We start from the raw sequence: 57671 nt of genomic DNA on the forward strand, positions 1-57671 counted from the left end.
CACCTCTCCCCCTAGTATAAATTTACCGGCTGGGAAGAAAAGTTATCTACCAGCCGTTTACATAGATCCGCAAATTTCAACGAAAAACGAAAGTGAGGCAAAACCCATGAACATTGGCATCGATCACGGCTATTATGCCATCAAGACGCGGCATTGTTCTTTCCCAGCCGGTCTTACAGCCTACGGCAGCCACGAACCTTACACCCGCCAGGGACTCCTTGAGTTCGGCGGGTGTTTTTTTGTTTGTGGAACCGGACGGCAGCCGATCCAGCGCGACAAAACCATCAACGACAACTACTACCTGCTGACGATGGCTGCATTGGCACAGGAAATCCGCAGCCGGGACGCACCAACCGAGTGTACGGTGCGGATCGCGGCGGGGCTGCCGCTGACCAGCTATGGCCGGGACAAGCCGAAGTTTCGCAGCTATCTGCTTCGTCCCTCCCAGCCGGTCCAGTTCTGCTACGAAGGCGTGGAATACAGCATCACTATCGCGGATGTGCAGTTGTTTCCCCAGGGCTTTGCGGCCCTGATGGCTGAGCCGGATCTGTTGACCGACGAACCGTCGCTGCTGCTCATGGACATTGGCGGCTGGACGGTGGATCTGATGCGGATCGACAACGCCCTGCCGGTAGCAGAAACGGCGCACAGCCTGGAACTTGGGATGATTCGTTGCATCGACGAGATCCGGGAACGTGTCCGTCAGGAAACAGGTCTTTCGCTTACTGATGCCCAAATCGAACAGATGCTGGCGGGCCAGCCCTGCAGCCTGGCTGACGAGGTGCGCAGCATCGTGAACAAACAGGGGCGGCTGTATACCGAGCGGTTGTTCTCCGCAGTCATGGAAGCGGGCTTCGATCTTCACGCCATGCCTCTGGTCATGCTGGGTGGCGGGGCCTGCATCGTGAACCGTCACGTCAGCCCCAAAGACGGCCTGTGTCGGGTTATTCCGCTGCTGGACGACCGGGTGAACGCCATCGGTTTTGAGCGCGCCTTGGGCCGCGTTCAGGGCACGGTGAGCGAGGGGTGAAACGGCCACAATTTGTATTCAGACCCACACTGAGCAATCCAGACCACCGGAAAGCGTGGGAAAGACTACAAGAAATACCAAAAGGCCAGCGTAAGGACTTCTTGGTGAGAGCAATTCTAGCCGAGATGGAAACAGAGCAGCTCAAAAAAGAAATTCGTCAGGTGCTGCGAGAAGAATTGACTTCCAGAGAAGGCAAAACAGGCAATTACATACCGACTGCGGAGAAAGAGGTACCCAAACAAACGCTGGATTTTTTGGCATCGCTCTGCGACTGACAGATCAATCCCCATTGTTGCTTATGATGTATTTCTGGCACTATATTCGATGTGTTATCGTTGGTTTTAGTGAATAGCTTTCTGCTTGTGTTTGCAGTATGCTTTGCTTAGCCCAAGAGGAAAAGCACAAGAAAGGAGCCATAGCATGAGCAAATTAACGGTAACACTTCCGGATGATCTGCACGCACAAATTCGGCAGGAACTGGAAGAACAGGGCATCACCACCGGCCAGTTCATCGAGATGGTGGTCACGAAATACTTTACGAAAGACAAGAAAGGAGCAACCAATATGGCAACCAGAACCATCGCATTTCAGGTATCCGAGGAACTCTACCAGCGTATCAAAGACTACCTCAAGCACTACGAGGAAACCTACGGACGGAAGCTGAGCCAGAAAGACTTCATGGTCCAGCTCATTGAGGCCGAGCTTGACGCCGTCGACGAGGAAGCCGAGGCCGCAGCCGCGCAGAAGCAGGACCCCAGCGCGGAGATGAACGAAACCGTGGGAGAAGATCCCGCGGAAGATCCGGCAGAGTCGGACGATGAAGATGAACCGGACGTCGATCAGGAGAACAACGACCCCGATGAGGACAGTGATACGGACGAGGAGACCAACACCGAGGAAGCCCCCGATGAAGCCACGGATGGCGAATCGGAGTACGGCGAAAGCGGTGATGCCTACACAGAAGAATAACCATAACAGCCAGCCCCGCAGGTCAATAGCCTGCGGGGCATTTTTCATATCTCTATGAAAGGGGGAATGCCTTTGCTTGTGCTCTAAATAACAACACCATCGACCAGAAAGGAGCGGATGCGAAAGACCATTCACTATATTGATATGTTTGCCGGCATGGGCGGCTTTCGGGAGGGGCTGGCCAGAGCCGGCAATTTTGTTTGCATGGGACACTGTGAGATCGACAAATACGCCGACCGCAGCTATCGCGCTCTGTTTGACACGGAGGGAGAGTGGTTCATTGACGATGCCCGAAAAGCCGATCCCGATACAATGCCCGACTTCGAACTGCTCTGCGGAGGATTTCCTTGCCAGGCTTTCAGCCTTGCCGGCAACCGACGAGGGTTCGGAGATCCTCGCGGCACTCTCTTCTTCGAGCTGGCCCGATTGGCTGAAGCCCGGAAGCCTCGCTATCTGCTGTTTGAAAACGTACCCGGCCTGCTTTCTCATGAGGGCGGACGGACGTTTGCGACGATCCTCCATACGCTGGACAGACTGGGGTATGGTGTGGAATGGCAGGTGCTCAACAGCAAAGATTTCGGCGTCCCCCAGTCCCGCCGCAGGGTGTATCTTGTCGGATATCTTGATGAGCGATGTAGAGGAAAAATACTTCCTTTCACCACAGCAGCAGGAAATGCTCTTGCACAAGTTCGACCAGGCGCCCAGGGAGAACGAATCTATTCCCCAGACGGAATAAGCTGTACACTGGCTGCTCAGGCGGGAGGATTTGGAGGACGCACCGGTTTGTATGCTGTCGGATTGCCCATCAAAGAAGCGACCCGAAAAGGCTACAAGATGGCCTATGAAGGGGACAGCATCGACATCAGTTACTATAGCACCAATACCCGTCGCGGTAGGGTGGGACACAAAATTGCCCACACCCTCACCACCGGATCAACACAAGGGACACCATGCTTCATCGATATGAATCGTGATCCCCAAACCACCGAGATTGCCCGCTGCCTGACCGCAAAGCAGAACGGCGGGATTCGCAAGCATAAGAGAGAGGCTTCCGGGGTGCTGCACAATGGCCGAATCCGCCGCTTGACTCCACGGGAGTGCCTGCGTCTGCAGGGCTGGACAGATGAGCGCATCGACAAGGTGCTGGCCATTCAAAGCGACAATCAGATCTACAAACAGGCCGGAAATGGCGTGACGGTCAATGTGGTGGAGGCCATCGGAAGGCGGCTGGCTGCGCTGGATGCCCAGCTCTACGGAAAAACATAAATCGCCATGGGACAGACCCTTGCCACAAAGCGGGGGCCTGTTTCTCTTACAGGAAAGGAGGCGTTTAATTATGGGAATTCACGCGATTTCAACTGATAGTCTGCGCCGCATGAATGACAGCGAAGGATTGATCTTGCAAGGCTGTGGTGGCGATCTGCAGGAATGGCTGGACGGTATCAATGAGATGTTTACCGAAAACGGCATTCTTAAGGATGGCACCAAGTTTCAGGATATCTCTTCCTTCGAGTATGACGGCCTGACCTGTCTGCTCTATCCCTTTGAGGGCGTGAAGCTGGACGTCGGAAAACTTGCCATGTGGCGGATACAAACCCATGCAACTTTCGGCGGCACGTGGCTCTCGGATTTTGTTCCGAACCGTTTGGGTGGTTTTATCCCGGAAATAGGGCGACCGGCGGATGCGCCGGAAGTCCCCGCACGACCTAAACCGAAAAGGCAACAGGAGCGGTAACCCAAGATGCATTTGTAATAAAGGAGACAGTTATGCCGAATCATTTTATTAAACTCTGGAAACGGGGGATGGCACTGCTGTTGGCAGGAGTTTTGCTGTTCAGCAATCTGAGCGGCTCTCTGGCATTTGCAGAATCCACCCCCTCGCAAGAAACCACAACGGCAACTTCTGAAACCGCAGAAACAGCAGCGGAAGGAGCGCTGAGCGAACAAGCTCAGGCGTTTGTGGACGCTGTTGCGGCGATGAATCGTGACAGCATGGTGGCAGCCAGCAACGCCTGGGGGCTGGCGCATCAGGCATGGATGGCTGACCTGGACAACGCCGTGCTGGAGTCCAAGCTCAATGATGCCATTGCTGCGCAGGAAGAAGCCTGCGCACCGCTGTATGAAGCAGAGGATCTGTATAACCAGATCCCGGAAGCAGAACGCAGTGATGACCGTGTGCAAGACGCCTATGCCGTGTGGGCAGCTATTCTTGCAGCCACCTACGCCGCAATGGAAAACCCGGTTGCTACCGGAGCGGGTGGGGAACCGGACCTGGGCGAGATCACTGAGATGCTTTACGACGATCTGCCGGATGCACCCACCGGAAGCTACATCGGCAGCATGGGGCTGCCCATTGCCACTGGTCAGACTCGTATTTCCGTTTCGGAATGGGTAACAGACCTGTACGACGGTGTGGATGCGCATATCGATGCTGAAGCACTGCACGCAGATGACCTGATCATTACAGTGGGCCGGGAACCTGGAGAAGAATATGCCATCGTTCCCTTGATGGTACAGGTCGAATACCCCGCCAATGGGAGCACATCGGAGATTCTCCTGCCGGAGGACGTGGTTCTCATGGACTTTGAGGGCCAACCGGCAGATGCAGATGAAATCGAATCCATTACCAAGACCGGCTACAAAGAAACTTCTGCTTTTGCCTCCGGTTTCTATGTGAAAGCCGACCATGACTTTTCAGTAGAATTTCGCTACAGTGCTCCGGATGGCACTGAACTGAGCAAGACCCTGCAGGTGAAATTGGGCGAGAGCAAGGCAGCCATGAAAACCGCGGCGAATGCCGTAGCCGGCACCTATGCTGCCGGACCCACACCCCCGTTTACCACCGGCAAGATCACCTCGATCAGCTTCGAGGGTGGAACGTGGCTGGTTTGGTTTAACGGCGTTGAGGCTTACTGCTGCAGCCATGGTCTGAATGGCCAGCCAACGGGTTGCCCAACCTATAGTTTTTCGTATGTGTCGCGGCTGGAACCCGGTCAATATACGCCCGGTAACCACTATGCGAACCAGATCAATATATGGGGCGGGCTGGGACAGCTTTCGCTGAACCTGCTGGAAGAAAAGCACAACGGAACGACGGCAGCTACTTACGGTTTGGAGAGTGAAAACGCTGCAGACACAGCATATCGCTACTACGATGACGTTCAGCTGTGGATCATGGCCAACTATCCGAATAGCTTGGCCGCCCAAACCTATCGTGCTTCTGCCCAGGAGCTGTCCGAGCAGGGAACTGATAGCAAAGCCGCTACTTACTCTGGCGAAAACGGATACTATACCTATATCTATAACCCGCCTGCCGGGTATGCCTGGCAGGTCATTGCCATTGTAGGCGAAGAAATTTCGGAGGAGGGTGGCGGTACGGATATCCCGGACGTACCCGACTCCGAATACTATTCCGCAAACTGGGTGGCCCCTGCGCAGTCCGCCAGCGGAAGCTTTGACGTGACCTTCACGATCAACGCCGATAAACAGCAGCTGGAAACCGGCGAGAAGGTAGATGGTGCCAAGATCACTGTGACGCCATCCAAAACGAGCGGCAGTATCGACGGTGGCAGCTGGCAGATGAGCCCCGCCGGCGCGCAGACTATTACCACTTCCGGCCACACAAACGATGACAGCTATCAGAACAACGGCGGCGACGGTACAGTAACCTGGTCGGTGCATTATGAGGTCGGCAAGACCAGCACAACCACGCTTAGCGGCCAGGAAGGCCCCTACAGCAGCCAAGCCGAGGCGGATGCCGCTGCGGATGCAGCAAAAAACGCCGCCATTTCGCAGCTGCAGAACGAAGCGCAAGGCATGGTGGATGCAGCTATTGCAACCGCCCGTGCTGAGCTGGCGTCGATTCGCTTCTCCTACGATGAAGTAGAGATCCCGTATGGTTTCGAGGAATTCAATGGCAGTCTTGGTAGCCACCAGACTATCACCGTGCCTGCTGACAGTTCCAACGACTACATTATGAAAAACGATGAGTGGTCACTTCAGATCAACCTGAAAAAGGTGGACAGCGAAACTGGCCAACAGATTGCTGCCGATGCTGCTTACGAGGTCTATGAATGGGACACCGTGACGCAGAAGTATATCCCGTATGGTGGGTACAATCAGTACACGGTTGTCCGCAATGAGGATGGAACTTACTCTGTCTCAAACGGATCAGCGTATGCTGCCGGTGACCCAATCAAAAGCCGGACAATGTATTACACGCAGCGCAATGAAGGACGATTCCTTATTGTGGAAACCCGTGCCCCTTCTGGCTATTACGGCGATTGGACAGATGTGGAACATCCCGGCACCGCAGGTACGCCTTTGGGCAAGCGGGGCTACTATATCGAAATCACCAAAGCCAACGACGGTAGCGTAATCTGGTTGGACAATACAGATTACAATGCCGACATCGCCTTCGAATACACTGGCGGCACAAAACTGTTGACCTCCGGCGGTGTGGAAGCCACTGTGACGATCAGCGATGAAAAGAAAGATGCTACCCGTGTCTATAAGACCGACAGCACCGGCCTCGCAAACAACGAGGACAGCTACACGATGACTCCGAAGGATGGCAACTTCCAGAATGATCGCGTTTTGGGCGAGATTATTCTGACGAAATCAGATCTGGATCAGCTGCGACAGAATACACCCCGCAGCGCCAGCAGTTCTGCAGTATCCGGTACCGCACCTCACGGTGAAGCCAGCATCGAAGGGGCCGTGTACGATCTTTACGCGGCTGCGGATATTCAGCATCCTGACGGTGTGGCCGGGGTGGTTGATTACAGCAAGATTGTGGACAGTAGTGGTAAGCCTATCTGGCATACCACTGTGCGTACCAACAATGGCTGGGATGAGAGTTATCTTCCCATTCTTGCCAAAGACCATTTGGTGGCCAGCGCCGAGATCAAGGATGGAAAGCTGGTGTTCGGAAACCTTTATCTTGGTCGGTATTATCTGGTTGAACGCGCTACCGGTATTGTCCTGCCGGTGGATACCAACAGCAAGTTCTACATCACCGGACAGTACCCGGAACTGAACCGTGAGCTGGAGCCGACCGGCCAGTATTCTCCCCTGGAACAGTCCGATGGTGAGTATACCGACTATATCTATAAGAATCTATACTCCGCTGTGGCAGAGGGCCGTGCGCTGGACGGCAGCAAAACCTACGATGGCTACTACCTGAGCTACGCCGAAGGGTACCTCTGCGATGAGGTCAATCACTATCAGACCCTGTCCTATGGCGATGAGTCCGGGTATGTGATCCGTGAGAGTGAGCACAGCCTGGATGCAGTGCTGAAGGGCGGCTTCGAACTGCGCAAGCTGGTGAGCACCACCGGCCCGGGCAGCCCCGCTCCCAAGCTGGAAGGTGCAGGCTTCACCATTTACCGCATCCCCGATCTGAGCAAGGCGGATCAGTTTACCCGCAACCCGGACGGTAGCTACAACATCCAGAGCGTGTTGGACGCCTACCGCAAGGACAATTACGATAACGAAACCCTCAAATATGATTTCAGTCAGGAGAGTCAGGCCGTAGCGCGGATGTTTGAGAGCGACACCGATCTGGTGTATGCCTACAATGCGACCCTGACTGAAGCGGGCGACAATGCCAACGGCAGCGGTCTCGGCTGGGTGCCCACCGGCACGACCAATGAGTATCGTCTCGATGAGATCTTCACCAACGAGGGAGGTGTGTTCCGAGTGACTGGCCTTCCCTATGGGCAGTATCTTGTCGTTGAGTCCACCATCCCGAAAGATGTATTCCAATGCAATCCCTTTGGCTTTACGGTGGACAGCACTACTCCGCAGAGCGTCATGTGCCAGCCCAACGGAAGTGTGACCGAACCCAGCAACAGTTACCTGACTTATAACATCCTCGATGAGGAAATGGAAGGTTATCTGAAACTGATCAAGGTGGATGCCGAAACCGGCAAGGCAGTCAAACTGGCCAACACCTCTTTCGCCATCTATATGCTGCATGAGGATGGAACCAAAGAGCGCCTGTCCATGGTCGATCCCAGCAGCGGTGATCCAACCGAGAAAACCAACGTGTTCTATACCGACAGCGAGGGCCGCATGAAAACCCCCGAAAAACTGCCCCTGGGCCGATATGAGGTCGTGGAACTGGAAGGCCCCAACGGCTTCTTCAACGATGAGCAGTATTCGGTGGAGTTTGAGATCTCTTCCGACTCGGCGTGGGAAGTGATTGGTAATGCTGTCAACGACATGGATGAGTATATCCTTACCCAGGAGTACATCAACCATGAGACCTTGGGCAGGTTGACCATCCGCAAGACGGGCCCTGTTCTGACCGGCTGGGAAGAAGAAAATAGCGACCTGATCGATCCGCAGTTTAGCGGAGAGGCGTGGCCCGGCCACTTTGTTTACGAGGATCGGCCCATCCCTTACGCCGAATATACCATCACAGCCAATGAGGACATTTACACCCAGGATCATCAGGTGGATGCCAACGGCAACCGGACCCTTTGGTATGCCAAAGGCGATGTAGTTGCAGTCGTACAGACGGGCGATGGTACCAGCGATATCGTTACATTCGCACCCGGCCGCACCAATTCCACCTATGATTTCCTTTCGATTGTCCACGATGGAACCGTAGGCGAAGTGACAGTGACGCTGCCTCTTGGCAGTTACCACATTGAGGAAACCAATGCGCCGTATGGTTATGTTGGCACCAAGCAGAGCTACGATGTGGTATTTTCGTGGGATGTCCAAACCAACAGTGTAGTTATGGCTCAAAGCATTACCTCTACCGATGAGGAAGGCAATGCATCCACGGATACCTTTGAGGTTGTCAACGCGGATGAGGCCACCGCCGAACAGGTAGAGGCGCAGGTCCTCAAGTTCTACAACGAGAGGGTCAAAACGGAACTCACCGTCTGCAAGCGGGACGTCAAAATGGATACGCTGGTTGCCGGTGCTGTCTACAACCTGTATACGGTGGATGATATCTACAATGGCTCTGGCGAGCTGCTGTTTCATGCAGGGGATCTGATCGCAACCTCGGCTCCTACCGACTCCGAAGGGCGCACTACGTTCACCTGCGATCTGCCGCTGCGGGGGCTCTACTATGGCATGAGCAACGTGCAGATTCCTGAAAACACCACTGCCAACAGCGGACGCTATCTGCTTCGTGAGCTGCGCGCACCGGAAGGATACTACCTTGATGCACCCGACCAGGAGCTGGCCTTCATCTATGCCGGCAGCAGTACGCCCGTGGTGGAACTTGAGCAGACCTTCAAAAACGATGCCACCTCTTTCTATGTATCCAAGCGGGCGCTTACCGGTGACGACGAGCTCCCCGGTGCAACGCTTACCATCCAGGACAAGGACGGCAATGTAGTGCGCCAGTGGGTCAGCGGCGACAAGCCCACCGAAATCCGCGGACTGAAATTTGATACGGTTTACACTCTGGTGGAGACCGCCGCGCCCAACGGGTATGAAGTGGCAGAAAGCATCCGGTTCAAGCTGTTACAGAGCAAGGATGAAAACGGCGACCTGCTCAATGCGGCGGATGTCTATGTCTGCACCGGCAAAGACTGGCTGATCTTTGACCATTGGGAAAAGCTGGAGGACGGCATGGTCATTATGCGCGATGCCCCCAGCCCTGAGACTCCTCCCACACCGGATAATCCGACTCCGACTCTTACTCCGGAACAGCCGGTCAGTACTCCTGCCCCCACACCGGCACCGTCTGTCCCTGTCCTTCCTCAGACCGGTGATATTCCGTGGCTTCCTGCAGTCCTGTTCGGAACAGGGGTGGCGGCAGCCATGGGCTTGGGACTGATTCGGAAGAAGAAACACACTGGAGAGCAAAACAGCCAGAGTAAAGAAAAATGATGCATCGCTTTGTAAAGGGGCTCCTGCTTGGAATCCTTTTCATCTGCAGCATAGGTTTGCTCTGGTTTCTGGTAATCCAGCCGTTTCTGACGCAGAAAGATGCAGAGGATCTGAAAGCCCAATACATTGTCACTGCGCCGCAGGCTGAATCTGCAGAGAGTGAACAGGATGGCGGGGAGAAGCACCAATTGGATTTTGCATCCTTGCGTTCTCGCTATCCGGATGTTCATGCATGGCTTACCATACCCGGAACCTGTGTGGACTATCCTGTAGTGCAAAGCAGTGCAGATGATCCTGAATATTACCTTCGGCGGAATTATGATGGACGGTGGAGACTGGCCGGAAGTCTGTTCTTCCAATATGACTGTACCCCCAAAAGCAAGAATGTCGTGATCTTCGGTCACAACATGAATGATGGGACCATGTTTGGTGTACTGGAAAAACTGACCGAGCAGAAGTTCCGTGAGCAGCATTCGACGATTTTCTTGGAAACGGAGGATGGAGTTCGGGAATACCGGATCGCATCGGTTTTGACAACCGACCTGTCGAGAATCCCTTTTAACCGGACAGTGTTTGCAGATGAACAGGATTACCTCGCTTTTGCCGGCACGATGCTGGAAGAAACAGGGTATGAACCGCAAGCAGTGAAACGCCTGCTGACGCTTGTGACTTGTGCCTACAACTGGGATGGAGCTCGGACAGTCGTTGTCGCTGTAGAGAAATGAATTGCCTGAACGGAGAAAGGATGTGATAGATGGTTGAAAGTGCTGATTGTTGAGCCGGGGCAGTATCCCCGGGAAGCGGAAATCGCAAAGAGTCTGAAAGCAGAACAGGCTGTGGTCGGGGGACTCATCGAATGTGTGTATCCCTGGCAGGACAACGCCTGCATTGTCTGCAATGACGAGGGCAAGCTGGAAGGGCTGCCCCTCAACCGGACGCTGGATGACTATGACGTGATCGCTGGGACTTTCTTTGTGGTGGGGCTCACTGAAGATGACTTCTGCAGTCTGACCAATGAACAGGTGGAGCGGTACAAAGCCATGTTTTTCAAACCGCAGCTGTTTGTCCCGTATCGCGGTGGTCTGATGCAGGTGCCGTATACCAACCCTGATCTTCCGAATACCCCGGAATCCATCAAGCAGGATTTTGCAATCCGGCACAACCTGCCGGAATTGAGCTTCTGTGCGGTTGAAGGATTCGACCATGTGATGCTCGTCCAGTACGGGAAAGATGGATATTGGGAGATCGATGCTCCCCCGGAAGGCATTGATGCCAAGACGTATGCGGAACGCCTCAACGCCGCTATGGGCGTTACCAAGCAGCAGCAAACAGCCATGCTGTATGGTCTGACTGTTGGATGGGATAAGCTGGCATACCGCTTTCCTGACATTGATGAGCAAGGACGCATTACCCGGCCCCGAAAAAACCTGGATAACAAAGAGAGATAAGCCATGACCCAATATGTTTTTTACCAGGCGCGTAGCCCTCCCGGCTGTGCGCCTTTTTGTTTTGCCATAAACACCAATCAACATACAAAGGAGAAATCAATGCGCACTTTTTATTCTGCTGAATCTGTCACCGAAGGCCACCCCGACAAGCTCTGCGATCTCATCGCAGACAACGTCCTGGACGCGTGTCTGACCGGAGACCCCGCCAGCCGCGTCGCCTGTGAGGTCATGGCCACCCGTGGTCACATCATTGTGGCCGGTGAGATTACCACCGAAGCAAACCCCGACGTGTTCAACATTGCCCGGGACGTGCTGCACAGCGTTGGGTACGACCCCAAGAGCTTTCAGATCGATTGTTATCTGCATCCTCAGAGCCCGGATATTGCCGGAGCTGTGGAAGTGCCTGCGGATAGCCCCGAAGATGACGAGGCCATCGGTGCCGGTGACCAGGGTGTCGTCATCGGGTACGCCTGCAACGAAACGCCCGAACTGATGCCCATGCCCGTGGTGATCGCTCACCGCCTCACCAGCCTGCTGACCCTGGCCAGAATGACCGATGCTGTTCACGGAATCGGCCCCGATGGCAAAGCCATGGTGGTTGTGGAGTATGAGGATGACAAACCGCTGCGGGTAGATCAGATCCTGCTGTCGGTCCAGCATGAGGCGGGGGTACATATCGAGGATATCCAGGCCGACATCTTTGCTCAGGTCATTTTGCCCGCCCTCAAAGGAATGCCCACCGATGATCGGATGGAAGTCATCCTCAACCCCAGCGGCAGTTTCGTGGTGGGCGGCCCGGAAGCCGACACCGGCCTGACGGGCCGCAAGCTCATGGTGGATGCTTACGGGCCTTTTGTGAGCCAGGGCGGCGGGGCGTTGTCCGGCAAAGACCCCACCAAAATTGACCGGACCGCTGCGTACATGGCCCGGTACATTGCGAAAAACATTGTGGCTGCCAATATTGCGGATCGGTGCCGCGTGGCCCTGACCTATGCCATTGGCATGGCCAAGCCCATGGCGGTTACGGTGGACACCTTCCAAACGTGTTTTCGCTGCGATGACGAATATCTGGCAGCGGCAGTGCGCCATGTGTTCGATCTGACCCCGGCGGGCATGATCGAGACCCTCCATCTGCAGCAACCGATCTATGCCCGTACTGCCGTCGGCGGGCATTTCGGACGTGAAGATTTTCCCTGGGAGCAGGTGGATAAGAGTAGCCTGCTGATGAGGGCCCTTTCCTGATGCCCGGTGTCAGCAAGGAACAGATCGCCGCCGCCAAAAAGATGACGGCCATTGAATTCTTGCGGCGGTATCGTTCCGCAGATCTGGTCAAGAGCAGCGCCCGCGGCGAGTTCGAGCTGCGCAGTCACGACAGCTTCAAAATTAACGGTGAGTCCAGTGTCTGGCACTGGAAAAGCCGTGGGATCGGAGGCAAGTCTGCCCTGGACTATCTCGTCCATGTGGAGCAGTGTGGTTTTGTGGAAGCCGTGCGGATGCTGTGTGATGAGGTACCTGGGTACATCCCTGTCGCTCATGAGGAGGTGGAGCAGAAGCGCCCGGAGTTCTCTCTTCCGCCTGCTGCCCGCAACAATGCCCGGGTTGTGGCGTACCTTTGCGGGCGAGGCATTTCCCCCGTGGTGCTCAGTTACTGTGTGGACCGTGGCCTGGTCTATGAGAGCCTGCCGTATCACAATTGTGTGTTTATCGGAAAGGATGAAAACGGCACAGCACGGTACGCAGCTTTGCGCGGCACCTACGGCCAAGGGCGTCCGTTTAAGGCTGAAACGCCGGGCAGCGACAAGCGGTATGGCTTCTGCATTCCGCCGCTGCATCCTTCCACCACGGTGGCAGTGTTTGAGGCGGCCATTGATGCCATGGCTGAGATGACTCTCTCCGATAATACCGCAGACAAATACCGCCTCTCGCTGGGCGGCATCTATGCTCCGAAAGAAGAAAATGTGGAGATCAAGACGCCAGTGGCATTGGTGGAGTTCCTGCGTCAGCATCCGGATGTGGACACCATCCAACTGTGCATGGACAATGATGAGCCGGGCCGCCATGCGGCGCTGGCCATCGCCCGCAATCTCGGCGGCAAGTACAAAGTGTCCCTGTGCCTGCCGCAGATCGAGGGCGGCGACTATGCCGACCTCGCCAAACAAATCAAACAGGCAAGATGTGCCTGTACCAGACATCGCACCGAGTTGGCGCGATGACCATAACGGAGGTGATGCGATTGAGTGAACGCATTTTCAAAATGTACTCTCCGCTGACTGGTGAACTGTACCAGGCCGGAGAGTATGAATACGAGGATTCCGCCGACGAATACAACGGCGAAGAACTGCTGCTTTATGCGGAGGAAATTGAAAAGGCAGTCAAGGCCTACACCGACAACGGTACCGAAGATCTCATGAAATACTTCTATGAGAGCGATTACGTTAAGCAGCACGTTCGGAGTCTGGTCCCCTCGGTGGAGGTCTGGAACGGGCGGCTTTATGGTTGTACCACGGTGCGGGCAGATGATGATCTTTCGGAACCCGGCTGGGACAAGCTCATGGACTACCTGGCCGGACAGTATTCAGACGGCTGGGGCGAGGGCTTCGAGCAGCGGGAAATCGAAACCGAAGATGGCCTGCTGTATGTGCATTTCTGGCAGGACCACGACTTCGACTTCACGGTGGAGGAAGTCACCCCTTCGAAGAAGTATGAGATCACCGACATCGCGCATCCCAAAGATCCCAGCCTGCACCGTATCCGGGCTCTGACGCGGGTAAGCGAAACCGTTGGCCCCGGTACCCTGGGCGGCTATGTCCAGAGCGAGGAAAATCTGACCCAGGAAAACGATGGTGCCTGGATCTACGGGGATGCCATCTGCTGCGAAAACGCCATCGTGACAACCGGGGCTTTCCTGACTGGACAGGCCCGGGTAAGCGGTTCGGCCCTCGTTTCCAATGAAGCTGAAATCGGTGGCCAAGGCCGCGTCCGTGACCGCGCGGTAGTGTCCGGCGGTACGGTGCAGGAAGGTGCCGTCGTCTGCGGCGATGCCGTTATTCGGAAAAACCAGATCACCGGAGCAGTGCCCCTCGTGGAAGGCCATGCCACCGTGATGGGCGTTGTGGCCGGTGCGGTTTACCTGGGCGCGGATGCCTTTATTCTGCCGGGAAACACGGTGGACAACCCCACCAACAGTGTCCTGGCCATCAACGGGACCCATGTGCGGCTGTACAGCATTGAGCAGGTCAAGCCGCCGAAAGCGCCTGAACGCTGAATAATAGAAAGGATGATGCCTTTGACAAATACTCTCCAGCAATCCACTTTGTTTTCTTCCAACGATTTTACTATGCCCGAGCATTTTGGAGATGACCGCTGGACGATTCTGCATGGCGATGTCATGCACATCGTTCCGCACATGACCAGAGCCGTCTTTGATGCCGTCATTACCGACCCGCCCTATGCCAGCGGCGGTGCCAGCCAGACGGCCAAGAACCGCTCGACTACCGAGAAGTACAGCAGTCTGCGCGGCGACAAGGCACTGCCGGATTTTGACAGTGACCAGATGGACCAGCGCAGCTGGACCCGGTGGATGTGTGAATGGCTTCAGATGGTGCGTGCTGCCTGCAAGCCCGGTGCGCCCATCTGCCTGTTCATCGACTGGCGGCAGCTGCCCTCCATGACCGATGCCCTGCAGTGGGCCGGGTGGACCTGGCGCGGAATCGCGGTATGGGATAAGCCGTCCGGTCGACCGCAGCGGGGGCGCTTCCGTCAGCAAGCCGAGTTTATCGTTTGGGGTTCCAACGGCAAGATGCCGCTGGAGCGCAATGTGGGTTGTTTGCCGGGGGTATTCCGTCAGGCCAACCCCGCCAACCGCATCCATGTGACCGAAAAGCCCCTGCAGCTCATGCGGGATGTGGTGCAGATCTGCGAACCGGGAGGCCGAATCCTCGACCCGTTTGCCGGTTCCGGCACCACCATTTTGGCTGCGGTGCAGGAAGGGTACGAAGCGGTGGGCATCGAACTTACCGACGCCTACTTCCAGCTTGGTACCCAGCGTGTGAAACAGGCGCTGGAGCCACAGAGTGAATCTTAACAAGATTCACTGACAGAAAGAACCGTGCGGAGTGAATCTTATTAAGATTCACTCCGCCTCATTTTTGGAAGGAGAACCGATATGAAACGTCCCTGGGCCTACGTGTGCGCCACCAATGACACCAACTCCAAGACTTTACGCGGCTATTGCCGCACGATTTTTCAGTGCGGATATGTGCCGGTCTGTCCTCGTCTGCAGGACGGGCAGTTCATTGTGCTGGAAAATCCCGATGAACGCCATGCCTTCAACGAAATTTTGCGGGACAAACTGCTCCGCTGCACAGTCTTGGTGGTTTGCGGTAAGCATTCGGATGCGACTACCAACGCGGAAGTGGGCCTTGCCAAGAAATACAGCAAGGTCCTCACAACGCTGGACGGTGTTTTGCAGGCCGCCGAAAAGGGAGAAATCCTCACCGACTGAAAGGGGAGGGGACGACCTCTCACCTGCTGGCAGACGGTTTTGCAAGCATAGCGTTTGGATATCCAAACGCAGATCCTTGGGGCGTGCCCCAAACCCCCGACGGCCTGCGAGAGCAGTGCCGCGTTACATTTGGAAAGGAACAGGTGAAAACCATGAGTGGATTTGAAATGCGGGCACAATTTTACCCGCTGGTGACCGACTTGGAACGGCTGAAAGAAGAAGCTGCGGAAGGCGTGCCGTACCCCTTCGTTACGGAAGAATTGCTGGAGCTCTCGCCCAAAGACTACCGGCAGTTCTGCAGTGCCCTGGGGCAGCGGTACGCATTCGAAACCGACATTCCCAAGGAAGGGTACGATACTGTGTACGGGGCCTTCCATTGTTCTCTGGTTACTGCGGTATCCGAAAAAGAAGCAATTCTCCTGACCAGGGTGGCCGCGCAGATGTTCGGTGCCTATCTGCCGGACAAGACACTTCTGGATCTTACGAGGGTGCCGAAGAAGCAGGTGACCCTTGAGGCGTGCCACAACCCGGAAATCCGCATCGGGCATCCGGATGCCGTCCGGTGACAGGACGAAAGCGCCGCCACGTTATTCCACTTCGGCTGACCGAGCAGGAACTGAAGCATCTGAACCGACTGGCAGCGCAAAGCGGGTTATCTCGTGAAAAGTTGCTGCGGGCGCTGATTATGGGTGAAACCATTCGTCCGCGTCCCTGTACCCATCATGAGGACCTGCTGCGAAAAGTGTCCGGACTCTGCAACAACGCCAACCAGGTGGCCCATCGGGCAAACAGTACCGGTGTGGCCAGTCAGGAAAGTGTAGATAAGATGATTCGAATCTCCCAGGAAATCTGGAAGGAGGTGAAAAGCCAATGGTAAAGAAATATCAGGAAACCGCCAATTTTGTATCCGGTGTACTGGATGTTACTGAACTTCAGAATATTTCGCCGTTTATGAGTAAGCCGCAGAAGTTCTCCATACAGCGGGCTCTGGTGCTGAGTGACGCCGACTACCAGTTTTTTGTGAATGATGACTTTCGCAGACCGCCCGTTGTCATCCGCGCCAAACAGCGGTACATGGGATTTGACGTGAAGAAGAAAGAATGGAATTGCCTGCTGGTGGTGAGCGAAATCAGCAAAGACGGCATCCTGGTGGGGAAAGAGCCGGACGCCGAGCGCTACTATATGGCCTATGTCCCCGACCACACCAACCTGAACCTGCCGGCTGATCTGCCGGTGGAGTTCTGGACCAACGTCTGTACCACCACGTTGCAGCTGCAGCCTTCGGCAGAGGCACATCCTCCGCTGACGGAGCAGGGAAACCGTCAACAGCACTTCGCGTCCTTTGTGGGAATGCAGCTGTCGACGGTGTGCTTTGATCTGCGTTTTATGTCCTATGACCCCGAAAAGGATGAGATGGTGACCCGCCTGTATGGCGGCCCCCACGATTACATCGAGAGCCGTGGGACGCCGGAGAAGATCGCAAAGGAAAACCACTTCTCGGGCAAGCTGCGTGGTATCTTCTTCAACATGGACTACCGCAACATCAGCCATCCGTGTCTGCCGGAAGAAGTGCCGCAACCCAAACGGAAAACTCCCCGAAAAACCAGGGAGGAAGGAAGATGAGTTATGGCCTATACATCCATTATCCCCGTCCGCCGCCTGGACCGAGCGGTGGACTATGTGCGGGATAAAGCCAAGACAACACGCGGCCCCAAGTCTTTGCAGGACGCAGTGGATTACGCCCTCAACCGGGATAAGACGGAGTCGGATTGTTTTGAAACGGGACTCAGCTGTGTATGCGAAACCGCCTTTGAGGATATGCGGGATACGGTACAGCGCTGGCAGCAAACTGCCGGTGTGCAGGGATACCACCTTGTTCAAAGTTTTGCTGAGGGAGAAGTTACGCCGGAACTGGCTCATCAGATCGGGGTGGAGCTGGCTGAGCAGCTGCTGCAAGGCCGTTTTCAGGCGGTGGTTACCACTCACCTCAATACCAAACACTATCACAATCATATTGTGTGGTGTTCGGTGGCTCTGGACAATGGCCGGAAATACCACAGCAATGCCAAGTCCTACTATACCGAGGTGCGGGCCCGTTCCGATGCGCTCTGCAGAAAATATGGACTATCCATCATTGAGACCAAAGAAAGTGAACAGTCCTCCATGCCGTATCACGTTTGGCTGGACGAACAGGAGAATCGTCCAAACTGGACATCTATGGTGCGCCAGGACGTGAATGAAGCGATCTCACAGGCTCTGACCTGGCGGCAATTTCTGCAGTGTTTAAGTCAGAAAGGATACACCTTCCGTTTCAATCGGAAATATCCTACGCTGCAGCCGCCCGGAAAACCTCGCCCGATTCGTTTCAAAACCCTGGGAAAGCAGTATACCCCGGAGACCATCAAACAGCGCCTCCTCTACTCGCAGAAAACCTACCCAGCAGAACCACACGTCCATCATACCCGGCTACACGGAATCTACCGGAAAGCGCGCAAGCCTTTGAGCTTGCGCGCTTTCTATTATCGGGAACTGTATATGCTGGGAGTCTTTCCCCGGAAACCTTGGCATCCATCCCCGGCCGTGCGGGAGGAAATCCGTCAGCTAGACAAACGAATTGAGCAGTACGAATTTCTGATGCGCCGGGATATCAGCACTCTGGCACAGCTGCGAGATCTCCGTGCCCAAACGGAAGCGAAGGTGCGGCAACTGAACGCAGAGCGCAACCGTCTATACAAGGTTAACCCGAAAAGTGACCAAATCCCGCTGATTACCCAACGTCTGCGGGAACTCCGCAAGACCATCAAATTGTGCAAGCAAATCGAAGAACATTCGCTGGAAATGGCACAGCGCCAGGAAGAAGAACAAAAGCGCCGTGCCGAACAAGAAAGGAGCAATGCCCATGAACGCGAATCAATGGAATTACCGGGTCCAATACGCCCGTGATCATTACCCGCCCGGCACCCGTGTTCGGTTGCTGAATATGCCCGACGATCCCCAGCCCATTCCGCCCGGTACGACCGGCACGGTGTTGGCCGTGGACGATGCGGGTCAGCTGCTTATGAATTGGGACAACGGACGGGCTCTGAGCCTTCTGCCCGGAACGGATTCTTTTGAGGTGATCAGCCGTCCGAAGGCCAAAGACGTACAGCGTCACAAAGGAGAAGCCAGATGAACTACGGTGCAGAACCGGCGGATCAGGTCGTTCGCTACTCGCTTGAGGGCACCGAAGTTGCCCTGCGTCTTTCGGGATCGGCGGCGATCACCTTTGCCAAGTTTGTAGCCGCGGTACTCAAGGACCAGAAAAAGACCCACGGCAAAACCCGTCTGGTCCGCCTGCTGCGGGAAGGCAAGCCGCTGAAGTTCTTCTCGGTGGAGAAAGATCGGATGCGGGAGTTCGCCCATGAAGCGAAGATGCACGGCCTGCTGTTTGTCCCCATGCGGGACAAAACCGATCCCGACCATATCGAGATCGCAATCCTGGCCGATGACGCCTCCAAGGTGAATCGGATCTTTGACCGCCTGCAGCTGGATGTGGTGGACACCGGCATGGCAGAAGCGGTGGACGAGGTGGCGCAGGACATGGAGGCTATGCCCACTGAAGCACCGGACACTCCGCAGAAAGAGCCTCAGAAGGAGGAAGCACCGCCGGTTTTTCCTTCCCCGGCCCGTCACCAGACGGAGCCGGAACCCGCCCCTCCGTCCATGCCTTCCTCGAACAACAACGAGAAATCGCCGCCTATGTGGCCCGGATTCCGCGCCGACCAGGTGCGGGCCCGGGGTAAGCGTCCCAGCGTCCGACTGGAATTGGGCGAGATCCGCGCCATTCTGGCCGCCCGCAAGGAACATTCCCCCATGCCCAGGTCGCCTATCCGAATCCACCGGGATGGTCCGGTCCGCGGGTAAAAGTTTTCCGTTTGTTTTCATTTGAGGGATAGCTATTCAAGGATAGCTGTGGTATGGTTTCCGTAATAGAAACCACCAGAAAGAAAAGGAGGCATCCCCTTATGAGTGAACGTGTAATGAAGATGGACCGGAACGATAAAAGTATTCTCATCCGCGCACTCCATGCGCAGTATCGGGAGAAAAAAGCCAGTGGCAAACCCTATGCCGAAATCGGCCAGCTGATCCTGCGCATCGATGCAACAGACCCCGGACGTCTGCGCCTGGGGGATGCCGAATACCTGCTGGCAAGGAATGCCCTCAATGATCTGCGCAACCAGCGCATTGCCAGTGGTGGTTACACCGATGCCGCCGATGCGGCCCTTGCCAATCTGCTGCGGGCCAAAGTGCCTTTCCATCTCTTCGGTCATACGCGCTGAATTACCATCTGTATCCTGCCAGGGAATTTTCCCTGGCATTTTTCTTTTAGGAGGTGTTGGAACCCAACAATCTGAAACCTGTCTATACCATCGCATCGCTGTCGGGTGGAAAAGATTCGACGGCAATGCTTCTTCGGCTTCTGGAGGAAGCCCGGCCCATCGATGAGATTCTGTTCTGTGACACCGGTTGGGAATTTCCGCAGATGTACGATCACCTGACCAGTCTGGAACGCTATATCGGGCGGCCCATTACCCGTCTGAAAGCCCCGATGACGGCAGAACAGTACTTCTACGAGTATACCGCCAAGTCTACCGCCCGTCTGGTCACGAACCGGGGCCTCAGCTGGCCCTCCCATTCCTGCCGCTGGTGTACCGGACGCCTGAAAACCCACGTCATCAACAAGCACCTGCGAGATCTGCGCAGGCAGTATCATCTGGTACAGTATGTAGGCATTGCCGCGGACGAAGTACACCGCTGTAAGGACCTGCACTACCCGTTGGTGGAATGGGGGATGACTGAAGCAGACTGCCTCAACTATTGCTATGCCCGCGGCTTCGACTGGGGTGGACTGTACGATATCTTTCGCAGGGTTTCCTGCTGGTGCTGTCCTTTGCAGCCGCTGTCGGAACTGCGGAAGCTTCGTAAACATTGCCCGGATCTTTGGCAGCGGCTTCTGAAAATGGATGCCCATACCTGGCAGCCTTTCCGTGCCGACTACACTGCCCGACAACTGGATGTCCGTTTTGCTTTGGAAGAAGAAAGAACTGCACAGGGCCTGCCCATCACCGGGCGGGCCTTTTTTACTGCCCTGCGGCAGCGATTCGAAAAGGAGGGATGTTCTTGAATACCGATGATTTCTGGAGCCTGATTGAACGGGCCCAACAGGTGGCCGACCCGCAGAATGAAGCCTCCATGATGGAGGCCCTGTTTTGGGAACTGACCAAGCTGCCTGACCGGGAATTCTTTGCCTGGTACCGGCTGCAGGAAGCCTTTATGCAGCTGGCCGACACACCCAAGCTGTGTGCGGCGGCCGCTATCATTAACTATGGCACTTCCGATGACCGTTTCATGGATTTCCGCGCCTGGCTGGTCATGCAGGGACGGGCCGTGTATTTGTCTGCCTTGGCCGATCCTGACCGTCTGGCCAGGATGCGGGTGCCCTTCGGCGAAGCCGAATGGGAACTGTGTGGGTATATCGCCATGTATGCCTATACCGGCAAGAAATATCTTGCTCTGTTCAGACCGGATGCCCCCGATGGTCAGGCACTGCGCCGCCGCTATCCGGATTGCAAGGATCTGCCGCAGCAGGTGGAACGTATCTGCATGAACCGTGCGCTGATCCGGAGATACGATGTAGGTGGGTTTGACCAGGATCTGGAACACCAGATGCTGCAGACCGAGATCGAGTACCGGCTGCATCGAAGCAATATCCCCAGGGATTTCTTTTCGGCTCAACACAAAGACGAACCCAAAGAGAATCTGGCCGAAGAACTGGCCAAGACGCTCACCATCGATACCGCAGAAGTGGACCCGGCTTTGCCGCACGCCCTTCCTGCCCTGTGGAAGAAGCGGACAGACTGGGAAGCCAGCCGGCTGCAGCAACGAAGCGGCATCACCCGCCACAAACAGGCTGAACGCTGATTGCAGAAAACGCCAACTCCATGGTGGATCTGGCTGCTGCCTCTTCCGCTGATTTGGTGGGCTGCAGCTGCCATGGCCATGCGCTGGCGGTCCGGCATGAATTTGTCGGACCTTCTGAACGCCTGCAATGAGATGTTGGCGCAGCCGCTTCCTCTTGCGTGGAGCAGCCAGACCCCTCGCTTCCTGCTGATCTTCACCGGTTTGTATGCTGTGATTGCCCTCGTCGCATCCAGTGAACACCGCAACACCCGTCCGGGTGAGGAACACGGTTCCGCCCGCTGGGGAAACGCCAAAGAGCTCAACCGTCGCTACCGGGATACCCAAGGCCCCAACCTGCTGATGACGCGCAACTTCCGCATCGGAGTGGATGGCTATAAGCACAAGCACAACACCAACGTGCTGATCGTCGGCGGCGCAGGTGCCGGCAAGACCCGTACCTATGCGGTGCCCAATGTGCTGGAGTCCGGGCGTTTGACCGTCGGCAAAGGTGCTTTATGTACCGGCTGCTCCATGGTCATCACCGATCCCAAGGGAGAGATCCTGCGCAAGACCGGTGGCTTTCTCAAGCAGATTGGGTATGAAGTTCGGGTGTTCGATCTGCTCAACCCCGATGCGTCCTTCTGCTATAACCCCTTTCGGTATGTGCGGGATGACAAGGATGTGCTGCAGCTGATCTCCAACCTCATTCAGAACACCACGCCGCCCCATGCACAGAGCTCCGACCCTTTTTGGGAAAAATCCGAGACTGCGCTGCTCCAGGCCCTCATGCTGTATCTGCTGCATGAGGCTCCGCCGGAGGAACAAAACTTCGGCATGGTCATGGAGCTGCTGGGCAGCGCCCAGGTCAAGGAGAAGGACGAGAGCTACGAGTCGCCCCTGGATATCCTCTTCGAACGTCTGGCCATGCGTGACCCGGAAAGCATTGCCGTCAAGCAGTACGGCATCTACAAACAGGCCGCCGGCAAAACCGCCAAGTCCATCCTGGTGAGCGTCGGTGTCCGATTGGCTGCCTTCAATCTGCCTCAAATTGCCCGCCTGACCATGACCGATGAACTGCATCTGGACGAGCTGGGAGAAAAGCGAGTGGCCCTGTTCTGCTGTATCCCCGATGCGGATCGTTCCCTGAACTATCTGGTCGGCATGGTCTACACCCAGCTGATCCAGACGCTTTTCTACCAGGCAGACCGTGTCCATCGGGGACGGCTTCCTGTGCCGGTCCACTGCCTAATGGACGAGTTCGCCAACATTGCTTTGCCCAAGGACAGCTTCCTGTCCGCACTGGCAACCATGCGTTCTCGGGGCATCTTCTGTTCCATCATTGTGCAGAACATCGCCCAGCTGAAATCCATGTACAAGGACAGCTGGGAATCGCTGGTGGGCCTGTGCGATGAGTTCCTTTACCTGGGCGGCAACGAGCAGGGAACTCACAAATACGTTTCCGAGCTGATCGGCAAGGAAACGGTGGAAACCACCAGCCGAAGCCTTTCTCGAGGCCGCAGCGGCAGCAGCAGTACCAGCCACCAGCAAGCGGCCCGCGACCTGATGACCCCCGACGAAGTGCGCCTGCTTTCCAATGACAAAGCGCTGCTGTTCGTGCGCGGTGAACGCCCGGTCATGGACTGGAAGTACAATCTGCTCTGGCACCCGAACATCCGCTTCACCGAAGATGGCGGCGCGCCGCCCTATGACTACACCGCTGCACCGGATGCCCATGAGGATCTGGCAGGTGCTGCTGAAAACTACGAGCTGCTGGACATGGATGATTTCCTGCCGGCAGCCGAACAACCGAAACCCATGTTTACTTATCCAAGGAGGGATGCCCATGCATCGCAACAAGATTGATATGCCCCGCACCAAACGTCTGACCCGCCGCGCCTTCGCACTGTATGCTGCTCTGGTTCTGGTCTGCTGCGCCGCCACGCCGGTGCTGGCCGACGGTGATCCGCTGACTGTGGTCAACAACCTCAGTACCTTCATCTTCTCCATCATCCGGGCCATCGGCCTGATCCTGCTGGGCTGGGGCATTGTTCAGGTGGGTCTGTCGCTGCAGAGCCATGATCCCAGCCAGCGCAGCCAGGGCTTCCTGACGCTGGCCGGCGGCATCATCATCACCTTCGCCAAAGAGATCCTGGACCTGATCGTTGGCACCGGAGTCTGATGTGCCGGAATATATCAGGAAAGGAGGTGATATACCGTGGGTGACAGCTGGATCGTAAGCAACCTCAACGCTGCCCTGACCACCTGGAATGACAAACTGGGAGAGATCTGGCAGCTGCTGACCCAAAGTCCACAGACCTTCAAGGACGGCCAGGTATGGGCCGTGATGGTGGGCATCCACGGGGCACTGCAAGCCATTGGCTACGGGTTGCTGGTACTCTTCTTCGCAGCCGGTGTGGTCAAGACCTGCGGCACCTTCGTGGAGGCCAAACGCCCCGAACAGGCCCTCAAACTCTTTATTCGCTTCGCCCTGGCCAAAGCAGCTGTGACCTACGGTCTGGATCTGATGCTGGCTATCTTCCAGATCGTGCAGGGGATGGTCTCCACGGTGATCAACCAATCTGGCGTGTCCGGAATGAGCGCCGTTACACTGCCCCAAGATCTGATTGACGCCATCAACCAGGTGGGTTTTTGGGATTCCATCCCGCTTTGGGCTGTGACTCTGATCGGCGGGCTGCTCATTACCGTACTATCCTTCGTGATGATCCTGACCGTGTATGGCCGTATGTTTTCCCTTTGGATGTATGCGGCCATTGCCCCCATTCCGCTTTCGTCCTTTGCCGGAGAACCCACGTCCAATGTGGGCAAGAACTTCCTGCGCAGTTATGCCGGTGTCTGCCTGCAGGGCGTAGTCATTGCTTTGGCCTGCATCATCTTCTCCGCTGTGTCCTCCAGCCCGCCCGCTGTGGATACCAGCGTCTCGGTAGTAACCGCCACCTGGACCTATGTGGGAGAACTGGCCTTCAACCTGCTGGTGTTGGTTGGTGCGGTGAAGGGATGTGACCGGATCGTCAAGGAAATCATGGGCCTGTAACAGAAAGAGAAGTGATTGCTTATGGAAATCAAAATTCCCAAAGAAGTCCGGGACTACCATGAGACCATCTTCTTCGGTCTCAACACCCGGCAGTTTATCTGCTCACTGCTGGCCCTCGGGGTGGCGGTGGGCGTTTATTTTTTGCTCCGTCCGCTGCTGGGAACAGAGGAAATCGGCTGGGTCTGCATCCTGGCCGCCGCGCCTTTCGCAGCCTGCGGATTTTTTTCCTACCACGGCATGACTGCCGAGCAGCTGTTTTGGGCGTGGTGCAAATCCGAGATTCTGAGCCCCAAGCGGCTGATCTATCGTTCCAACAGCTATTACTACGATGCGATCCAGGGAGGGATGCGTATGAAGAAACCCAAACAGAAGAAGCGCAGCCGTAAGGAGAAGCGCCATTGATCAAGACCCTGTCCAAAGCGCGGAAACAGGAGCGTGTAAAGTTCCGTATTCCGCGCAGCGTGCAGGACTGCATTCCCATCCGCCGCATTTGGGCGGACGGGATCTTCCAGGTGGGCCACCAGTTCTCCAAGACCTGGTCGTTCACCGACATCAACTATTCGATTGCCGGCAAAGAAGATAAGACGGCAATGTTCCTGGACTACTGCGACCTGCTCAATGCACTGGACTCCGGTGCTTCGGCCAAGATAACTCTGTACAACCGGCGGATCAACAAGGAAGAATTCGAGCGGTCCGTTCTGCTGCCTCTCAAGGAGGATGGGTTGGACAATTACCGCGAAGAATTCAACGAGATGCTGCGCGCTCAAGTCACCGAGAGCAATAACAGTATCGTCCGGGAACGGTACCTTACCATCAGTGTCGTCAAGCGCAACATCGAGGAAGCCCGCACCTACTTTGCCCGTGTCGGCACTGATCTGACCACCAAGCTGGCGGCGCTGTCCTCGGTGGCGCAGGAACTTTCGCTCAATGAGCGCCTGCGGATCTTCCGGGACTTTTTCCGTCCTGCAGACCCGCCGGCAACCGAGTTCGATATCCACCAGAAGGCTCGGCGAGGCCAGCATTTCAAAGACTGGCTTTGTCCCAGCAGTATGGAGTTCTCCGCCGACCATTTCAAGATTGATGACCGCATGGGCCGGGTACTCTACTTGCAGGACTTCGCCAGCTATCTGAAGGACAGCTTTGTATCGGAGCTCTGCGACCTGGATCGTGAGCTAATGTTGTCCATCGATATTCTGCCCATTCCCACCGATGAGGCCGCCCGTCAGCTGCAGAATACGCTGTTGGGTGTAGAAACCAACGTGACCAACTGGCAGCGGAAACAGAACGCCAACAACAACTGGTCGGCCATTGTACCTTACGACATGGAACTTCAGCGCAAGGAAACCAAGGAGATGCTGGATGATCTGACCACCCGCGACCAGAGGATGATGTTTGGTCTGGTCACCCTCGTCCACATGGCAGGAACCAAGGAACAGCTGGATGATGATACCGAATCGCTGCTCTCTGTTGCCCGCAAGCACCTGTGCCAGCTTTCCACGCTGCGCTGGCAGCAGCGGGATGGGTTGGACACCGTGCTGCCCTATGGATTGCGGCGCATCGAGGCGCTGCGCACCCTGACTACCGAAAGCACGGCGGTGCTCGTTCCTTTCCGCGCCCAGGAAATTATGCAGACCCATGGACTCTACTATGGCCAGAACACCATCAGCCGGAACCGCATCGTGGTGGATCGCCGGCAGCTGCTCAACGGCAACAGCTTCCGGTTGGGCGTGTCCGGCTCCGGCAAGTCCATGAGCGCAAAAGAGGAAATCGCTCAGATTGCCCTGTCCACAGAGGATGATATTTTGATTCTGGACGTGGAATCCGAGTTCGGACATCTGGTGGAAGCCTTCGGCGGCGAGGTCATCCGCATCTCGGCTACATCGGACACCCACATCAATGCGCTGGATATGGACCGCGCCTATGGTGATGAGCGGAACCCCATTGTGTCCAAGAGCGAATTTGTCTTGAGCCTGTTTGAGCAGCTGATCGGCAGCGGGCTGGTCACCGCCAAGGAAAAATCCATCCTGGGCCGCTGCACGGAGCAGGTCTATATGCCCTATGTCCGCAACGGGTACAAGGGCGCAGTCCCCACGTTGAAAGACTTCTACCGCCTGCTCAAGATGCAGCCGGAACCGGAAGCGCAGGGGTTGGCCCTCTCCTCGGAGCTCTTCATCACCGGCACCCTGGGGACCTTTGCCCAGCCCACCAACGTGGATACCAAGGCGCGCATCATCGCCTACGATATCCGCGAACTGGGCGAACAGCTGATGCCCCTCGGAATGCTGGTGACACTGGACGCCATCTACAACCGCGTGATTAAAAATTGGGCGAGAGGGCATCGCACCTGGATCTTCTGCGACGAGTTCTATATCCTGTTCCGGTACGAGTACAGCGCCAATTTCTTCTACAAGCTCTGGAAGCGCATCCGCAAGTACAACGGTCTGATCACCGGCATGACGCAGAATGTGGATGAGCTGCTGCGTTCCGACACCGCTCGTCTGATGCTGGCCAACTCCGAGTTCCTGATCATGCTCAACCAGAGTGCAACCGACCGGGATGAGTTGGCCAAACTGCTGAACATCTCGGACACCCAGCTGGGGTACATCACCAATGTGCCGGCTGGTTGCGGACTGATCCGCTGCGCAGGAAATCTGGTTCCATTCACCAACAACTTCCCCAAGGATACGCAGCTCTACCGCCTCATGACGACCAAGCCCGACGAACAACTGAAAGGATGAGGTATATGAAGCAAAAAAATAAAGGACCGCCCAGGGCGGTCCCCATATGTAAGGTCAGTGTGACCAGATGTTATTTTCCAGATCGCGCAGACGCGCGCGGTAGTCCTTCACGATCTCTTCGGTTTTCTCCACATCCGGGAAGGTGACCAGATAGTCGTCGCCCGCCTGATGAAAACTCACAACACCGGCAAGACCCGCTATTTCCGCAACCTTGATGAGCGTATGAAAATCATATTCCTTGGAACTGAACAGAATATTCATGCCAAAGCGCTCCTTTGATGATTCATAAAAGTGAGATAAACGACCGTGTGACATTTTTATAAGTATATCATAAAAGGACGATGTTTTGTACCTGTATTATTCTTGCTTTAGTTTCTCGTTGGTTCTGACCGTTTCTACAGCAGCTTTGGCTACTTCATAGGCGATACGAACTTCATACGGTTCGCAGGTATCCAGCAATGCCTGCATATCACGCTCAAATTGAGGACGGGCCTGCAACAAATTATCACACAGTAAATCGTCCACTGTGACGCCCAAAGCGTTGGCGATTTTTACGATGGTCGTCAAACTGACCTTGGTTGTCCCCGTTTCTACGTTACTCATATGGGTGGGTGATAAAGATATCTTGTCTGCCAGCTGCTCTTGCGTAAGGTCTAATCCGATACGGGCAATTTTGATCCGCTTTCCAATAGCTTTATAATCCAGCTCCATAAAAGTCTCCACCATTCGTTTTTCATTATTGTAACTACGGTGGCAAAACAATATAATAAACTATATCCGTAGAATACGGATATAAGGAAAGACCGTTGGAAAAATATTTATCCAATATGCTTTTTGGCTGAAAAAAGGAATGAAAAGTACGAAATTCTTCCTTTTTCGCGGTTGTTTTCGCATACACTGATTCCACAAGCAAAGGAGTTCTTATGAAGCAGGAGCGTTTTCGAAAAGCCTGTGGTATTTTTTGGTCGGCGGTGCTTGCTCTTAGTACCGCTTCGTGTGCTGCGGTTCCGTCAACTTCGCTTTCGACAGCCCCGGCAGTTACCGCAATACCTGAAGAAATATATGCCGCACCAACGGTTGGTGAGCCAAACGATGCGACATTCTCTCTGACTATGCTGGACGTGGGGCAGGGGCTTTCCGTTCTTGTACAAGCGAATGGTGAGTATCTGTTGTATGACGGCGGCGGTCGCGGCGCGTCCTCCTATGTGGTTGCCTATCTCCAACAGCACGCTGTGAAAGAATTGGAATGGCTGATAGCCTCCCACTATGACGAGGATCACATCAGTGGTCTGGTGGGTGTGCTTCATACCACACCGGTGGAGCAGGCTTTGATGCCGGACTACACCACCGACACCCAAATCTACCAATCCCTGCAAAATGTGCTGGGAGAAAAGAGTGTCCCGGTGATTTATCCAGCTCAAGGAGATACCTTCTCTCTGGGCGGTGCAGAAATCCAAGTTGTAGGGCCCCGGAATTATGCCTATGATTCGGACAACGACAAATCCCTCTGCCTGCGTATTTGCTACGGGAATTTCCAATGCCTGCTGACCGGAGATGCCGAGCAGGACGCAGAACTGGACATGGTGGCTTCCGGGCAGGATCTGACCTGTGATTTATATGTGGTAGGGCATCACGGTAGTTCCTCTTCCACTAGTGAAGAACTGTTGGACGCGGCAGCTCCTGCCTATGCCTTACTTAGCGTGGGGGAGGACAACCCATATGGGCACCCTACAGAACAGACGCTGGAAGCTCTGCAACGGCATGAAATTGCCCTGTACCGAACCGATCAGCAGGGCGAAGTTACCGTGTATTCCGACAGACACCAATGCTGGTTCAGCACAGAGCCGTGCCAAGACTGGAGTACTGGAAACCAAAGCATTCCCGAAGAACCCCTTGCCACAGCGGTACCGCAGACCGCACAGTATGTGCTAAACACTCACACCAAAAAGTTTCATTTTCCGGATTGCCCCAGCGTTGATCAGATGAGTGAAAAGAACAAGGAGTTTACAGATGCTTCTCGAGATGAATTGATTGCCAGAGGCTATACGGCCTGTGGCCGATGTAATCCATAGATATATATGAAGGGCGGCTACCTGCCGGAAAAGCAGGTGGCCGCCCTTTTTATATAATATTTTCAAAAAGCAGGTGATTCAATGAAAGAGAATACCCACAAAGAGCCCAAGCAGAAACCCTTTGGACGCGCGTCAAGAGAACGCGTAACAAATCGGCTGCCGAAAACCCTTGTGCGGCAAGCATGGCTGAAAAGTAAGGAAAAAGCAATTTCGGCAACACGCACAAAGTCTGGTGGCAACTATACCTCTGCACAGGAAATGGAAGAGTATGCTGTCCAGCAAGGAGAAGCCTATCTGGAAGATGGAGTTCTCTTTGCATTGCGGAAAACAGGTGACGTTGCCAAAGATCGTTTCACTCGCAAACAAGAACCGGATAAACCGCCACAGGATGATTCCGTGTATAGAGATGCTCCGGAACCGAGAGAGAAGAAAAACGCAGTCCGTAAAGCCTCCGGCTCCGATCCGCAAGCAAACGCCAAGACGGAGCAGAAACGACGAACTGCTCAGAAGCAAAGCCGCGATGTCAAAGCGCGCCAGCAACGGATCAAGAAATCTACCCGAGGGGTACGCGGTGTCGATAGAGATCAAAAACAACTTCGCACGGCTGCCAATACCGTCCGCAAAGAAAAACAGGCAAGGCAAGCAGTGCAACGCACACAGAGAATGATCTATCGGGCCCAGCAGGCCGCCCGGGAAAGCGCAGAAGCAGCCAAAAAGGTGATTACTGTAATACACTCGGCGATTCAGCACCTGTTGGCTGCCCTGCAGAGCCTTGCGGCTGCACTGATTGCTGGCGGCTGGGTAACCGTGTTTGTCATCCTGCTGATCTGTTTAATTGCCCTTGTGGTAGGATCAGCTTACGGTATCTTCTTCGCTGAAGAATCCCCGGATGAGAATGCTATCAGCGTACAGGATGCCGTGGAACAGCTAACCGAAGAATATCGGGACCGGTTGGAAGAAATTGAAAACGGTGTAGACTATGACCGCCAGGAGATCGAGTCCAACGATGGCAGCTATGCCATTGCGTGGCAGGATGTCCTGGCGGTTTTTGCGTCGCAAACATCAGGGGATGCCAATGGTGCTGCTGTTGCCTATTTGGATGAGGACAACGTGGATCGGCTGCGCACCGTCCTTTGGGATATGAACGAACTGGATTGGCGCACCGAAACCCAAACTCGGGAGGTAGAACAAACAAATGGGGAGGGGGAGACAGAAACCACAACCATTACAGAAACCATCCTGATCATTGAAATGACCCACCATACACCGGAAGAAATGCGGGAAACCTATCACTTTACAGACAGGCAGAATGAATACCTGACACTTCTGTCAGGCGAAGATACCACAATCCTTTGGGGTGAACTACTGGGTGGCTTCGTGCAGGGAAGTGGGGAACTCATGGCCCCCGGCATGGATACTGTTTTCGCAGACGGAGCCCTCCAATGGCCCTTGCCGATTGCGGGAACAATTACATCACCGCAAGGCTACCGTACCGATCCTATCACAGGTGAAATCAGCTACCATAGCGGTACCGACATCGCTGTTCCGGAGGGTACACCAATTTTGGCTGCTGCAGATGGTACCGTAACAATCGCCAATGCCACCGACAGTTGGGGAGGCAGTTACGGGTATTATGTTAAAATCGACCACAGTGGCGGGCTGACGACCCTCTACGCCCATTGTTCCAGCATCTGTGTCACTGCAGGGCAGCAGGTAGATGCCGGTCAGATTATCGCTTATGTTGGGCACACGGGAAGGGCTACCGGTAGCCACCTTCACTGGGAGATATGCTTGAGTTCGTATTGAATCAATTTCGAGTACTCTTCTAGTGATATTAGCATCGAATATAATCTTTGAGTGCTTTCATTTTATAAAATCATAGTACAGTAAATAATAATATGGACTTAGCCAAACCAGAGCAAATTCTACAATATACTTTGCCAAAACGGAAATCGAACTTTACTGGATTTTAGAAGACTAGAAACCGCTGCATAAATAGCAAATGGCCCCCTTACAAGGATTTCCCTGTAGGGAGCCATTTGCTACGAATTATAGCCACTCAGAAGGATCGGTCCAGTCCCGTTTGCCCAAGAACTTTTCCAGCATTTTCACATCGATTTTCTGCTTGCCTGCATCGACGTGCATCAGGCGGGACCAGCCGCTTTCCGCTTTGTCAACGCTGATGGCGTCGGCAGGCGTCATCAGGTTGCGCAAGGGTTCCCCGGCCTCAAAGCGGCGGGCATTTTCCCGGATAATCTCGATACTGCGACCAGCACGGTGGGGTACCTGAGGGGTGGAGTGGGGCGTGATGTAAACATTCTGCATACGCCACAGCGGATGGTCCGGGGGAAGGGGCTGCGTTTCGAACACATCCAGCCCTGCGCCGCCCAAATGACCGTTTTCCAGAGCTTCTACCAGGTCATCCGTGCACACAGTGCCTCCTCGGGCAATATTCACCAGGAAGGTACCCGGTTTCATCTTGGTCAGCGTATCCCGGTTGATTATGTGGTAGGTCTCGTCGGTGAGGGCCAGGGTCAGGATCACGAAATCAGACTGTTCCAGCAAAGGATCCAGTGAGTCGCCTTCGTTGGCACAGAGCTTCTGGTCCAGGTAGTCCAGTCCCCGGATGGGAAACTTGTCGTAACCAATCAGCTTCATGCCAAAGGCATGCAGCCGTTCGGCCAACATTCGGCCATTGTTGCCCAAGCCGACGATGCCTGCCGTGCGGCCGTACAGCCCGCGCCAGGTATTCATGCCCGGCACGCCCCACTGACCCTTGGCTTGGGCGGCCAGCAGTTCTTTGGTGTGATAGCAACTTTGCAGCATAAAATAGATGCAATGTTCGGCCAGCACAGGGGCGCTGCGCCCGGCCGCGCCGGTGACCGGGATTCCTCGGGCGAACACCTCGGGCCTGGCGGAACCGTTCAGCCCCGCGTGGTCGCAGTGAATCCATTGCAGGGTGTTTTCTCCCAAAAGACAAGGGTCCACATCTCCCATGAGAATGGCGACGTCGGCATCCCGGACTTCCTCGGTCAGTTTCTGCTTGTCGAAAAAGTTTACATAGACGAACTGCGCATCGGGAAATACCTGTCGCAGGGCGTGCATATCTTCTTTGTTATACCAGACGGTCGCGACGACCTTATGGATCTTGGGCATATCCGGACTCCTTTCGGCTATCAGGAACCCTCGGTAGGGCCCTTGCAAAGTCGGGTCACCGCCCTGGGGCGGTGACTCGATGAGAGAGAAATGACGGTCAGCGGCCGATAGCGATGCCGGTCAATTTCTCGTAATACTGGGCGATGGCGCTGTGGTCGGCCTGACCCTTACCGTTGTTGTGGAGCCATTGCAGGATTTCCTGCACACCGGCGGTCATGGGCAGGGGAGCCCCCACGGTGTGTGCGCAGTCCAGAGCGTTGTTCAGGTCCTTGATGTGAAGATCAATCTTGAAGCCGGGCTTGTCGTTGCCGGCAATCATCATGGGGGCCTTGGCGTTCATAACGGTGGAACCAGCCAGACCACCGCGAATGGCTTCAAAAACCAGCTGCGGATCCACACCGGCCTTCTGAGCCAGGGTCAAAGCCTCGGCCAGGGCTTGAATGTTGCAGGCCACAATGATTTGGTTGGCCAGCTTAGTGGTATTGCCGGCACCCACAGCACCGCAGCGAACCACGCTGGCACCCATGGTCTCCAGCAAGGGCTTGTAGGCGTCAAAGACATCCTGCTTGCCGCCAACCATGAAAGAGAGGGTGCCGTCGATGGCCTTGGGTTCACCGCCGGAAACGGGGGCGTCCAGCATTTCAATGTTCTTTTCGGCCAGTACAGCGGCAATCTCCTGAGAAGCGACCGGGTTGATGGAGCTCATGTCGATGAAGGTGGTGCCGGGACGCATATGGGCGGCAACACCGTCTTCACCCAGCATGACCGCTTTCACCTGGGGAGAGTTGGGAAGCATGGTCAGCACAACATCGCAGTTTTCGCCAATCTCGGCGTTGGTGGCGGCTTTGGCTCCGGCGGCCACCACTTCATCCACGGCAGCCTGGTTCAGATCGCTGACCAGCAGGTCGGTGTAGCCTGCCTTGAGCATGTTTTTTGCCATGGGCTTGCCCATGATTCCCAGACCAATCAAACCGATTTTCATAAATGATACACTCCTTTTGTTTGTGATAGGCTTACAGCAATAGGGACAAGAAAAATTATCGCTTGCCCGCTTGTTGTTTGGCTTTTTTGGCGTCTTTCTTTGCCTGCTTTTTGGCCCGGCGTGCCAGAACCTTGTTGTTCAGTGTGTCGAAGTCCTTGCCGGTACGGGCGCAATATTCTTTCAGTTCCCGAATGCGGACTTCCTCTGCCTTGCGACGGAGTTCTTCCTGCTCACGGCGCTCCAGCTCATAGGAGGGGATGTACTCGATGCCCTTGGCCTCGCATTCGGCACGATGGCGCTCCTGCAGATCATGGGTAATAGTATCCATCTTGTCCTCAATGTCAAAGAAGAAACGGAAGAGGATGAAAGCCAGCACCCCCACCAGCAGCAAACTGCCCTGATAGGAAAAGTTGATCCAGGCGGTGGCGGCGGCAGGCTGATCCGCGTACAGAGCGATGCCCTCGGCGGATTCGCCAATCTTTTCGGGGGTGGCGTAGCCAGTGAGCATCAGGCCCAAGTTGAACAATCCCTGGCCGATACCTGCAGAAGCGGCAGTCACAAAACCAACCAGGGCACCGGTAGCGCCGTCACAGCGGATGCCAGTTTTCCATTCCACATGATCGATGGTGTCGCCCAGGAAGGAAAGATAGGTGTAAACGAAGGCCAGGTTGCCGATGCACATGACAGCGGTGCCGGCGTAGACAGGCAGGGTGTGACCGGCGTTGAGCAGGGCCACAGTGGAACCGACGATGGAGAAGATGGAGCAGACCCAGATGCTTCTGCGGCGGCCCAGCTTTTTGACGAGAGGAATCAGCAGGATGATGCCGGGGCCCATGGGGGACATGGCAATCATCTGGAACTTTGCCTGGATGGCTGCGTACTGGCCGTAGGCATTGCCCTGCACAACCCAGCCGGAATAGTAGATCAGGGACATGTCGCGCAGATTGTTGAACACCTGGTAGACCAGAATCAGGATAATCAGCAGAATCCAGTACCGGCTCTGAAGGCAGGCTTTGATTTGCTTGGCGAAGGGAGCCTCCGGTACAGCGGTGTGGGTCTCACTCAAAGCGGCATGGGTGCTGCGGCGCTCCTCGGTTACGCGTTCACGGGTATAGAAGTACTGCAGGAAGGTCAGCGGCACCGTGACGCAACAGACAAGGGCCATGCAGGCCAGGTAACTCTGGCGGTAGTTGTCTCCCATCATGGCGCCCACCGAGGTCATGATCAGCGGGAAGAAGATGGAAATCATACCCACGCCCAGGTTTTTGGCCATCTGGCCGGCCATGGAATTGTTTTTGCGATGGTCTGTGTTGCGGCTGGACAGCGAGGCGGAAAGCTGATAGGCCATGTTCCACATGGTGTAGCCCACCGAGTAGAACAGGTTATAGGAGATGAAAATCCACACGGCCTGCAGCTGAGGGCTGGCAACCGGCACGCTGAACAGCATCAGGATGCTGACCACCAGAATCGGCAAAGAAAGGAGAAACCAGGGCCGCAGTTTTCCCTGACGGCAGACAGTGGAGTCGATCAGGCGACTCATGAGAACATTGGTGGTGGCATCAATGACCTTGGTGAGCACCGGGAAGATGACCATGAAAATGGCAATCCATGCTCCGCGGGAAGCTGTAAAGCCCATGATGTCGGTCAGGTATTGGTTGTAGTAGCTGTTGACGACCGAGTACATCAGCATGACGCCAAAGGGGCCGAAAACATAGCCCAGCCACATTTCTTTCGCACGGACGTTGGCTGATCGGATGCGGGAATTCCAGATGTTGCCCTTGAATGCGTTTGCCAGAACGCCTTTGTGGGCAGCGGTTTCAGTAGCCATGGGGTTCCTCCTTCATATTGATACGGGTTTTATTGCGTCGTGCTCAAGTGGATTGTTCGAACACGATTGCTTCATAGTCCTGAAGAAGATCCAGCGTGAGGAGCAGTTCCTTCCCGGTCGTGCGGCAGACGACCTGTCCGCCGCGCAGAGTATGCACCGAGGAAAAGACCATATCAGGCAGTTTCAGGGATATGTCGTGTACCGGCACAGGATCTCGCCAGGCAGCGCCGCAGCAGCCTCCGGCGTTGATCAGCTGTACCACGGTACGTCCCTGCCCGGCAGCCAGAACGACCTCCACCATGGGGGAAAGGTCGGGCGCTACACTCACGGCACCGCAGAGCTCAAACAGAACGTCCTGTAAGAATCGCAGGGGATTTTCGGTGCCCAGTGTTTCGCAGAGGGCCGCTCCCTTCCACGGCAGCCAAAGGCTTTGCCCGCTTCCGCAGAAGGTGCGCAGCAGACCGGGAATCTCCTCCCGCACATCGCCTACCCAGCATTCTTCCGGCGGGCCCAGAGGGCTTTCCGGAACAAGATGCAGCCAGGTCTGGGTATCCGGGCCGGGCTGTACCTTCCACAATTCCGGGCCGGGGTCCAGCCATGGAGTGCTGCGGCAGCTGGGAAAATCGTCTGCCTGTTCAGGGGGAATCTCCCACATGGAAGAACGCAGTCCCTGACGGGTTTCGGTCACCTTTGCCCCGCCCAGGCAGGTCAAAGGGGCACTGCCTGGTCCCTGGGCTGTGGCCCCGGTGATCAGCAGGGTGCCGCCTGCCAGCACAAAGGCGTCCAGAGCACCGGCCTGAGACTCACTCAGCCGGGGGGCGTCCGGCAGGATGACCAGCGTTTTGCCGTTCAAAAGAGAGGTGTCTTTCAGCTCTGAAAGGGGCAACTCGTCAAAAGGAATGTGGCTTTCAGTAAGGATGCGTACCCAGCCCATTTCCTCGGCACTCATGCGTTTCCAGCTGCCGCTATGGAGTATCACCGTCCGGGCCAGGCTGTGCAGGCCGGTCAGAATGCCGGCGTGCTGCTGATGGAAACGAAAAACTTCCCGGGTGGCCTTCAGCCCGGCGGTATCACGGGCTGCGTCCAGCGTGCCCATGAGGTAGAGGCTCACACAACCGGAATTGGCCAGGCTCTGCCATTGGCGCAGAGCCATAAGACCGGGCGGGGGAGCAATGTACCGGTGGGGAAAGCCCAGAAATCCCACACTGGCGGTATCGCTAGGACGCGTCCGACCTGGCCCGGCGGCGATCCGGGCGTTGCTGGAAGCTTTGTACACCCAGTTGGGGCAGTCGTAATCCAGGCTTACCTCGCTGCGGGCAAAGTCTACTCCGTCCAGGGCCAGTTCAGGGTTCAGCTTTTTCAAGAAAGAGGTGAGTTTTGCTTTATGCTGCGCGCCGCAGCGGGCCAGAAAAGCAATGTAAGGGCCCATGGCTGGGTCGCGCAAGGAAAGCCCGGGGGCAAGAGAACGACCGGTGGCCTGTTGGTACAGGGTTCGGCAGCGTTCACACTGGCAAACACCGTGGACCTTGCCATCGTAATCGGTGATGAAAAAGCTGCTCATATTGCAGTACAGCCCATCGAAAGGATGGGTGGTAAACAACTCTTCCAGCACCTGGAACATGGCTTCGTTCTGGTAGTCGCTGTTGGGGCAGACGCTGACGTAACCGTGGTAGTCTACGATACTGCCGTCTCCCAAACGGGCGGCCCAGCCGGGATGCTGCTCATATACATCCCGGCGGATGCGGGAAAAGTCGGTACGTGCAATGACCCGGATGCCATGCCGGTGGCAGGCGTCCACCATTTCCAGCAGGCTGTTTCCAGTGATATACCGGCTTCTGGGCTGAAAATCCAGTTTGGTGGGGTAGCTGGCGATGATGCCTGCTGCGTTGAGATTGACCACTGTTGCGCCGAAACTTTCCAGACTGCGGGCAAATCTTTCGGCATCCATCTCTGCCATGGCTCGTTCAGGCAGGTTGGTCTGTACCATACGCCAAGGGGTATCCTGCCACCAGTGCGCCATATGATTTCCTCCTTTTTGGTAATTCGCCGTGGATTTGACAAAATCCCTTGGCTATGGTTTGATAAATATAAAAAATTGCTTCGTTTTTGGGAGGTGCCTGACGTGCAGGAACGCATCCGTTTGTATCTTGACCTGATCGCGTGCAGCCAGCCGCTTTTATACTGGCGATACGACGCCAAGGGAAATCTGCTGGAAAGCACATGCCCGACCGAGAAGATGCTGGACGATGTCTTTCGCGCAACGGGGGCACTGGACGAGGCTCTGCACAATGAGTCGGGTCTGCCCATGATTCTGGGCAGCAACTCGTTGCTGCGGTGGATCGCGGAGCGGAACGCCGGCGAAACGGATGACGTCTCGCTGCATGTGCTGGGACCGTTTTTCGCCAATGAGGTGCGCACCGAAGGGGTAAAGTGGTTTGTCCGCCAGGCCCATCTCTCCGACTCGGAACCGTGGAACCGGGCTTTGACGGATACACTGCTGTCCCTGCCGGCGCTATCGGTACAGTTTTACTGTCAGTACGCACTGATGCTGCACTTCCTGCTTACCGGGAATCGGGTGACGGTGGGAGAAATCCAGTATTCACTGGAAGGAATGGAAGCGGTGCCCGCCGATTTTTCCAACCTGAAAATCCATACCAAGCCCAAAGACCGCAAGGAGGTTTATCGGTTGGAGCGGGCGCTGCTCAACGCTGTGCGGGAAGGTGATGTGGAGGGCGTTTCGGCGATGTCCCTTGCGGGACACACCGCGCGGGTACGACAGTATACCAACGACCCTCTTCGCAATATGCAGATCGCCTGTACCACTTTCGTTACTTTGTGTACCCGCGCCGCCATCGAAGGCGGACTTTCCACGACCATGAGCTACTCGCTGGGAGATGCTTACATCAAAAGTATCTTTTTGGCTAAGAGCAGTGCCGAGGTACAGGACATCAAAGACCAGATGTATCGGGATTTTATTACCCGGGTGCATAACTGCCGGCACAATCCCGAATACTCCAATATGGTGCAAAGTTGCTGCGATTACATTGAATTACATGTTGCGGAGCCTTTGAGTATCGAAACTTTAGCGGCTCGAATGGGCTATGCAAAGTATTATCTCTCTACCCGGTTCAAAAAGGAAACGGGGGTCTCGGTGGGAAACTACATCAAGTTTGCTCGCATTGAGAGGGCGAAGCTCTTGTTGGCAACAACGGACAAAGATATTGCCGAGATTGCCGAAGAGACAGGATTTGCGTCCCGTAGCTTTTTCTCCAACACGTTTAAGCGCTGTTTAGGAATGACTCCGGCAGCCTACCGCCGGAATATGGCCAGCATGTGACTATCCCAAAACAACATCCGTCTGTGATGCAGGGGCGGATGCCCTTGGTTTCGACACGTTTACTGTAACACAAAAACAGGAGACTGGATATTTCCAGTCTCCTGTTTTTGTTTCTGAATTTCATTTATTCTTCTATTGTGTATAATGCAGAAACATTATATCGAATCCAGAACTATCAAAGAGCCTGTTTGACCTGCTACAATACAATGCAGAAAGCTGGCATGGCGCGGAGCCGTCACCGGAAACAGGATATTTAGCCAGGAAAGGAATGTACATATGAGAAAAAAAGAAACGCTGGCCACTGGCTGGTATTTCATGCGCCAGGATGTTGGTGCCGCACTGACACTGGCCCATGGAAGCGCTGTGGTTTTACCCCATACCTGGAACGCCGAAGATGGAACCGACGGTGGCAACGATTACTACCGGGGAAGCTGCTGGTATGTAAAGAAATTTGAGGTCCCGGTCCTGGTCGGGTCGGAGGAACTTTGGGCAGAGTTTGAAGGGATTGCCATGACAGCAGAGGTATTCTGCAACGGCAAAAGTCTGGCCACCCATGCAGGCGGCTATTCCACCTTTCGGGTGAATTTGACACCGGTGCTTCAGCATGGAGAAAATCTGCTGGCTGTCAGGGTGGACAATAGCGAAAATGATACCGTATATCCCCAGAAGGCCGATTTTACCTTCTACGGAGGCATTTACCGTCCGGTGCATTTTATTACCGTCCCCAAAGCTCACTTTGCCCTGGGGTACCATGGCAGCACTGCACTGAAGGTGACGCCAGATGTGGACTTGCATTGTCGCCGCGCCAGGATCACGGTGGAAGCCTTTGCGGAAAACGCAGAAGGGGAGACGGTGACCTTCTCCGGCGCAGGACAGACCTTCTGCGCGACGGTGGAGGCGGGACTGGCCAAGAGTGTGTTCGTGATTGAAAATGTCCATCTATGGGATGGCGTGGAAGATCCTTATCTTTATACGCTCACCGCAAGCCTTTCCAGCGGGGACAGCATTTCGGCTCAATTTGGCTGCCGGACGATCGGGTTTGATGCCGAAAAAGGATTTATACTGAACGGTCGGCCGTATCGTCTGTGCGGCGCTGCCCGGCACCAGGACCGCCAGAGGATTGGCAGCGCACTGACGGATGCGGAACACGATGAGGATATGGCTCTTTTGCGAGAGATGGGGGCCAATACGGTGCGGTTGGCCCACTATCAGCATGCGCAGCACTTTTATGACCTGTGCGATACGTACGGCATGATTGTGTGGGCGGAGATCCCTTACATTACAAAACATATGGAGAATGGTCGGGCAAATACCATCTCCCAGATGACGGAGCTCATCGTACAAAATTACAACCATCCTTCCATCGTCTGCTGGGGACTGTCCAACGAGATCACTGCTTCCGGCGGTGTCACCCCCAATATGGTAGAAAACCACAAGGAACTCAACGATCTCTGTCACCGGCTGGATCCCACCCGGCCTACGACGATGGCTCACGCGTTCATGCTGGATATGGACGACCCCTTTGTACGGGTGACAGATATCCGCAGCTATAACCTCTATTATGGCTGGTATCTGGGGGAGCTGGAACAAAATGATCAATTCTTTGATGACTTTCATCGAAAGTATCCCCGGGAGGTTATTGGGCTGTCGGAGTACGGCGCTGACGCCAACCCTGCCTACCAGAATGGTCACCCGGAAAAGGGCGACTGGAGCGAACCCTACCAGGCCTTGTACCACGAACACATGCTTGCCATGTGGTCAAAGCGCCCTTACATCTGGGCTATGCATTGCTGGAATATGTTTGACTTTGCCGCTGACGGTCGCAATGAGGGCGGAAAACCGGGTCAGAACCAGAAAGGTCTGGTAACATTCGACCGCCGCACCAAAAAGGATGCGTTCTACATTTACAAGGCCTACCTGAGCAAAGAGCCTTTCGTACATCTGTGCGGCCGGCGTTACATCGACCGGCCGGAGGACGTTACCGAGGTTAAGGTATACTCCAATCAGAGCAGTGTCACTTTGCTTGTGGATGGCCGAGAGCTGGAAACCAGGAAGGGGGACAAGATTTTTATCTTCCAGGTCCCCTTGACCGGGGAGCATACCATTGAGGCCCGCAGCGGCGAGCTTGCCGATTCGATTACCGTCCGCAAGGTGGATCAGGCAAATCCCGCCTACCGGGTTGAGGGTGGCGAGGTGGTCAACTGGTTCGACCGCCCGGACGAAGTCCTGCGGGAAGGGTATTACTCCATTCTGGACACCATGGAGGAAATCCGGAAAAGCCCTGCCGGTGCAGGACTGCTGGCCCGAATGATGGCCAAGGTTGCCGCCGGATATGGCGATGTAGCCAGGAGTGTCACCTTGCCCGAAGCGGTGCGGCGCCAGATGGATCAAATGCCTTTGGAAAAATTGCTGAAACAGGCGGGAAAGACGGTCACTCCCGCTATGGTCAAACAGCTCAACGCAGCGCTCAACCAGATTCCAAAAGCCTGAACAGGAGATGTCTGATATGCCTCACTTCGCCTACCGCGCTGAACTGAAAGGTCCCGGCCCGCTGGATAAGGTGGACTTTTCCAATCCGGCGCTGGCTCCGCTGATACGGATGACCGCCTCCAATCTGCAAAGGGAAGCCCGTGAGTGGGCTGCTGCCCCGCCGCCGGGGGTGCAGGTACGACGGCAGGAGATCCCGGTACCCGGAGCCCCTGACCTGCCTTGTTATGTGGTGGAACCCCGGGAGGAAAGGTCCCCTGTCGGATTGCTCTACTGCCATGGCGGTGCCTTTTTCCTGCCGGTTCAGGCTGCTGCGCTGCGGTTGGCTGCCAGGTATGCGGCGGCGCTGGGGGCGCGGGTGGTGCTGCCGGAATATCGCCTGCTGCCCGACTTCCGGGCTCCGGCGGCTTTCTGGGACTGTTTGGCCGCATGGGCTGCGCTGAATGAAGGCCGGTTCGGTCCTGTGGGAACAACCTTGCTTTATGGCGAAAGTGCCGGCGGCGCCTTGGCTGCGGGGGTGGCATTGTACGCACGGGACCACGGTCTGCTCCGGCCCGGGGGAATAAGCCTGATTTACCCGGTGCTGGACGACCTGCGGGGAAGCTATCCTTCCCGCCGTAGCTGCGATGGAGCTGCCTGGACACTGCGGTCAGAACGGTTCATGTGGCAGGCCTATCTGCCCGATCCTGCGGCCATGAGGGAACTGGAAGCCTACCTGGTGCCTATGCGAGCCACCGACGTGGGCGGCCTGCCTTCGGTGTATATCGAACCTCAGGAGTTTGATATCCTTCGGGACGAGGCGTTGGCTTTTGCCCAAAGGCTGGAGGAAGCGGGCGTACCGGTGAGCAGAAACCTCATCCAAGGCTCTTACCACGGATTCGATGCCGATACACATAACCCTTTTGTGCGCAGAGTTATAACCCAGCGTCTGGAGGCTTTGCGTTTGATGCTGGATAACAAAGGAGTGGAAGAAAATCTATGACAATCGAACAAAAAGTAAATGACGCCAACAATAAGGTGATGAATATCCTACTGCACGGCCGCCCTGTTTGGCAGGACGTATGCCCGGCGGGGGAAGTGATTCCTGGCATGACGCCGCAGACGATTCTGGTCCCGGGACCGCCCCTGCCTTTTGAGCAGATTACCACACCCATCCGCACTTCCATCTGCGGTGCTGCCGTCCATGAAGGACTGGCCTCTACAACGGAAGAAGCCTGGAACATGGTTCTGGACGGCCGCCTGACCATTGAACCGGCTCAAAACCATGCTTGCGGATGTGCCGCCTGCATGGTGGTATCGGCCAGCATGCCGGTGATCGTAGCACGGGACCCGGTATTTGGCGGAGAGGGTTACGCGCCGATTCATCCCGGCCCCAATCCAAAGACCTTGCGATGGGGGTTGTATGATGCCGAGGTGGAACGGGATTTGCGCTGGATGCGGGACAAATTCGGCCCTGCATTGGGCCAGGCCGTGCGTGCTGCCGGCGGCATTGACATCGTCAACGTGCTGGCAAAGACTGCCGGCATGGGGGACGAAAACCATAACCGCCAACCGGCGGCATCCATGTATCTGGCGCTGCAGCTGATCCCACCGTTTTTGACGGTGGATCATCCGGAACGGGATGAAATGATCCGGTTCCTGGCACAGAACGACCGCTTTTTCCTGCATGTGATGATGGCAGGGGTGGAAGCATTGACCGTCGAGGCCAAGAAGGTGCCTCTTTCCACTGTGATGGCAGGGATGGGAGGCAACGGTGTGCTTTTTGGTATCCAGATGGCAGGCACCGGTAACCGGTGGTATACCGCTCCTGCGCCGGTCATTGAAGGAATGTTCCTCAAACCCACCACAACAAAGGAGGATCTGCTGGGCTACCTGGGAGACAGCTGTGTGACGGAGGTCTATGGTTTGGGCGGTATGTCCTCCATTGCGGGGCCGGCCTATGCCCGATTTACCGGAGCCAGCTTTGCCGAGGCGCAGGACCGTACTGAGAAGGCTCGGGCTGTCAGCCTGGGTGAACATACCTTCGCCCCCATCCCTTGGGATGATTACCGTGGATTCCCGGTGGGAATCGATGCCCGCAAAGTGGTGGGATATAATATTCTGCCGATCAGCCATGGCGGTTCGGCCCTTAAAACCGGCGGTCAAGCCGGAGCAGGTGCAGCAGAACTGCCCTTGGACTGCTTTAAGGCAGCGCTGCGAGGCATCCGGGACCAGGCCCTGGAAAACCAACAGGCGTGAAAGGAGCCGACAATGGAAGTTTTTGTCAAGATTGAAAAAGGTGCATACATTGATTCGCTGGCATCGTTGGCAGAGTCCAGCGTGCTCAATGAGCAGCCCGGCATCGAGGTGGGATATGCCGGTATGGCCACCGATGCCTTTAAGGATATATTGGCCGAGATCGGTCTGCTCAATGATGCTGCTCGGGCCTGCGGTCCCAACGATTATGTAATCGTTGCCAAAGCGGAGAGCAAGAATGATTTCACCGCAGCGGTAGAAGCACTGTCTGCTGACAAGGAGCTCTCTGCAGAGCGCGAGGGGGCAAATGGAGCGGCGGAGGAAAGTTATTCTTCCACGAGGGCGGCGGTGGCTGCCCATCCGGAAGCCAATCTGTGCAGCATTGCCGTGCCGGGGGAATACGCCCTGGAAGAGGTGACAAAGGCGTTGAACGCTGGGCTGCATTGTGTGGTCTTTTCCAATAATGTGCCCTTGTCTGACGAGCGCCAGATGAAAGAGATGGCTCGGGAGAAAGGGCTGCTCTGTATGGGACCTGACTGCGGCGTGGCCAACATCAACGGCGCTGCCCTTGTGCTGGCTTCCATCAACAACCGCGGCCCTTTTGGCATCTGCGGAGCCTCCGGCACGGGAATCCAGCATGTGGCCGCCATGCTCCATGAGATGGGCACCGGCGTGAGTCAGACCATCGGTACCGGCGGCAATGACATGAAGGACGAAGTGGGCGGCATCATGATGGAGATGGGCATCGATGCCCTGGAAGCAGACGAGGAGACAAAATACATCGCTTTGATTTCCCGCCGACCTGGCGACATGGTACTCCCCAGAATTCTGGAGCGCGTCCGCCGCTGTAAAAAGCCGGTCGTAGTGCTCTTTATGGGCTGTCCCCGGAAACCCATTGAAGAAACCGGGGCCATATGGGCAGCCAACCTGGACGATTGCGCCCAAAAGTGTCTGGCCCTGGTGGGCAAGCATTATCCCCTGGAATCCGATGAGGAACTGACTGCCCTGGCTGCGGAAGAAGTGCAGCGGCTGGCGCCGGAACAGAAATATGTGCGCGGCGCGTTTAGCGGCGGCACCTACATGGACGAGGCGATGCAGACTCTGGTGCCCAAGGTGGGGCGGGTCTGGTCGAACAAGCCCCTGCAGTCAGACTGGCAACTGCCCACAGGGCAGAGCAGCCGGGAAAACACCTGCATTGATTACGGTGAGGAAGAATTCACGCTGGGCCGCCCCCACCCGGCCATTGACCCGGGGGTGCGTCAGCCGGCCATTCTGCGGGAGGCCGCCGACCCGGAGACGGCGGTGATCCTGCTGGATTACATCCTGACTCCGCCGGGACATATGGACCCGGTGGGCTACTCGCTGCCCGATATTGCTCAGGCTCAGGTGCAGGCAACACAGGAAGGGCGACATCTGGTGTTCATTGCCACCGTGCTGGGGACCACTGCCGACTTGCAGGATTATAACGCTCAGTGCCGAAAACTGCGGGACGCTGGTGTGCTGGTCTGTGAAACCAACGAGAGGGCGGCCACTCTGGCTGGGGAAATTATCCGTCAAAAGAAGGAGAGGGATGAGCATGGGCTGTGAGAAAATTCTTGATCTGTTCCGTTCGGAACTGGTCACCGTCAACGTGGGACCCAGGCTGTTTGCCACAGCACTGGAACAGCAAGGGTACCGCACCGTGCAGGTCAACTGGAAGCCGCCCGCCGGCGGGGACAAGGAAATGCAAGAAATCCTGAAACTGTTGGGAGGTCTGGACGAATGAACGTACTGGTATGCAATGTGGGCAGCACTTCGCTGAAATTCAAGCTGTACGATATGCCTGACTGTGTCGTGACTGCACAGGGAGCAGTGGAACGCGTAGGTTCCGACCATGACGCCGTGTTCTCTTACAAAAACAACGGGACCGGACGGGGGACAGCCGCCGACAAGCAGGATATCCCCGACTACCAGACTGGCATCGAGCGTTTCCTTTATGAGCTGACCGCAGGGGAAAACGCAGTGTTGGACAGGGTGGAGGAGATTGAACGGGTAGGTTTCAAGGCTACCCTGTCGAAAGGATATTTTGGTGTACACGAAATCGACAGCGCCGTACTGGAGGGAATGCGGGAATGGCTGCCCATGGCTCCCTTGCATAACGCCGCCTACCTAAAGGCTATCGATGTCATGAGGGGCGTATTGCCCGAAGCACGTTTTGTAGGAGCTTTTGAAACTGCGTTCCACCGCACCATCCCCATGGAGCGCAAAATCTTTGGCGTGCCCTATGAATGGTATGAGAAGTACGGCGTGCAGCGGTTGGGTTACCACAGTGCATCGCACGGGTATATCGCGGATGTGCTGAACCGGGAAAAAACGGAATACGCAGCTATCTCCTGTCACCTGGGCGGAAGCTGCAGTGTCTGCGCCATCGAAAACGGTCACAGTGCGGACATCAGTTTCGGCATGTCGCTGGAATCGGGGCTGATCCACGCCAACCGTACCGGCGACATCGACTGTGGTATGATCCCCTTCCTGTGCAGCCAGGGGCTGAGCGAGGAGGAAATTCTGCAGGGGCTGCAGAAAAAAGGCGGCCTGCTGGGCATCTCCGGCGTGAGCAACGACCTGCGGTACATCATAGAGGCCGCCGATGCCGGCAATGCCCGGGCACAGCTGGCTATTGATGTTTTTGTCACCGGGATTGTGCATTATATCGGAGCCTTCTATCTGGACCTGGGCCGTCTGGACGATCTGGTGTTCACGGCGGGCATCGGGGAACACTCCGCCCGCATTCGCCGCCTGGTATGTGAAAAACTGGCCCCCCTGGGCGTGCATTTGGACGACGCCAAAAACGAGGCCTGCCATGGGGAAGCGGTGATCAGCGCGGCGGATTCCAAGGTCTGCGTGAGGGTCATCCCCACCAACGAGGAACTGGGAATCGCCCGCCGTACATACGAACTGGCCTGATACGCACCTTCCGGTATTGAAAAGGAACTTTGCCATGAAAACCTACTGCAATCCTTTGGACCTGCCTTACCGCTATCAGCACATGCATGAGAAGAACCGCCGCTATGCCTTCCGGGAAGGGGCGGACCCTACCCTAGTACTTTTCAAGGGAACCTACTACCTGTTTGTTTCCATGTCGGCGGGTTTTTTCTACTCTCAGGATCTGCTCCGTTGGAACTTCCATCCCGACCCCGACCTGGAGATCTACGACTATGCACCCGATGTCCGGGAAATCGACGGCTGGCTTTATTTCTGTGCTTCCTCCCGCAGCAAAAACTGCCCGATTCTGCGCAGTGACGATCCGTTGCATCGGAAGTTTGAACAGGTGGGGGCACCGTTCCCTTTTTGGGACCCCAATCTTTTCCTGGATGATGACGGGCGTCTGTATCTCTACTGGGGATGCACGAACATCGATCCCATCTGGGGAGTGGAACTTGATCGCCATACCCTGGAACCTGTGGGCGAGAAAACAGCGCTGATCCGGGGCAACCCGGATTGTCTGGGCTATGAGCGCCCCGGGGAAAACGGGGTCGTGGACAGGAAGAGCAGTGTTGTGTACCAGCAGCTGGCGCCCTTGTTTGACCCTGTCGCAAAAAAAGTCCGGCTCCCGGCTGGAATGCAGGTACCCGGCGGGTATACCGAGGAGGCCATGACCCGCATGTTCCTGTCGGTTGGGGCACCTTACATTGAGGGAGCATACATGACCAAATATCAGGGACGATATTACCTGCAGTATGCTTGCCCGGGAACCCAGTACAACATCTATGCGGATGGCGTTTATGTGGGGGAAAGCCCCCTGGGCCCCTTTGTTCGTCAACATTCCAACCCATTTTCTTCTGTGCCCGGCGGCTTTGCCACCGGGGCAGGTCACGGCAGTACCGTACAAGACCGGTATGGAAACTGGTGGCACGCCGCCACGATGCGAATTTCGGTCAACCATGATTTTGAACGCCGGGTGGGGCTGTTCCCCGCCGGATTTGATGACGATGGTGTGCTATTCTGCAACCAGAATTTTGCCTGCTATCCGCGCAGGATTCCCGCAGGGCGTTTCGATCCTGCGGCGCTGGGGCCGGCCTGGATGCTTTTATCGTATGGAAAGAGGGCCTTTGCCTCCTCCACTGAACAGGGAAGCGACCCGGCTCGGGCTGTAGACGAAGATATCCGCACCTGGTGGAGTGCTGCGGACGCCGCGCCGGGACAATGGCTGGCTGTGGATCTGGGACGGGAGATGGATGTGCGTGCTGTGCAGATAAATCTGGCCGACCAGAATCTGGCGGTGGCATTCCCCGATGAAAGCTATGGCGACGAGCAGCGAATCCGGCACATCGAGCTGGAGCCCCAACCCAGCCGCTATACTCTGGAAATCAGCGATGACGGCAGGGCTTGGACTCTGCTGGAAACGGTGGACAAAGAATGCTCCAACGGTTACTACGAATATGAAAATGGAATGAGGGCCCGGTATGTGCGGATCGTGGGTAAAACGCTGCCTTATGGTCAGCCCTTGCGGGTCTCGGGGCTGCGGGTGTTCGGCAATGGCGGGGGGCAAAAGCCCGCACCGGCCAAAGCCCGTGCCGTTCGTCTGGACGAACAGGATGCCCGGGTGCGTTGGGAACCTGTCCCCGGGGCGCAAGGATGTAATGTGCGTTACGGCATTGCACCGGACAAGCTCTACCAGAGCTGGCTGGTTTACGGTGGCAACGAGGTTACAATTTGCACACTGACGGAAGGGCAAGAGTACTATCTAGCGGTGGATGCCTTCAATGAGAACGGTATTGCCTTCGGTGAGGTCTTTCGGCTGTGAAGGAATCTGCACCATCCATTGCAGGGACGCTGTCTGCTGTTATGAGCGGACAGCGCTTTTGGTATAGTTTACAGGAAGCAAAGCGGGAGGGATACTGTGTGAATCATCGATTGCGTACTGATGCCAATGACATTGTGAAGCGGGCGATTGGGGCGGTACTGCCTGACGAGGCTGTGCGCCGTGCCTTGGCCGGGTTTGCGCCTAGTGCCGGACGGTTGCTGCTGGTGGCGGCGGGTAAGGCTGCCTGGCAGATGACTCGGGCCGCCCTGCAGGTTCTCCCTCCCCTGGATGGCGGAGTGGTGATTACAAAATATGACCATGTGCAGGGGCCTCTGCCCGGGGTGATCTGCTGTGAGGCCGGGCATCCGGTCCCGGATGAAAATTCTTTCGCAGCCACCCGGGCGGCGCTGGATCTGACCCGGGGTCTGCACCAGGAGGATACCGTGGTATTCCTGCTCTCGGGCGGGGGCAGCGCGTTGTTTGAACAGCCTCTGATTTCCGGGGCAGAATTGCAAGGCATTACCCGGCAACTGCTGGGATGCGGGGCGGATATTGTGGAAATCAACACCCTGCGCAAAAGATTCTCGGCGGTCAAGGGCGGGCGGTTTGCGGAGCACTGTGCTCCGGCGCAGGTGTTTCAAGTGGTGCTCAGCGACATTCTGGGGGACCCGCTGGATATGATTGCTTCAGGGCCTGCCTGCCCGGATTCCGCCACCTGTGCCGATGCGCTTGCCGTGGCTGAAAAATATGCCTTGCATATGAGCAGGGAGGCAGAGGCTTGTCTCGAACGGGAGACGCCTAAGGTACTGTGCAATGTCAATACCCGGATTACCGGCAGTGTGCGGGAGCTCTGCACCGCCGCGGCAGCCGCCTGCCGCGACCTTGGGTATGAGCCCTGGATTCTCACCGACCATCTGGACTGCGAAGCCCGGGAGGCAGGACGCTTTTTGTCTGCCATTGCCCGCACGCACGGGGGAGAAGGGCGCCGTCTGGCCTTTGTGGCAGGCGGTGAAACGGTGGTGCATCTGACCGGCAAGGGGTTGGGAGGCCGCAACCAGGAACTGGCGCTGGCGGCCGCACCGGGGCTGGCAGGCCTGAACGCCGCCGTGTTCAGCGTGGGCAGTGACGGCACTGACGGACCTACCGATGCTGCAGGAGGGTATGCCGATGGCGATACCCTGACTGCCCTGACTCGGCTGGGCTGGTCGGTGCCCGCCGTTCTGGCAGACAACGATGCATACCACGCGCTGCGGGCTGTGGACGGGCTTTTGGTGACCGGTCCCACCGGTACGAATGTGAACGATGTGGCTGTGGTGCTGGTGGGTGGCTGAAGGGGAGGAGCCTATGAAAACATTGCGGCAATTTTTGGTCATTCTGGCCTTTACCTTCGCGGGGGAGGCGCTCCACAGGCTGCTGCCTCTGCCCGTCCCGGCGGCTGTGTATGGGCTGATTCTGCTTTTTGCGGCATTGCAAAGCGGGATGGTTCCTTCCTCTGCCGTGGAGGACGCAGCACAGTTTTTGCTCAGAATCATGCCGGTGCTTTTTGTGGCCCCTGCCGCTGCCCTGATCGAAAGCTGGCCCCTGCTGGCGGGGGCCTGGCTGCAAGTGCTGACCATCGTGGCGGTTTCTACACTGGGGGTATTCGGGGTGTCGGGTGTGGTGACCCAGGCATTGCTGAACCGCCTTGCCCCGATGGATTCCAAGACGGAGGTACACCATGGCTGAATTTCTGTCTGCCAGTTCTCTGTTTGCTGTCCTGCTCACGCTGGGAGCCTATGAGCTTGGTTGTCTTTGCCAGCAGCGGACGGGACTTGCTGTGTGCAGTCCCATCCTGTTGGGGGCGGTGGGGGCAGCCTTTGTGCTGAGTGTGTTGGGCATTCCGGTTCCGGTATACCGCCAGGGATGCGAGACCTTCTCCTGGCTGCTGACCCCGGCCACCGTATGTCTGGCTGTCCCGCTGCATACCCGGTTCTCCCGCCTGCAGCGGAATCTGCCTGCCCTGCTGGCCGGGATAACGGCAGGTACGCTGACCAGTCTTCTGGGCATCGGCGGGCTGTGCTGGATCATGGAGCTGGACAGTGCTCTCACTGCCTCGCTACTGCCCAAAAGCATCACGACTGCCATGGGCATTGTGGTCAGTGAAGCGATGGGAGGCGATAGTGCCATCACAACGGCAGCCATCATTGCGACCGGTATTCTCGGCAGCGTGACAGGGCCTGCGTTTTGCCGGCTGTTTCGTCTGACCAGTCCGGCGGCCAAAGGGGTGGCTTTTGGTACCGCAGCCCATGTCATTGGTACCAGCAAGGCCGCTGAGTATGGCCCCACCGCCGAGGCTGCCGGCAGCCTGGCAATGGTGGTGGCCGGTGTGATGACGGCGGTACTTTGCCCTCTGCTGTGAGGAAGGAATATCCGGATGAAAGGAAGAAAAGATCTGTTTGCCAAAAGTGATTGGAGAGCCATCGCCGGACTGTGTGTGCCTTCACTGCTTTCCATTGCGGTCATGCTGCTGTACAACATGGCCGATATGTATTTTGTGGGATGGATGGGGCAGGTCAGCGCCGTGGCAGCGGTATCATTGGTAGGACCGGTTTACTCGCTGCTCATGGCAGTGTCCACCATGCTGGGGAACGGTGCCTGTACCCGCATCGCTCAAGCTCTGGGCCGGGGAGACGAGGAAACAGTACACCGCTGTACTGCGCTCTGCTTCTGGGGAAGTTTGGAATTCGGGATGGTATTTGCGCTGATCTGTTTTGTGGGACAGCGGGCTATTCTGCAATTGTTGGGGGCAAATGAGGAAATGTGGTCGGCTGCTCGCAGCTATATGCTGGTAATAGCAGCTGGTGCGCCGCTGTTGTTGCTCAACCACACCTGGGCCGGTGCGCTGCGTGGGCAGGGAAAAGTGATGATCAGCTTCATCGGCAGCATGATAGGAACTTTTGTTAATATTCTTTTAGACCCGGTGTTCATATTAGGATTGAATCTGGGAGTGGGTGGTGCGGCTGTGGCTACCGTGCTCAGCAACGCACTGGCTGCGGGGTACTACTTTATGCAAAGCCATACCAAGCGCTGCACCTTGGAACTGCACCCTCGCTATGCCCGGGATCTGGCCATTCTGGGAGATCTGCTGGCTTTGGGGTTGCCCAATGCCGTCAGTACCGGGTTGAGCGGGCTGGCACATACCTTTAGTAACCGGTTGCTGGTGGGTTACGGTATCGCTGCCGTGGCAGCCATGGGAGCGGTAGGGAAAGCTACCATGTTGGTGACTATGGTACAGATGGGGTTGTGTATGGGGGTACAGCCATTGCTGGCTTATTGCTATGGTGAAAAGAACTGGCAGCGGCTGCGCTTCCTGGTGCACAAGATGTTGGGGCTGACCTTGACCCTGGGAGTGGTGCTTACAGCGGTTCTTTTTGCGGGACGGGAGACCATTATCGGGCTGTTTTTACAAGATACTGCGACCGCTGCCCTAGGCGCTCGACTATTGATTTTGCACATGCTGCTGGGACCTTTCATTGGGCTGTACTATCTGGCAATCAACTTTTTGCAAGCCGGAGGCAATGCTCCCGCAGCCACTTTGACTTCGGCTCTACGACAAGGCGTGTTGCTGATTCCTTTGCTCTACCTATTGGAATATTGGTTAGGACTGAATGGCCTGGCTTTTGCCACGGTGGCAGCAGATGCCGTCTCAATGTTGGTGGCCGGGGGGCTGGCTTTACGCCAGTATCGTCGGGCAGCGAACATAACGTGAGAATTCCTCTACTTACATCTTTGAAGAAACAAAACCTCGCAGCCGATGAAGTTGCCGGCTGCGAGGTTTTTACTTTGTATATTTTCAGGATTTCTGAGAAGGAAGATTCACCTGAAAACAGCTGCCCTGGCCAGGGGCGCTCTGCACGGTGACGGTACCGCCGTGCAGGGTGACAATTCTATGTACCAGGGCCAGACCCAGGCCGTTGCCCTCGGTTTTATGGGAAGTGTCCCCCTGGTAGAATCGATCGAAAATATGTCCCTGGGTAACCTGATCCATGCCGGGGCCGCGGTCTGTCACTGCCACCGTCATCCCGTCAGAGGTTTTGCGCAGGCTCAGGGTCACAATACCTCCTTCGGAGGAAAACTTGGCGGCGTTGTCCAGCAGATTCACCCAGACCTCCTTGAGTAGCCCCTCGTTTCCGATATAGATGCACTCGTCGCTTTCGGGGATAAGGACCTCGATGGTGACCTCTTTTTTTGGCCGCCATTTCTTCTCCACGAGCAGGGTACTCTGGCGTAGTTGCTCAGCCAAAGGGAAAGGGGTGGTGTCGGTGAGAATGGTCTGTGCCTCAACCCGGGAGAGGGCCAGTACGCTGTTGGCCAGTGCGGCCAGCCGCTTGCTCTCCGATGTGATGATGTTCAGGTATTCCCGCTGCTCTTCGCGCGGCATTTCCTCATCTTCCAGGAGCAGATCGGCAAAACCGCCGATGGAGGTGATGGGGGTCTTGAACTCGTGGGAAAAATTGTTGATAAAGTCTTTGCGCAAAATTTCGGTGCCGCCTAGTTCCTCCGCCGCCTTGTTAAAAGCAGTAGTGAACTCTCGCAATTCCAGCGGGCGCATCCAGCCGGAACAAGCCATGCGCACCGAAAAATCCCCTCCGGCCAGCTGCTGCATGGCGCGTACCATTCCCCGTACGGGGTTCAAGATGACCTTGCGGATCATAACGACCATGCTGATGCCAATGAGAATGGCCGCCACGTAAATTACAATCATCACCGCGTCGGGACGCAACAGTTCATCCAGTTGAATCCAATGAAACTGCATAGCCACCCAGGCAGCAGCTGCTGTGAAGCCCAGTACTGTCAACAGAATGAAAAAGAGGTTCAGGGTCAGCAACATGGTCAGGTTGAAGGTAAACAGCCATTCCTTAATCTTCTTCCACATAGTCATCTCCTTTTCTCACAGCCCGGTATCCTAAGCTGCGTACCGTTTGAATCTCAAACTCCGGCCAGTCGAAAAAACGAGTGCGCAGACGGTTGATGTGGACTGTGACCGTCCGCTCGTCAGTCTCTGAATCCAGCCCCCAAATCTCGTCCAGCAACTGCAGACGGGTGAAGGTGCGGTCTGGGTAGGCCAGCAACTTGTAGAGCAGTTCGAACTCCTTGGGAGGAAGCGAAACCGACTCGTGTCCCCGACGTACTGTCCGAGCGTCGTAGTCCAATACTGCATCGCCAACCGTGATTTTCCGCTCATCCACAATGTGGGCCCGGCGCAGCAAGGCTTTAATGCGCAACAGCATTTCTTCCTTATCCACTGGTTTGGTTATGTAGTCATCGGTACCCACCAGAAACCCATGGTGTTTGTCTTCTGGCAAGGCCCGGGCGGTGACCATAAGGATGGGCAACAGGCTGCCGGATTCCCGGATGGTACGGGTCAGGGCGAAGCCGTCCAGCTTGGGCATCATCACATCACAAAGTAGCAAATCGATCTGGTAGTGGTCCAGCTTGTTCAGAGCTTCTTCACCGTCAAAGGCGGAGATGGGCTCATACCCGGCCCGGCGCAGGATTGCGCAGAAAAGCCGATTTGTATTGGCGTCATCCTCAGCCACCAAAATCTTGAACATCTGCAGTCCTCCGTTTGTATTTTATCTATTCTTAATTATAGCACGTTCAGTATACGCCACAAATATCAACAAAAGATAAACGTCTTTGTTGACCATATGTTGACCTGGAAAGTGTATCCTCATAGGCGTTGAAAGAAAGCAATGTTCCAAAACCTAAACCAGATCAGGAGGAAATACTATGCGTAACACCCTGTTTAACCCCTGCTGCATCACTGCTTTACTTGTAGGCTGTATCGGTGCTGTTGGTGTTGCCTGCGTTGTTTTATACAGAAAAAAACACCACTGCTGAGAAATGTAAGGAGGAACTCACCATGAAAACCATCAGTAATCAGAAAACCGATTCGTCCATCTATCTTGTTACCGGAGCCGCCGGTTTTTTGGGCGGTACGGTCTGCCGTCAACTGGTAGCCCGAGGAGATCGGGTTCGGGCCTTCGTTCTACCGGGAGACAAGGCTGAGCAGTATGTCCCCGTCCAGGCAGAAATCTGTGAAGGCGATCTCACCGACCCGGTGTCATTGGAGCGCTTTTTCGACGTGGAACCAGATGTGACTATCAACGTCATCCACTGCGCTTCCATTGTTACTGTGAATCCTGATTACAGCCAGAAGGTCATGGACGTAAACGTGGGCGGCACCCAAAATATCATTGAACGCTGCCTGAAGGCCGAGACCTTTGGCAAGTTGGTCTATGTCAGTTCTACCGGCGCCATCCCTGAACTGCCCAAGGGACAAAAAATTACCGAGGTGGACCAATTTGAGCCGGAAAAGACTCCAGACCGGGTCCGGGGCTGTTACAGCCAGAGTAAAGCCCTGGCGACCCAGGCGGTGCTGGATGCCGTGCATGTGAAGGGTCTGAATGCCTGTGTGGTCCACCCTTCCGGGATCATGGGGCCCGAGGACTATGCGATGGGTGAGACTACTGGCACTATGGTCAAGATCATCAATGGTGAGATGCCGATGGGAATCGACGGTACCTTCAACCTCTGTGATGTGCGGGACCTGGCCGCGGGCTGTATCGCAGCCGTGGACAAGGGGCGCAAGGGGGAATGCTACATTCTGGGCAACAAGGAAGTCCGGTTCAAAGACTTTGCCAAGCTGGTGGCAGAAGAGGCGGAGTGCAAGGCCCCCCGCCTGTTCCTACCCTGCGGGGTAGCCAACTTTGTGGCGGGTATTACCGAAAAAAAGGCCAAAAAGACTGGCGAAAAGCCGCTGCTGACAACCTTCTCCATCTACAATCTGGCCCGCAATAATGACTTCGATTCCTCCAAGGCTCAGCGGGAGCTGGGTTACCATACCCGTAGCTACCGGGAAACCATGCACGATGAGATCGCCTGGCTGAAAGCAACGGGCAAAATTGGCGCCGTGCGGGTGTGAAAGGACGAGCACCATGGAAAAAATCAACAAGAAAATCTGTGTCATCACCGGCGGCAGCAGTGGGATCGGTCTGGCCACAGCATTTCGTATGGGGCGCAAGGGCTATACCCTGGTGCTGGCTGCCCGTACGCCGGCAAAGATGGAGAAGGCGATTGCCCGCTTGAAAGAAGAACAACTTGAGGTTACAGCCTGCCGCTGTGACATCAGTGACTGGGAGAGTGTACAGAAAATGGCTGCCTACGCTCAGAGCCTCGGAGAGGTGAGCATTGTGCTGCACATTGCGGGCATGAGTCCCCACATGGGGAATGCGGAAGCAATCATGCGGGGCAACGCTTTGGGAACCGTACACATCCATGATGCGTTTTACCCCATTTTGGCACGAGGGGGATGTCTGGTGGATACTTCTTCCATGTCTGCATACCTGACGCCAGAGTTTATCATGCCCAAGAAAGCATTTCCCCTGGCCTCTACCGACCGAGACGCATTCTTGCGCAAAATGGTGGCTCGGGTGAATCTGCTTCCCCCCAAAAGCCGGGCTGGTGCGGCCTACGCCATCAGCAAGTATTTTGTTATTCAGTATGCCAAAAAAGAAGCTGCTCGCTTTGGCAAACGTGGAGTACGGGTACTTTCTATCACACCGGGCAACTTTGATACCCCCATGGGTGAACTGGAAAAAGAGGAGGCGGCAAACTACCTGAGATACAACGCAATCCAACGGCTGGGGCGTCCTGATGAGATCGCTGCCCTGTTCGCTGCCGTTAGCGATCCGGAGATGGGCTATCTGACAGGATGTGATATCCTCTGCGATGGAGGCTGCATCGCTGGGGGCGCCAAAGCCCTGGGAGGGTGAGAGCTTTGCCCGGAAAAATGGATGGCAAACCGGAAAAAAATATTTTGTTCACATGAATAACACAGATGTCCTTTTTATGAGCAGCAAAACAACCGCTCATAAGCAAGAAAAATCATGAAAATGAAAAGGTGGTTTTAAATATGGAACAGACCGTTTACACACAGCAGAGGCAGCAGGCATATCAGCAGATTCTGGAGGAAATCAAGGTCAATGCCAAAAGGCGGAACGACTTTGAAAACGCGATCACGGAGCACATTTATCGGTGGTGGGCTCAGTGGAAACCGGACTATGAAGGGTGGCTGCAATGTGCGGACAGTCTCTATGCAAGGGAGGCTGTGATCGATGCCATTGGACAAGAACCTCAACGGTATGCCGATTACCGTCGATCCATGAAGGGGCAACGAGACGCCTTCGATATGGATATGGGGCCGATTCAGACTTTTGTGGTGGAAGGGAACACGGTTGCTTTCAATTACCGGATGTATATGACGCCGAAGATGGATATGGGGGCGTTGAAAAAGGAAAAACCGTGGTGTTAAAGGTGTCTGAATTCAACACATTTGATAACGTGGACGGGTACGAAGAACCCATGGTGACGCATCTGCAGCTGCTGGCAACGGGTTTGCCAAACAGGTAATGGCTCGGACAGCTTTGTGCGGATGTCCCTTTGACGGATCAGCGGCCCTTCCGGAACTGCGTCGCGAGGCTCTCTTAAAAAAGCGGACGCGAAGATAGATTGAAAAAACGCCTGTGAAATTTTTCGGCAAAAGACGGGACGACCGCTAAAGTTGGACCCTTTTTCTTAGCAGGAAACAACAAGGGATAAAACATTTCCGGGGTCCATGTTGCCCGCTAAGTAATCTCTACTTTACCCCTGGGGTAAGCCTTATTGGCGGAAAATATCTTTAGCGACAGCCATACATACTCCGCGATGGAAGTGCTTGCTGTTTCCAGCTGCTTGCCTGAGCACATGTCCTGCCACTCTTCATCGCTCGCCTGGTATTTTTCTGGGCCATAGGCACAATCCACCATGCAGGTGAACCGGCTAGTAATCCGTGCACCTACAGGGGAGCGAGGAAGCCGGAAATTGGTCATGACGAAGAACAACTTGCCCTGACCTTCTACCGTAAAAGACTAGGAAATCTGGATGTTGAAGGAGGAGAGGCTCTCGTCGTTTATATGGAAATTTCCTGCGCTCTCAAGGGAGTCTCCTAGGCGTAAGGCGAATGTAGGCCGGAATACCTGTGGGATCATTCCAGCTGTATATGCATGCGGTTTGGGGAAAGAACCCGGCAGACTATGACCTTGTGGCCGATGTTAAAGTAGAGATATCCTTTACCAGTATCTGGACTCTTCTACAAGAGTGATGACGGTGCAGTAATTACAGGTAAAAAGAAAATCACTTCCGATACGCTACTCGGTTACTATGCGGTTGA

Annotated in this window: 51 protein-coding genes and 1 pseudogene; 44 read left to right on the top strand and 8 right to left on the bottom strand. The window is 55.7% G+C overall.

From position 1 onward, the window contains the following. Positions 1–106: 106 nt before the first annotated feature. The 27 genes and pseudogenes from TQ39_RS12965 (at position 107) to TQ39_RS13090 (ending at position 27538) form a co-directional block, all read left to right on the top strand. A complete protein-coding gene (locus tag TQ39_RS12965) occupies positions 107–1030 on the top strand; it encodes a ParM/StbA family protein (protein WP_050005819.1) in 924 nt (307 codons plus the stop codon). Next, positions 1027–1305: a hypothetical protein gene (locus TQ39_RS20360; RefSeq protein ID WP_082052251.1), complete on the top strand. Its 279-nt coding sequence runs from the start codon at positions 1027–1029 to the stop codon at positions 1303–1305. The genes TQ39_RS12965 and TQ39_RS20360 overlap by 4 nt, the downstream gene beginning before the upstream one ends. 145 nt (positions 1306–1450) lie before the next feature. Beyond that, positions 1451–1999 carry a hypothetical protein gene (locus TQ39_RS12970; protein ID WP_050005820.1) on the top strand — a complete coding sequence of 183 codons (549 nt, stop codon included), beginning with the start codon at positions 1451–1453 and terminating at the stop codon, positions 1997–1999. 117 nt (positions 2000–2116) lie between these two features. Then, positions 2117–3265 (top strand): DNA (cytosine-5-)-methyltransferase, encoded by a 1149-nt coding sequence (gene dcm / locus TQ39_RS12975; RefSeq protein ID WP_050005821.1) that lies wholly within the window; start codon positions 2117–2119, stop codon positions 3263–3265. Positions 3266–3335: 70 nt separating this feature from the next. Then, positions 3336–3710 (top strand): annotated as a pseudogene (locus TQ39_RS12980) (hypothetical protein); the annotation flags it as partial. 1262 nt (positions 3711–4972) lie between these two features. Next, positions 4973–9856 (top strand): SpaA isopeptide-forming pilin-related protein, encoded by a 4884-nt coding sequence (locus TQ39_RS12985; protein WP_167541536.1) that lies wholly within the window; start codon positions 4973–4975, stop codon positions 9854–9856. Continuing rightward, a complete protein-coding gene (locus TQ39_RS12990; protein ID WP_082052252.1) occupies positions 9853–10581 on the top strand; it encodes a class B sortase in 729 nt (242 codons plus the stop codon). Before TQ39_RS12985 ends, TQ39_RS12990 begins: the two co-directional genes overlap by 4 nt. A gap of 39 nt (positions 10582–10620) precedes the next feature. Then, positions 10621–11304, top strand: coding sequence for a DUF3846 domain-containing protein (locus TQ39_RS12995; protein WP_242853503.1), 684 nt, complete (start codon positions 10621–10623; stop codon positions 11302–11304). Positions 11305–11403: 99 nt separating this feature from the next. After that, positions 11404–12546 carry a methionine adenosyltransferase gene (gene metK / locus TQ39_RS13000; RefSeq protein WP_050005873.1) on the top strand — a complete coding sequence of 381 codons (1143 nt, stop codon included), beginning with the start codon at positions 11404–11406 and terminating at the stop codon, positions 12544–12546. Next, positions 12546–13517 (top strand): DUF3991 domain-containing protein, encoded by a 972-nt coding sequence (locus TQ39_RS13005; RefSeq protein ID WP_050005825.1) that lies wholly within the window; start codon positions 12546–12548, stop codon positions 13515–13517. The genes metK and TQ39_RS13005 overlap by 1 nt, the downstream gene beginning before the upstream one ends. A gap of 20 nt (positions 13518–13537) precedes the next feature. Further along, positions 13538–14569 (top strand): hypothetical protein, encoded by a 1032-nt coding sequence (locus TQ39_RS20365; RefSeq protein WP_050005826.1) that lies wholly within the window; start codon positions 13538–13540, stop codon positions 14567–14569. 72 nt (positions 14570–14641) lie between these two features. Further along, a complete protein-coding gene (locus TQ39_RS13015) occupies positions 14642–15388 on the top strand; it encodes a DNA-methyltransferase (RefSeq protein ID WP_420865190.1) in 747 nt (248 codons plus the stop codon). An 81-nt stretch (positions 15389–15469) separates the two neighbouring features. Continuing rightward, complete coding sequence (locus TQ39_RS13020; RefSeq protein WP_050005828.1) at positions 15470–15808, top strand: DUF7768 domain-containing protein; 339 nt, start codon at positions 15470–15472, stop codon at positions 15806–15808. 152 nt (positions 15809–15960) lie between these two features. Next, complete coding sequence (locus TQ39_RS13025) at positions 15961–16374, top strand: hypothetical protein (RefSeq protein ID WP_050005829.1); 414 nt, start codon at positions 15961–15963, stop codon at positions 16372–16374. Beyond that, positions 16371–16685, top strand: coding sequence for a plasmid mobilization protein (locus TQ39_RS13030; RefSeq protein ID WP_050005830.1), 315 nt, complete (start codon positions 16371–16373; stop codon positions 16683–16685). Before TQ39_RS13025 ends, TQ39_RS13030 begins: the two co-directional genes overlap by 4 nt. Continuing rightward, positions 16679–17431, top strand: coding sequence for a hypothetical protein (locus TQ39_RS13035; protein ID WP_050005831.1), 753 nt, complete (start codon positions 16679–16681; stop codon positions 17429–17431). Before TQ39_RS13030 ends, TQ39_RS13035 begins: the two co-directional genes overlap by 7 nt. Before the next feature lie 3 nt (positions 17432–17434). Next, entirely contained in the window at positions 17435–18751 is a 1317-nt protein-coding gene (locus TQ39_RS13040) for a relaxase/mobilization nuclease domain-containing protein (RefSeq protein ID WP_050005832.1), read from the top strand. Continuing rightward, on the top strand, positions 18708–18980 hold the full coding sequence (locus TQ39_RS13045) for a DUF4314 domain-containing protein (protein ID WP_050005833.1): 273 nt from the start codon (positions 18708–18710) through the stop codon (positions 18978–18980). Before TQ39_RS13040 ends, TQ39_RS13045 begins: the two co-directional genes overlap by 44 nt. Continuing rightward, positions 18977–19711, top strand: coding sequence for a PcfB family protein (locus TQ39_RS13050; protein ID WP_050005834.1), 735 nt, complete (start codon positions 18977–18979; stop codon positions 19709–19711). Before TQ39_RS13045 ends, TQ39_RS13050 begins: the two co-directional genes overlap by 4 nt. A gap of 101 nt (positions 19712–19812) precedes the next feature. Next, entirely contained in the window at positions 19813–20127 is a 315-nt protein-coding gene (locus TQ39_RS13055) for a hypothetical protein (protein ID WP_050005835.1), read from the top strand. A gap of 56 nt (positions 20128–20183) precedes the next feature. Next, positions 20184–20972: a phosphoadenosine phosphosulfate reductase domain-containing protein gene (locus TQ39_RS13060; RefSeq protein WP_242853500.1), complete on the top strand. Its 789-nt coding sequence runs from the start codon at positions 20184–20186 to the stop codon at positions 20970–20972. Beyond that, positions 20969–21769: a DUF4240 domain-containing protein gene (locus TQ39_RS13065; protein WP_050005837.1), complete on the top strand. Its 801-nt coding sequence runs from the start codon at positions 20969–20971 to the stop codon at positions 21767–21769. The genes TQ39_RS13060 and TQ39_RS13065 overlap by 4 nt, the downstream gene beginning before the upstream one ends. Before the next feature lie 72 nt (positions 21770–21841). Beyond that, entirely contained in the window at positions 21842–23611 is a 1770-nt protein-coding gene (locus TQ39_RS13070; protein WP_050005874.1) for a VirD4-like conjugal transfer protein, CD1115 family, read from the top strand. Further along, positions 23592–23927, top strand: a complete 336-nt coding sequence (locus tag TQ39_RS13075; protein WP_242853501.1) for a TrbC/VirB2 family protein — start codon at positions 23592–23594, stop codon at positions 23925–23927. Before TQ39_RS13070 ends, TQ39_RS13075 begins: the two co-directional genes overlap by 20 nt. A gap of 36 nt (positions 23928–23963) precedes the next feature. Then, complete coding sequence (locus TQ39_RS13080; protein WP_050005839.1) at positions 23964–24800, top strand: VirB6/TrbL-like conjugal transfer protein, CD1112 family; 837 nt, start codon at positions 23964–23966, stop codon at positions 24798–24800. 21 nt (positions 24801–24821) lie between these two features. Next, on the top strand, positions 24822–25202 hold the full coding sequence (locus tag TQ39_RS13085) for a PrgI family protein (protein WP_050005840.1): 381 nt from the start codon (positions 24822–24824) through the stop codon (positions 25200–25202). After that, positions 25199–27538 carry a VirB4-like conjugal transfer ATPase, CD1110 family gene (locus TQ39_RS13090; RefSeq protein WP_050005841.1) on the top strand — a complete coding sequence of 780 codons (2340 nt, stop codon included), beginning with the start codon at positions 25199–25201 and terminating at the stop codon, positions 27536–27538. Before TQ39_RS13085 ends, TQ39_RS13090 begins: the two co-directional genes overlap by 4 nt. Before the next feature lie 54 nt (positions 27539–27592). Here the strand turns inward: TQ39_RS13090 and TQ39_RS13095 are convergent, their stop codons facing one another. After that, entirely contained in the window at positions 27593–27799 is a 207-nt protein-coding gene (locus TQ39_RS13095; protein WP_050005842.1) for a hypothetical protein, read from the bottom strand. Positions 27800–27895: 96 nt separating this feature from the next. Beyond that, the gene (locus TQ39_RS13100) at positions 27896–28249 is read right to left on the bottom strand and encodes a helix-turn-helix domain-containing protein (RefSeq protein ID WP_050005875.1); all 354 of its coding nucleotides are present in this window, start codon (positions 28247–28249) and stop codon (positions 27896–27898) included. A gap of 212 nt (positions 28250–28461) precedes the next feature. Here TQ39_RS13100 and TQ39_RS13105 point away from each other — a divergent pair, with 212 nt between their 5' ends. Both TQ39_RS13105 and TQ39_RS21695 read left to right on the top strand, forming a co-directional pair. Next, a complete protein-coding gene (locus tag TQ39_RS13105) occupies positions 28462–29610 on the top strand; it encodes a ComEC/Rec2 family competence protein (protein ID WP_050005843.1) in 1149 nt (382 codons plus the stop codon). Positions 29611–29691: 81 nt separating this feature from the next. After that, positions 29692–31416, top strand: coding sequence for a M23 family metallopeptidase (locus TQ39_RS21695; protein ID WP_242853502.1), 1725 nt, complete (start codon positions 29692–29694; stop codon positions 31414–31416). Positions 31417–31659: 243 nt separating this feature from the next. Here TQ39_RS21695 and TQ39_RS13115 read toward each other — a convergent pair whose 3' ends face one another. The 4 genes from TQ39_RS13115 to TQ39_RS13130 all read right to left on the bottom strand — a co-directional run bounded on the left by TQ39_RS13115 (position 31660) and on the right by TQ39_RS13130 (position 37596). Beyond that, on the bottom strand, positions 31660–32766 hold the full coding sequence (locus TQ39_RS13115) for a D-2-hydroxyacid dehydrogenase (RefSeq protein WP_050005844.1): 1107 nt from the start codon (positions 32764–32766) through the stop codon (positions 31660–31662). 97 nt (positions 32767–32863) lie between these two features. Continuing rightward, a complete protein-coding gene (gene garR / locus TQ39_RS13120; RefSeq protein WP_276325256.1) occupies positions 32864–33775 on the bottom strand; it encodes a 2-hydroxy-3-oxopropionate reductase in 912 nt (303 codons plus the stop codon). 28 nt (positions 33776–33803) lie between these two features. After that, positions 33804–35576, bottom strand: a complete 1773-nt coding sequence (locus TQ39_RS13125; RefSeq protein WP_050005846.1) for an MFS transporter — start codon at positions 35574–35576, stop codon at positions 33804–33806. A gap of 43 nt (positions 35577–35619) precedes the next feature. Further along, the gene (locus TQ39_RS13130; RefSeq protein WP_050005847.1) at positions 35620–37596 is read right to left on the bottom strand and encodes an alpha-amylase family protein; all 1977 of its coding nucleotides are present in this window, start codon (positions 37594–37596) and stop codon (positions 35620–35622) included. A 102-nt stretch (positions 37597–37698) separates the two neighbouring features. On the opposite strand from TQ39_RS13130, the gene TQ39_RS13135 reads away from it, so the two are divergent. The 12 genes from TQ39_RS13135 (at position 37699) to TQ39_RS13190 (ending at position 52166) form a co-directional block, all read left to right on the top strand. Then, positions 37699–38913, top strand: a complete 1215-nt coding sequence (locus TQ39_RS13135; protein WP_167541537.1) for a helix-turn-helix domain-containing protein — start codon at positions 37699–37701, stop codon at positions 38911–38913. A 276-nt stretch (positions 38914–39189) separates the two neighbouring features. Further along, positions 39190–41403 carry a glycoside hydrolase family 2 protein gene (locus tag TQ39_RS13140; RefSeq protein ID WP_050005849.1) on the top strand — a complete coding sequence of 738 codons (2214 nt, stop codon included), beginning with the start codon at positions 39190–39192 and terminating at the stop codon, positions 41401–41403. 16 nt (positions 41404–41419) lie between these two features. Further along, positions 41420–42382 (top strand): alpha/beta hydrolase fold domain-containing protein, encoded by a 963-nt coding sequence (locus TQ39_RS13145; RefSeq protein ID WP_050005850.1) that lies wholly within the window; start codon positions 41420–41422, stop codon positions 42380–42382. Continuing rightward, entirely contained in the window at positions 42379–43638 is a 1260-nt protein-coding gene (locus TQ39_RS13150) for a YlbE family protein (RefSeq protein WP_050005851.1), read from the top strand. Before TQ39_RS13145 ends, TQ39_RS13150 begins: the two co-directional genes overlap by 4 nt. A 12-nt stretch (positions 43639–43650) precedes the next feature. Beyond that, positions 43651–45222, top strand: coding sequence for a hypothetical protein (locus TQ39_RS13155; protein ID WP_050005852.1), 1572 nt, complete (start codon positions 43651–43653; stop codon positions 45220–45222). Beyond that, the gene (locus TQ39_RS13160) at positions 45212–45400 is read left to right on the top strand and encodes a hypothetical protein (RefSeq protein WP_050005853.1); all 189 of its coding nucleotides are present in this window, start codon (positions 45212–45214) and stop codon (positions 45398–45400) included. Before TQ39_RS13155 ends, TQ39_RS13160 begins: the two co-directional genes overlap by 11 nt. After that, a complete protein-coding gene (locus TQ39_RS13165) occupies positions 45397–46578 on the top strand; it encodes an acetate/propionate family kinase (RefSeq protein WP_050005854.1) in 1182 nt (393 codons plus the stop codon). Before TQ39_RS13160 ends, TQ39_RS13165 begins: the two co-directional genes overlap by 4 nt. A gap of 34 nt (positions 46579–46612) precedes the next feature. Next, entirely contained in the window at positions 46613–48418 is a 1806-nt protein-coding gene (locus tag TQ39_RS13170) for a family 43 glycosylhydrolase (RefSeq protein WP_050005855.1), read from the top strand. A 98-nt stretch (positions 48419–48516) separates the two neighbouring features. Continuing rightward, a complete protein-coding gene (locus tag TQ39_RS13175) occupies positions 48517–49749 on the top strand; it encodes a glycerate kinase type-2 family protein (protein WP_050005856.1) in 1233 nt (410 codons plus the stop codon). 13 nt (positions 49750–49762) lie between these two features. After that, positions 49763–50143, top strand: coding sequence for a CidA/LrgA family protein (locus TQ39_RS13180; RefSeq protein WP_050005857.1), 381 nt, complete (start codon positions 49763–49765; stop codon positions 50141–50143). After that, positions 50136–50816: an LrgB family protein gene (locus TQ39_RS13185; protein ID WP_050005858.1), complete on the top strand. Its 681-nt coding sequence runs from the start codon at positions 50136–50138 to the stop codon at positions 50814–50816. Before TQ39_RS13180 ends, TQ39_RS13185 begins: the two co-directional genes overlap by 8 nt. 15 nt (positions 50817–50831) lie before the next feature. Continuing rightward, positions 50832–52166 (top strand): MATE family efflux transporter, encoded by a 1335-nt coding sequence (locus tag TQ39_RS13190; RefSeq protein ID WP_050005859.1) that lies wholly within the window; start codon positions 50832–50834, stop codon positions 52164–52166. Positions 52167–52250: 84 nt separating this feature from the next. Here TQ39_RS13190 and TQ39_RS13195 read toward each other — a convergent pair whose 3' ends face one another. Together TQ39_RS13195 and TQ39_RS13200 are read right to left on the bottom strand one after the other, a co-directional pair. Next, the gene (locus tag TQ39_RS13195) at positions 52251–53333 is read right to left on the bottom strand and encodes a HAMP domain-containing sensor histidine kinase (protein ID WP_050005860.1); all 1083 of its coding nucleotides are present in this window, start codon (positions 53331–53333) and stop codon (positions 52251–52253) included. Continuing rightward, positions 53317–54012, bottom strand: coding sequence for a response regulator transcription factor (locus tag TQ39_RS13200; protein WP_050005861.1), 696 nt, complete (start codon positions 54010–54012; stop codon positions 53317–53319). The genes TQ39_RS13195 and TQ39_RS13200 overlap by 17 nt, the downstream gene beginning before the upstream one ends. 311 nt (positions 54013–54323) lie before the next feature. Between TQ39_RS13200 and TQ39_RS13205 the strand changes: the two genes are divergently transcribed. The 3 genes from TQ39_RS13205 (at position 54324) to TQ39_RS13215 (ending at position 56774) form a co-directional block, all read left to right on the top strand. Then, a complete protein-coding gene (locus tag TQ39_RS13205) occupies positions 54324–55385 on the top strand; it encodes an NAD-dependent epimerase/dehydratase family protein (protein ID WP_050005862.1) in 1062 nt (353 codons plus the stop codon). A gap of 13 nt (positions 55386–55398) precedes the next feature. After that, a complete protein-coding gene (locus TQ39_RS13210) occupies positions 55399–56235 on the top strand; it encodes an SDR family oxidoreductase (protein ID WP_050005863.1) in 837 nt (278 codons plus the stop codon). A gap of 140 nt (positions 56236–56375) precedes the next feature. Next, positions 56376–56774, top strand: coding sequence for a hypothetical protein (locus TQ39_RS13215; RefSeq protein WP_050005864.1), 399 nt, complete (start codon positions 56376–56378; stop codon positions 56772–56774). Positions 56775–57671 lie beyond the last annotated feature (897 nt).

It is taken from the genome of Ruthenibacterium lactatiformans (assembly GCF_000949455.1).
Classification (GTDB): Bacteria; Bacillota; Clostridia; order Oscillospirales; family Ruminococcaceae; genus Ruthenibacterium; species Ruthenibacterium lactatiformans.

Bases quoted from the DNA above. Each gene is read 5' to 3' on its own strand.
- TQ39_RS12965 (WP_050005819.1), top strand. From the start codon at position 107: ATGAACATTGGCATCGATCACGGCTATTATGCCATCAAGACGCGGCAT.
- TQ39_RS12970 (WP_050005820.1), top strand. From the start codon at position 1,451: ATGAGCAAATTAACGGTAACACTTCCGGATGATCTGCACGCACAAATT.
- dcm (WP_050005821.1), top strand. From the start codon at position 2,117: ATGCGAAAGACCATTCACTATATTGATATGTTTGCCGGCATGGGCGGC.
- TQ39_RS12990 (WP_082052252.1), top strand. From the start codon at position 9,853: ATGATGCATCGCTTTGTAAAGGGGCTCCTGCTTGGAATCCTTTTCATC.
- metK (WP_050005873.1), top strand. From the start codon at position 11,404: ATGCGCACTTTTTATTCTGCTGAATCTGTCACCGAAGGCCACCCCGAC.
- TQ39_RS13005 (WP_050005825.1), top strand. From the start codon at position 12,546: ATGCCCGGTGTCAGCAAGGAACAGATCGCCGCCGCCAAAAAGATGACG.
- TQ39_RS13015 (WP_420865190.1), top strand. From the start codon at position 14,642: ATGCCCGAGCATTTTGGAGATGACCGCTGGACGATTCTGCATGGCGAT.
- TQ39_RS13020 (WP_050005828.1), top strand. From the start codon at position 15,470: ATGAAACGTCCCTGGGCCTACGTGTGCGCCACCAATGACACCAACTCC.
- TQ39_RS13025 (WP_050005829.1), top strand. From the start codon at position 15,961: ATGAGTGGATTTGAAATGCGGGCACAATTTTACCCGCTGGTGACCGAC.
- TQ39_RS13035 (WP_050005831.1), top strand. From the start codon at position 16,679: ATGGTAAAGAAATATCAGGAAACCGCCAATTTTGTATCCGGTGTACTG.
- TQ39_RS13040 (WP_050005832.1), top strand. From the start codon at position 17,435: ATGGCCTATACATCCATTATCCCCGTCCGCCGCCTGGACCGAGCGGTG.
- TQ39_RS13045 (WP_050005833.1), top strand. From the start codon at position 18,708: ATGAACGCGAATCAATGGAATTACCGGGTCCAATACGCCCGTGATCAT.
- TQ39_RS13050 (WP_050005834.1), top strand. From the start codon at position 18,977: ATGAACTACGGTGCAGAACCGGCGGATCAGGTCGTTCGCTACTCGCTT.
- TQ39_RS13055 (WP_050005835.1), top strand. From the start codon at position 19,813: ATGAGTGAACGTGTAATGAAGATGGACCGGAACGATAAAAGTATTCTC.
- TQ39_RS13070 (WP_050005874.1), top strand. From the start codon at position 21,842: ATGGCCATGCGCTGGCGGTCCGGCATGAATTTGTCGGACCTTCTGAAC.
- TQ39_RS13075 (WP_242853501.1), top strand. From the start codon at position 23,592: ATGCATCGCAACAAGATTGATATGCCCCGCACCAAACGTCTGACCCGC.
- TQ39_RS13085 (WP_050005840.1), top strand. From the start codon at position 24,822: ATGGAAATCAAAATTCCCAAAGAAGTCCGGGACTACCATGAGACCATC.
- TQ39_RS13095 (WP_050005842.1), bottom strand. From the start codon at position 27,799: ATGAATATTCTGTTCAGTTCCAAGGAATATGATTTTCATACGCTCATC.
- TQ39_RS13100 (WP_050005875.1), bottom strand. From the start codon at position 28,249: ATGGAGCTGGATTATAAAGCTATTGGAAAGCGGATCAAAATTGCCCGT.
- TQ39_RS13105 (WP_050005843.1), top strand. From the start codon at position 28,462: ATGAAGCAGGAGCGTTTTCGAAAAGCCTGTGGTATTTTTTGGTCGGCG.
- TQ39_RS21695 (WP_242853502.1), top strand. From the start codon at position 29,692: ATGAAAGAGAATACCCACAAAGAGCCCAAGCAGAAACCCTTTGGACGC.
- TQ39_RS13115 (WP_050005844.1), bottom strand. From the start codon at position 32,766: ATGCCCAAGATCCATAAGGTCGTCGCGACCGTCTGGTATAACAAAGAA.
- TQ39_RS13125 (WP_050005846.1), bottom strand. From the start codon at position 35,576: ATGGCTACTGAAACCGCTGCCCACAAAGGCGTTCTGGCAAACGCATTC.
- TQ39_RS13130 (WP_050005847.1), bottom strand. From the start codon at position 37,596: ATGGCGCACTGGTGGCAGGATACCCCTTGGCGTATGGTACAGACCAAC.
- TQ39_RS13140 (WP_050005849.1), top strand. From the start codon at position 39,190: ATGAGAAAAAAAGAAACGCTGGCCACTGGCTGGTATTTCATGCGCCAG.
- TQ39_RS13145 (WP_050005850.1), top strand. From the start codon at position 41,420: ATGCCTCACTTCGCCTACCGCGCTGAACTGAAAGGTCCCGGCCCGCTG.
- TQ39_RS13150 (WP_050005851.1), top strand. From the start codon at position 42,379: ATGACAATCGAACAAAAAGTAAATGACGCCAACAATAAGGTGATGAAT.
- TQ39_RS13155 (WP_050005852.1), top strand. From the start codon at position 43,651: ATGGAAGTTTTTGTCAAGATTGAAAAAGGTGCATACATTGATTCGCTG.
- TQ39_RS13160 (WP_050005853.1), top strand. From the start codon at position 45,212: ATGGGCTGTGAGAAAATTCTTGATCTGTTCCGTTCGGAACTGGTCACC.
- TQ39_RS13165 (WP_050005854.1), top strand. From the start codon at position 45,397: ATGAACGTACTGGTATGCAATGTGGGCAGCACTTCGCTGAAATTCAAG.
- TQ39_RS13170 (WP_050005855.1), top strand. From the start codon at position 46,613: ATGAAAACCTACTGCAATCCTTTGGACCTGCCTTACCGCTATCAGCAC.
- TQ39_RS13180 (WP_050005857.1), top strand. From the start codon at position 49,763: ATGAAAACATTGCGGCAATTTTTGGTCATTCTGGCCTTTACCTTCGCG.
- TQ39_RS13185 (WP_050005858.1), top strand. From the start codon at position 50,136: ATGGCTGAATTTCTGTCTGCCAGTTCTCTGTTTGCTGTCCTGCTCACG.
- TQ39_RS13190 (WP_050005859.1), top strand. From the start codon at position 50,832: ATGAAAGGAAGAAAAGATCTGTTTGCCAAAAGTGATTGGAGAGCCATC.
- TQ39_RS13195 (WP_050005860.1), bottom strand. From the start codon at position 53,333: ATGTGGAAGAAGATTAAGGAATGGCTGTTTACCTTCAACCTGACCATG.
- TQ39_RS13200 (WP_050005861.1), bottom strand. From the start codon at position 54,012: ATGTTCAAGATTTTGGTGGCTGAGGATGACGCCAATACAAATCGGCTT.
- TQ39_RS13205 (WP_050005862.1), top strand. From the start codon at position 54,324: ATGAAAACCATCAGTAATCAGAAAACCGATTCGTCCATCTATCTTGTT.
- TQ39_RS13210 (WP_050005863.1), top strand. From the start codon at position 55,399: ATGGAAAAAATCAACAAGAAAATCTGTGTCATCACCGGCGGCAGCAGT.
- TQ39_RS13215 (WP_050005864.1), top strand. From the start codon at position 56,376: ATGGAACAGACCGTTTACACACAGCAGAGGCAGCAGGCATATCAGCAG.